The 57,671-nt window shown below is 37.5% G+C and carries 52 protein-coding genes (2 of these 52 only partly in view); 23 read left to right on the forward strand and 29 right to left on the reverse strand.

All coding sequences use genetic code 11. The features are described from left to right. A protein-coding gene (locus tag ND811_RS09780) for a TetR/AcrR family transcriptional regulator (protein WP_265351972.1) crosses the window boundary here: on the forward strand, positions 1-107 show its end. Its footprint begins 499 nt before the window's first position; 107 of the gene's 606 nt are visible here — the last part of the coding sequence; its start codon lies off the left edge, out of view; the stop codon is at positions 105-107. Positions 108-109: 2 nt separating this feature from the next. Here the strand turns inward: ND811_RS09780 and ND811_RS09785 are convergent, their stop codons facing one another. Further along, entirely contained in the window at positions 110-583 is a 474-nt protein-coding gene (locus tag ND811_RS09785) for a PaaI family thioesterase (RefSeq protein WP_265351888.1), read from the reverse strand. A 94-nt stretch (positions 584-677) separates the two neighbouring features. On the opposite strand from ND811_RS09785, the gene ND811_RS09790 reads away from it, so the two are divergent. Beyond that, the gene (locus ND811_RS09790; RefSeq protein WP_265351887.1) at positions 678-1,265 is read left to right on the forward strand and encodes a TetR/AcrR family transcriptional regulator; all 588 of its coding nucleotides are present in this window, start codon (positions 678-680) and stop codon (positions 1,263-1,265) included. A 244-nt stretch (positions 1,266-1,509) separates the two neighbouring features. Here ND811_RS09790 and ND811_RS09795 read toward each other — a convergent pair whose 3' ends face one another. The 3 genes from ND811_RS09795 to ND811_RS09805 all read right to left on the reverse strand — a co-directional run bounded on the left by ND811_RS09795 (position 1,510) and on the right by ND811_RS09805 (position 4,292). Next, positions 1,510-2,115: a helix-turn-helix domain-containing protein gene (locus tag ND811_RS09795; RefSeq protein ID WP_265351886.1), complete on the reverse strand. Its 606-nt coding sequence runs from the start codon at positions 2,113-2,115 to the stop codon at positions 1,510-1,512. Positions 2,116-2,653: 538 nt separating this feature from the next. Next, positions 2,654-3,532, reverse strand: coding sequence for a ParB/RepB/Spo0J family partition protein (locus ND811_RS09800; RefSeq protein ID WP_265351885.1), 879 nt, complete (start codon positions 3,530-3,532; stop codon positions 2,654-2,656). Positions 3,533-3,560: 28 nt separating this feature from the next. Continuing rightward, complete coding sequence (locus tag ND811_RS09805; RefSeq protein ID WP_265351971.1) at positions 3,561-4,292, reverse strand: ParA family protein; 732 nt, start codon at positions 4,290-4,292, stop codon at positions 3,561-3,563. 715 nt (positions 4,293-5,007) lie between these two features. Between ND811_RS09805 and ND811_RS09810 the strand changes: the two genes are divergently transcribed. Further along, positions 5,008-5,589 carry a helix-turn-helix domain-containing protein gene (locus tag ND811_RS09810; protein WP_265351884.1) on the forward strand — a complete coding sequence of 194 codons (582 nt, stop codon included), beginning with the start codon at positions 5,008-5,010 and terminating at the stop codon, positions 5,587-5,589. A 56-nt stretch (positions 5,590-5,645) separates the two neighbouring features. On the opposite strand, the gene ND811_RS09815 is transcribed toward ND811_RS09810, so the two are convergent. After that, entirely contained in the window at positions 5,646-6,092 is a 447-nt protein-coding gene (locus ND811_RS09815) for a hypothetical protein (RefSeq protein WP_265351883.1), read from the reverse strand. Positions 6,093-6,205: 113 nt separating this feature from the next. On the opposite strand from ND811_RS09815, the gene ND811_RS09820 reads away from it, so the two are divergent. Beyond that, positions 6,206-7,171: a YheT family hydrolase gene (locus tag ND811_RS09820; RefSeq protein WP_265351882.1), complete on the forward strand. Its 966-nt coding sequence runs from the start codon at positions 6,206-6,208 to the stop codon at positions 7,169-7,171. On the opposite strand, the gene mdoH is transcribed toward ND811_RS09820, so the two are convergent. From mdoH to ND811_RS09835, 3 genes are read right to left on the reverse strand one after another with little or no spacing between them, the layout of a single operon-like run. Next, positions 7,110-9,191, reverse strand: a complete 2,082-nt coding sequence (gene mdoH / locus ND811_RS09825; RefSeq protein WP_265351881.1) for a glucans biosynthesis glucosyltransferase MdoH — start codon at positions 9,189-9,191, stop codon at positions 7,110-7,112. The two genes, ND811_RS09820 and mdoH, sit on opposite strands and share 62 nt — an antisense overlap. Continuing rightward, positions 9,188-9,577 carry a hypothetical protein gene (locus ND811_RS09830; RefSeq protein WP_265351880.1) on the reverse strand — a complete coding sequence of 130 codons (390 nt, stop codon included), beginning with the start codon at positions 9,575-9,577 and terminating at the stop codon, positions 9,188-9,190. Before ND811_RS09830 ends, mdoH begins: the two co-directional genes overlap by 4 nt. Next, on the reverse strand, positions 9,561-11,135 hold the full coding sequence (locus ND811_RS09835) for an OpgD/OpgG family glucan biosynthesis protein (RefSeq protein ID WP_265351879.1): 1,575 nt from the start codon (positions 11,133-11,135) through the stop codon (positions 9,561-9,563). The genes ND811_RS09830 and ND811_RS09835 overlap by 17 nt, the downstream gene beginning before the upstream one ends. A gap of 142 nt (positions 11,136-11,277) precedes the next feature. Here ND811_RS09835 and ND811_RS09840 point away from each other — a divergent pair, with 142 nt between their 5' ends. Genes ND811_RS09840 through ND811_RS09855 form a run of 4 tightly spaced genes read left to right on the forward strand, consistent with a single transcriptional unit; the run spans position 11,278 to position 16,508 of the window. Beyond that, positions 11,278-12,756, forward strand: a complete 1,479-nt coding sequence (locus ND811_RS09840; RefSeq protein ID WP_265361163.1) for a hypothetical protein — start codon at positions 11,278-11,280, stop codon at positions 12,754-12,756. After that, positions 12,753-14,543, forward strand: a complete 1,791-nt coding sequence (locus ND811_RS09845) for a hypothetical protein (RefSeq protein WP_265351877.1) — start codon at positions 12,753-12,755, stop codon at positions 14,541-14,543. The genes ND811_RS09840 and ND811_RS09845 overlap by 4 nt, the downstream gene beginning before the upstream one ends. Before the next feature lie 12 nt (positions 14,544-14,555). Then, entirely contained in the window at positions 14,556-15,452 is an 897-nt protein-coding gene (dgcR, locus tag ND811_RS09850; protein WP_265351876.1) for a diguanylate cyclase DgcR, read from the forward strand. A gap of 9 nt (positions 15,453-15,461) precedes the next feature. Next, positions 15,462-16,508, forward strand: a complete 1,047-nt coding sequence (locus ND811_RS09855) for a serine/threonine protein kinase (RefSeq protein ID WP_265351875.1) — start codon at positions 15,462-15,464, stop codon at positions 16,506-16,508. Between the two features lie 4 nt (positions 16,509-16,512). On the opposite strand, the gene ND811_RS09860 is transcribed toward ND811_RS09855, so the two are convergent. Both ND811_RS09860 and ND811_RS09865 read right to left on the reverse strand, forming a co-directional pair. Continuing rightward, positions 16,513-17,301 (reverse strand): TrmH family RNA methyltransferase, encoded by a 789-nt coding sequence (locus ND811_RS09860; protein WP_265351874.1) that lies wholly within the window; start codon positions 17,299-17,301, stop codon positions 16,513-16,515. Positions 17,302-17,447: 146 nt separating this feature from the next. Next, on the reverse strand, positions 17,448-17,981 hold the full coding sequence (locus ND811_RS09865; RefSeq protein ID WP_265351873.1) for a dihydrofolate reductase family protein: 534 nt from the start codon (positions 17,979-17,981) through the stop codon (positions 17,448-17,450). A 62-nt stretch (positions 17,982-18,043) separates the two neighbouring features. Here ND811_RS09865 and ND811_RS09870 point away from each other — a divergent pair, with 62 nt between their 5' ends. Then, positions 18,044-18,583 (forward strand): TetR/AcrR family transcriptional regulator, encoded by a 540-nt coding sequence (locus tag ND811_RS09870; protein ID WP_265351872.1) that lies wholly within the window; start codon positions 18,044-18,046, stop codon positions 18,581-18,583. Between the two features lie 256 nt (positions 18,584-18,839). Further along, positions 18,840-20,582: a sensor histidine kinase gene (locus ND811_RS09875; protein WP_322113467.1), complete on the forward strand. Its 1,743-nt coding sequence runs from the start codon at positions 18,840-18,842 to the stop codon at positions 20,580-20,582. Here the strand turns inward: ND811_RS09875 and ND811_RS09880 are convergent. The 4 genes from ND811_RS09880 to ND811_RS09895 all read right to left on the reverse strand — a co-directional run bounded on the left by ND811_RS09880 (position 20,569) and on the right by ND811_RS09895 (position 24,844). Beyond that, entirely contained in the window at positions 20,569-21,444 is an 876-nt protein-coding gene (locus ND811_RS09880; RefSeq protein ID WP_265351870.1) for an efflux RND transporter periplasmic adaptor subunit, read from the reverse strand. The two genes, ND811_RS09875 and ND811_RS09880, sit on opposite strands and share 14 nt — an antisense overlap. Before the next feature lies 1 nt (position 21,445). After that, positions 21,446-23,746: an ABC transporter permease gene (locus tag ND811_RS09885; RefSeq protein ID WP_265351869.1), complete on the reverse strand. Its 2,301-nt coding sequence runs from the start codon at positions 23,744-23,746 to the stop codon at positions 21,446-21,448. Between the two features lie 44 nt (positions 23,747-23,790). Then, complete coding sequence (locus ND811_RS09890) at positions 23,791-24,504, reverse strand: ABC transporter ATP-binding protein (RefSeq protein ID WP_265351868.1); 714 nt, start codon at positions 24,502-24,504, stop codon at positions 23,791-23,793. A 112-nt stretch (positions 24,505-24,616) separates the two neighbouring features. After that, a complete protein-coding gene (locus ND811_RS09895) occupies positions 24,617-24,844 on the reverse strand; it encodes a DUF167 domain-containing protein (RefSeq protein ID WP_265351867.1) in 228 nt (75 codons plus the stop codon). Between the two features lie 81 nt (positions 24,845-24,925). Between ND811_RS09895 and ND811_RS09900 the strand changes: the two genes are divergently transcribed. Both ND811_RS09900 and amt read left to right on the forward strand, forming a co-directional pair. Then, positions 24,926-25,597: a hypothetical protein gene (locus ND811_RS09900; protein WP_265351866.1), complete on the forward strand. Its 672-nt coding sequence runs from the start codon at positions 24,926-24,928 to the stop codon at positions 25,595-25,597. Between the two features lie 312 nt (positions 25,598-25,909). Beyond that, the gene (gene amt, locus ND811_RS09905; RefSeq protein ID WP_265351865.1) at positions 25,910-28,000 is read left to right on the forward strand and encodes an ammonium transporter; all 2,091 of its coding nucleotides are present in this window, start codon (positions 25,910-25,912) and stop codon (positions 27,998-28,000) included. A 935-nt stretch (positions 28,001-28,935) separates the two neighbouring features. Here amt and ND811_RS19620 read toward each other — a convergent pair. The 3 genes from ND811_RS19620 to ND811_RS09915 form a co-directional block, all read right to left on the reverse strand. Beyond that, on the reverse strand, positions 28,936-29,262 hold the full coding sequence (locus ND811_RS19620) for a DUF5615 family PIN-like protein (protein WP_407658881.1): 327 nt from the start codon (positions 29,260-29,262) through the stop codon (positions 28,936-28,938). Continuing rightward, positions 29,262-29,483, reverse strand: coding sequence for a DUF433 domain-containing protein (locus tag ND811_RS09910; RefSeq protein ID WP_265351864.1), 222 nt, complete (start codon positions 29,481-29,483; stop codon positions 29,262-29,264). Before ND811_RS09910 ends, ND811_RS19620 begins: the two co-directional genes overlap by 1 nt. Positions 29,484-29,705: 222 nt before the next feature. Beyond that, positions 29,706-30,338, reverse strand: coding sequence for a TetR/AcrR family transcriptional regulator (locus ND811_RS09915; RefSeq protein ID WP_265351863.1), 633 nt, complete (start codon positions 30,336-30,338; stop codon positions 29,706-29,708). A gap of 256 nt (positions 30,339-30,594) precedes the next feature. On the opposite strand from ND811_RS09915, the gene ND811_RS09920 reads away from it, so the two are divergent. Beyond that, positions 30,595-31,362 (forward strand): SDR family NAD(P)-dependent oxidoreductase, encoded by a 768-nt coding sequence (locus ND811_RS09920; protein WP_265351862.1) that lies wholly within the window; start codon positions 30,595-30,597, stop codon positions 31,360-31,362. Between the two features lie 165 nt (positions 31,363-31,527). Further along, positions 31,528-32,205 (forward strand): hypothetical protein, encoded by a 678-nt coding sequence (locus ND811_RS09925; protein WP_265351861.1) that lies wholly within the window; start codon positions 31,528-31,530, stop codon positions 32,203-32,205. A 383-nt stretch (positions 32,206-32,588) separates the two neighbouring features. Here ND811_RS09925 and ND811_RS09930 read toward each other — a convergent pair whose 3' ends face one another. From ND811_RS09930 to ND811_RS09950, 5 genes are all read right to left on the reverse strand, one after another. Continuing rightward, positions 32,589-33,788, reverse strand: a complete 1,200-nt coding sequence (locus ND811_RS09930; protein ID WP_265351860.1) for a DDE-type integrase/transposase/recombinase — start codon at positions 33,786-33,788, stop codon at positions 32,589-32,591. A 634-nt stretch (positions 33,789-34,422) separates the two neighbouring features. Next, complete coding sequence (locus ND811_RS09935) at positions 34,423-34,695, reverse strand: hypothetical protein (RefSeq protein ID WP_244242054.1); 273 nt, start codon at positions 34,693-34,695, stop codon at positions 34,423-34,425. 79 nt (positions 34,696-34,774) lie between these two features. Then, positions 34,775-36,784 carry a S8 family serine peptidase gene (locus ND811_RS09940; RefSeq protein ID WP_265351859.1) on the reverse strand — a complete coding sequence of 670 codons (2,010 nt, stop codon included), beginning with the start codon at positions 36,782-36,784 and terminating at the stop codon, positions 34,775-34,777. An 8-nt stretch (positions 36,785-36,792) separates the two neighbouring features. Next, complete coding sequence (locus ND811_RS09945; RefSeq protein ID WP_265351858.1) at positions 36,793-38,319, reverse strand: choice-of-anchor D domain-containing protein; 1,527 nt, start codon at positions 38,317-38,319, stop codon at positions 36,793-36,795. A 190-nt stretch (positions 38,320-38,509) separates the two neighbouring features. After that, complete coding sequence (locus ND811_RS09950) at positions 38,510-39,136, reverse strand: hypothetical protein (protein WP_265351857.1); 627 nt, start codon at positions 39,134-39,136, stop codon at positions 38,510-38,512. A 46-nt stretch (positions 39,137-39,182) separates the two neighbouring features. Between ND811_RS09950 and ND811_RS09955 the strand changes: the two genes are divergently transcribed. Beyond that, complete coding sequence (locus ND811_RS09955; RefSeq protein WP_265351856.1) at positions 39,183-39,920, forward strand: lysoplasmalogenase family protein; 738 nt, start codon at positions 39,183-39,185, stop codon at positions 39,918-39,920. A 50-nt stretch (positions 39,921-39,970) separates the two neighbouring features. On the opposite strand, the gene ND811_RS09960 is transcribed toward ND811_RS09955, so the two are convergent. Further along, positions 39,971-40,822, reverse strand: a complete 852-nt coding sequence (locus tag ND811_RS09960; protein WP_265351855.1) for a bifunctional helix-turn-helix domain-containing protein/methylated-DNA--[protein]-cysteine S-methyltransferase — start codon at positions 40,820-40,822, stop codon at positions 39,971-39,973. Positions 40,823-40,941: 119 nt separating this feature from the next. Here ND811_RS09960 and hrpB point away from each other — a divergent pair, with 119 nt between their 5' ends. After that, a complete protein-coding gene (gene hrpB, locus ND811_RS09965; protein WP_265351854.1) occupies positions 40,942-43,407 on the forward strand; it encodes an ATP-dependent helicase HrpB in 2,466 nt (821 codons plus the stop codon). Here the strand turns inward: hrpB and ND811_RS09970 are convergent. Continuing rightward, positions 43,389-43,868 carry a hypothetical protein gene (locus ND811_RS09970; RefSeq protein ID WP_265351853.1) on the reverse strand — a complete coding sequence of 160 codons (480 nt, stop codon included), beginning with the start codon at positions 43,866-43,868 and terminating at the stop codon, positions 43,389-43,391. The genes hrpB and ND811_RS09970 overlap by 19 nt on opposite strands. An 83-nt stretch (positions 43,869-43,951) precedes the next feature. Here ND811_RS09970 and ND811_RS09975 point away from each other — a divergent pair, with 83 nt between their 5' ends. The 5 genes from ND811_RS09975 (at position 43,952) to ND811_RS09995 (ending at position 49,521) form a co-directional block, all read left to right on the forward strand. Beyond that, the gene (locus ND811_RS09975; RefSeq protein WP_265351852.1) at positions 43,952-45,838 is read left to right on the forward strand and encodes a polysaccharide biosynthesis protein; all 1,887 of its coding nucleotides are present in this window, start codon (positions 43,952-43,954) and stop codon (positions 45,836-45,838) included. Further along, on the forward strand, positions 45,835-46,293 hold the full coding sequence (locus tag ND811_RS09980; RefSeq protein WP_265351851.1) for a ClpXP protease specificity-enhancing factor SspB: 459 nt from the start codon (positions 45,835-45,837) through the stop codon (positions 46,291-46,293). The genes ND811_RS09975 and ND811_RS09980 overlap by 4 nt, the downstream gene beginning before the upstream one ends. Beyond that, positions 46,290-47,906 carry an NCS2 family permease gene (locus ND811_RS09985; RefSeq protein ID WP_265351850.1) on the forward strand — a complete coding sequence of 539 codons (1,617 nt, stop codon included), beginning with the start codon at positions 46,290-46,292 and terminating at the stop codon, positions 47,904-47,906. Before ND811_RS09980 ends, ND811_RS09985 begins: the two co-directional genes overlap by 4 nt. A gap of 85 nt (positions 47,907-47,991) precedes the next feature. Next, on the forward strand, positions 47,992-48,882 hold the full coding sequence (gene htpX / locus ND811_RS09990) for a protease HtpX (protein WP_265351849.1): 891 nt from the start codon (positions 47,992-47,994) through the stop codon (positions 48,880-48,882). A gap of 105 nt (positions 48,883-48,987) precedes the next feature. Then, entirely contained in the window at positions 48,988-49,521 is a 534-nt protein-coding gene (locus ND811_RS09995) for an adenine phosphoribosyltransferase (protein ID WP_100744998.1), read from the forward strand. A gap of 44 nt (positions 49,522-49,565) precedes the next feature. Here ND811_RS09995 and ND811_RS10000 read toward each other — a convergent pair whose 3' ends face one another. Further along, positions 49,566-50,603: an ATP-binding protein gene (locus ND811_RS10000; protein WP_265351848.1), complete on the reverse strand. Its 1,038-nt coding sequence runs from the start codon at positions 50,601-50,603 to the stop codon at positions 49,566-49,568. A gap of 31 nt (positions 50,604-50,634) precedes the next feature. Between ND811_RS10000 and ND811_RS10005 the strand changes: the two genes are divergently transcribed. Continuing rightward, entirely contained in the window at positions 50,635-52,182 is a 1,548-nt protein-coding gene (locus ND811_RS10005; protein WP_265351847.1) for a S1C family serine protease, read from the forward strand. A 4-nt stretch (positions 52,183-52,186) separates the two neighbouring features. Continuing rightward, positions 52,187-53,662: a PDZ domain-containing protein gene (locus ND811_RS10010; RefSeq protein ID WP_265351846.1), complete on the forward strand. Its 1,476-nt coding sequence runs from the start codon at positions 52,187-52,189 to the stop codon at positions 53,660-53,662. On the opposite strand, the gene ND811_RS10015 is transcribed toward ND811_RS10010, so the two are convergent. The 4 genes in view from ND811_RS10015 to ND811_RS10030 are tightly spaced (at most 14 nt apart) and all read right to left on the reverse strand, a layout consistent with a single transcriptional unit that may run on beyond the window. Then, complete coding sequence (locus tag ND811_RS10015; RefSeq protein ID WP_265351845.1) at positions 53,659-54,873, reverse strand: AZOBR_p60025 family cell surface glycopolymer formation protein; 1,215 nt, start codon at positions 54,871-54,873, stop codon at positions 53,659-53,661. The genes ND811_RS10010 and ND811_RS10015 overlap by 4 nt on opposite strands. A 14-nt stretch (positions 54,874-54,887) precedes the next feature. Continuing rightward, complete coding sequence (locus ND811_RS10020) at positions 54,888-56,456, reverse strand: hypothetical protein (RefSeq protein ID WP_265351844.1); 1,569 nt, start codon at positions 56,454-56,456, stop codon at positions 54,888-54,890. Beyond that, complete coding sequence (locus ND811_RS10025) at positions 56,429-57,151, reverse strand: glycosyltransferase family 2 protein (protein ID WP_265351843.1); 723 nt, start codon at positions 57,149-57,151, stop codon at positions 56,429-56,431. The genes ND811_RS10020 and ND811_RS10025 overlap by 28 nt, the downstream gene beginning before the upstream one ends. A gap of 1 nt (position 57,152) precedes the next feature. Next, positions 57,153-57,671 carry the 3' portion of an NAD-dependent epimerase/dehydratase family protein gene (locus ND811_RS10030; protein ID WP_265351842.1) on the reverse strand. The gene runs 522 nt beyond the window's last position, so the window shows 519 of its 1,041 coding nt (coding positions 523-1,041); its start codon lies beyond the right edge, outside the window; it ends in the stop codon at positions 57,153-57,155.

Here is a 57,671-nt window from a genome sequence, read left to right on the forward strand (position 1 = left end):
AAACCTTTCTCCACGGTGTGATAATGAGCCAACATTTTAATGACACAACCACTTGCACTCCAACGATCATTGAAATGGTTCTAGAAAGATACGATTATAAAGATTAAACCTACTCCCCTAACCCACCAGGAATTTTTAATATAAGAAGATTTGTAGCGGCAGTTGCCAAAAGTTTGTCTTTTTCTGTTCGCATTTCACCTACCATGTGTATGGTGGAAAATCCTTTTGCTTCTACCGAAGCTTTTACAATTACTTTTTGTCCTACTGCTACACCACGAATGTATTGAATGTTCATATCAATTGTTGTGGTAGGACGTTTTGCGACTAAATAACTAAGCGGACCAAAAGCATTATCAAATGCGGCAGCAATCACTCCACCTTGCATCATTCCCATTGGATTAGTTTGCTCTTCTGAAACAGGGAAGGAAACAGTAATACTTTTTCCTTTTGTATAGGATAAAATTTCAGCTTTCATTGCCACAAAAATTGGAGGAGGAACTGTAATTTTCCTTCCCCCGTGATTAAAATTGATTGTCATATCATCTAAAATTTTCTGTGTTTCTTCGGTTGTGAGTGTCTGCATAAACAAAACTCCCCTATGTTACCAATAGAAACATTTCATAAATATTTTTCAAGAAAAATGTTGCCACCGGTAACTTAATTTATAATTTTATGCTGTGAAACGCTCTTCCTACCATCATGGTGACCTAAAAAACAGCATCATCAAAACTTGTCATAAATTATTACAAAAGAAGGGTTCTACTGATTTTTCTCTCCGCGAGGTAGCAAATCTCTCAGGAGTTTCACACGCAGCCGTTTACCGGCATTTTCAAGATAAAGAGGAGGTTTTAGAAATTTTGTCTTCGATAGGATTTGAAAGGCTTGGGTTACTGCAAAAAAAAATACCTCAAAATAAAGCCAATCCCGATGACTATTTTGTAAAATTGGGGTTAGTTTACGTTCAATTTGCGATTAAAAACCCTAATTACTATAAGCTTATGTTCCTGACCAAAAGGTCCAATGAAACCTCAATATTAAAGCGATCAAAACTAAAGTCTTATGCCATTTTAGTCCGTGGATGTAGGTTTTACTTAAAATCAAAAAGAAGGAAAGAAAATCATCGAAGTTTTGCACTCATGGCTTGGTCTCTTGTTCATGGTTACAGCAATTTATGCCTTGAAACTGAATTTCCTGATAAGGAAAGTAAAGCTCTTAAAAAATCAAAACTAGAAATGGCAGAAGACATCTTGAGGTTTGCTCTATAAATATAGACTTCCAGTTTTAAAGATACATTGCTTCGAATTTTTCTAAAAATTCTGACTTTTCTCTAACAAATTTTAAAGGAGTTTCTTTCCCATATTCACAATAATAAATCATCTGTTGACCGTCGTTGGAATTGGTACAATTTTTAACTTCATCGAGCTTAAGATATAAATTGCCTGTTTTTAAATGTTTATAAACTAACATTGGCTACCTCCCAATTTGGGTATATTTGAAACTAAAAAAACATTACCCCCATCGCATTGAAGGATTTTGTGTCTCCATCCAATTTTTCCAAATTAAATTCAAAGTACCTTGTAAAAAATCAGGAGATGATAGTTTCGAAATTTGATGATACGTCGATTTTGATAGTGTTGTTTCACTCCAAATTTTAAATTCATCCCAAGAATTTTTCTTTTGTAATCTTTTTTGTACCTCTATTGTACTATTAAAAGGAGACTGTATTTTTTCCAATCCAGCATTGGATTTTTTCGGCATGCTGACTGGGATAGTTTCTGCTTTGTTTACCGGAAAGACCATTGGACTTTTTTCCAAGGGTACTGAGTTCATTTGCATTTCTTTAGCAGTCGGTTTTGAGAATAAAGGTTTTAAATATCTTTTCCTTCCATCAAATCCTGTTTGTTCTAAGAGACCGAGTTTTTTTAGTGAAGTGATTAGTCTCGATACAGTGTCCATTTTAAGACCCAACAATTCTCCGAAATAACGGTTCGATGCGAAACACCCTCCTTTCTCATGTAAGGATACGATTTCTGCATACAATTTTGTTTGGCTATGGGAAAGATTTAATTCCTCTATCCAAACGGGAATCCAAATTCCTGTTCGATTTGTTTTCATTTTAGGTTCCTTCTGCCAAACGAACACTTCTCCGGCTACGAGCGTTTGGTTAGTTTTTGCCAATACCCTATAGGTATAATTCCTTTACTCTGATTTGGAAAATTTAGCTTTTGTTTAAAGTAAACCTTCGGTCAAACTTGAGTTAAGAAAAATTGGAAGCTCTTTCGAACGTCCTTTCGGAACTTTTTTAGAAATTCCGGTTTGAACAACAACGGCATTGTGGTAGAGCCGTGTTCGGTTGTGTGACCCGAACGTTCCCTACATGTACAGACTTGCTAAATTAGTCAAGAGAAAAATGAGACATAATTCTTTGCCTGTCACATTAGAGGGGTTTGCACTGGAGTTTTAAAAACTAGGTATTTGAAAAGTGGAGGAAATGGCCCCAGGTCGCTACCACACTTCCTAGGGCTTTTATTGTTCAACCCGGTTAAGGATTGAGATCAGTTTAGAATTTACTCGATTTGAGTACAAGTTTTTTTCTTTAAGAATATGAAAAAAACTCGGTAGGTTTCATTAGTGACCTGCTGATTCAGAATAGTTATTTTTTAAATTTCCGAATGGCTTCTTCAATTACTGTTTTTTGATTTTGGAGTTGGGAGATTTTTTCCTTAACTTTGAGTAATTTGTTTTTTAATTCCTTTAGTTCTAAGTTGTTGAGCTTTGGGTTTGTTTGTTTTTGTTTGTTGGGCTTTAGAGGGCGGACAAATTCTCTTAGGTCATTTCGCGAAGGAAAATCACCTTTTTTTTCTAAACCTTTGAGGAGGTAGTCGATTGCCTTTTTTCTATTGGATACATCTAAGGGTGCAATTTCAGTGAATAAACTTGTTGGGATTTGAAAGATGGGGTGATTTTTATCCGATGTGGTGTTGATATTTGTTTCTTTTAGAATTTCTGCATGTGCTATTTTGGTTTTTACCCATTGCCCCGACTTATTAATTCTTTTTGCTAACTGTTCATTAGTTTCTTTGTGTCTGTTTTTTAGTTCTTGAAGGGAAAGTGCCAAATCGGATTCGGAAAGGTCTTCCCTTTGAAGGTTTTCAACTAATTTAATTTCAGGTAATTTAGAAATATCGATTTGTTCGACATTTTTGATAATTGCGAGAATGGTTTTTTTCTTTAAAAGTTTGTGCGCGCGAAATCTTCTTTCGCCGTTAATAAGTTCATATTTTCCTGCTTTTTTTCTTACGACCACTGGCTGTAAAAGTCCATATTGAGAAATAGAATCTGCAAGTTCTCTGATTGTTGACTCGTTAAAGGTTTTTCGGGGATTGTTTTCTATTAATATTTCTTCTACAGGGATCTCTGTAGCATTGTGATGGGTAGTGGTTTCATCTTTAAGGAATGGGTTAAGGGAAGGGGTTCTTGCAGTTGCTCGTGAGAGGATATCTGCTGGGTTATAATTTGCTTTGTTTTTCATGTTTTTGACGAAAGTACGCCGGCGTACTTTATTTTAACTTCTCCGCTAGTGTTTCGAAAGCTTTCCAAGGAGCGCTTCCTTCTTGTAGAGGTTTGCCAGTCTCCGTGCGGTCCCGAATACTGTCATTTTTGGGGATCGGTTCTAAAATTTTTAAGGTCTTTATTGTGTTTAATTTTTGAAGGAGGTCCATTTGTTTTTGAGACGTCCCCCATTGAGAGGGGAGGATCATTACTGATTTTTTCTTCGATTGTTCATCAAACCTTTCTGCTTCATCTACTTTTTTTAAAACTTGAGCTACAGTTCGAACAGCCCATTTGGAAGGTGTCACTGGAATAAGAATCACGGAAGCCGGGAGATACGAGGCTATGTTTTCTGATGAGCCCGAACCTGGTGTGTCAATGACTACATAATCATATTTAGCCTTGAGTAGGATGTTTTTGAGGCGCGGGATCATGGAAAAATCTTTGGATGCTAAGTAACTTAAATCTGAAAGTTCTATTATTGATGGTAACACGTCTATGTTGTTGGATGTTTTTACTGACTCTGCAAGGGTGGTCTCTGCATTTAGTACGGAGAGTGTGTTGCCAGAATCAAAAAACTCAACAGGTTCTTCTGGGAAAAAAAAGTCGGAAAGGTCTGCTTGGGGATCCATATCGATAGCTAATGTGGAGCCTTTTTTTGAAAGGGCTAGTGCGAGATGGATGGCGGTAGTGGATTTGGATGTCCCACCTTTAATGTTTGCAACAGTAATGATCTTCATTGCAAATTGAGTTTGTAAATCCTGCTTCATGGTGCAATAAAAATTAAGGAATTGGATTATTTTTTAAAAAAGTACGCCGGCGTACTTTACCGTTATGTATTTGTCTTGTGACTTTCTGGGAGTTATTGATCATCGATTTTTTTCGCGCAAAGGATCGAAGCGGAGAGCCTGGTCGTTTTTCTTGAGATAGGAAATTGGAAAAAATTCGATGCGCCCAATTATTACATTTTGTTTTTGTTTATCAAAATAGAAAAAATTCTTGTACTATTTTTGCTAAATCATAGACTGTTCCTAACCCCTTTAACCGGGTGATGTAAACTCTCTGGATTGTGTGGAAGCAGTTCAGAGAGACTTTCCTCCGCATAAATCCTCCTCGCATTTCTTTACCCTACTCTGCCCTGTTTTTTGTTCTTTGAACAAATTATGAGACGGCTTGGTGGTAAGAATTATGTCACATTAAAACTTGACAGGAAATAGATTTTGGGATTAATAGATCCCAGGTAGGGGAGGTGTCCCTATACCTGAAAGCGGTCTTCCACAATTTTAACCGCTAATATACATCACCTGGAATTCAATTGAATTCCGAATAGGACGTTCTTACGAACCTCCAAGAGATACGATACAACACCGAAGGTATATCTTTTTTGTGTTGTAGTTTGCGGCGAGGAAATCCTTTCCGTGAGCCGAAGGCTTGTGTTGGAAACAAGGGATAGTTATGAGTGAATTCAAAAGAACGGGTGTTTGGGTCGCCCAATGGATGGAAGATTTGGATCTGACTCCAAATCAGACAAGGTTGTATGCAGAGATTTTTTCATTAGATGCTAAAGGCGGTTGTTTTGCATCAAATGAGTATTTGGGAAAAGTTTTAAAGTTAAAAAGAGATACCATTTCTCGTTTAATCTCTGTGTTGAAGAAAAAAGGTCTAGTAAAACAAACTGGGTTTGATGGGCGGCGGCGGTTTTTGAAACCTTTGGATCCAAGTGCTAATTCTCGGTCGGATCTAAATTCTGAGAAGCAGGACCAGATTCGTAATGGAGTCAAATGTGGAATAGGCGTTGTATCCAAGGCTGATTCTTATTTTGAGAAGAAACCTTTTACTAAATACAAAGTACATGAAAACATACATAATGATTTTATAAAAAAAGGCACGAGTGCTGATTGGAAAGAGTTTTTGACCTGGAGTGAAAAGCAGCTTTCTCATTCAACGAGTTTGGCGCTATCAAGGCTCACCGGTCCTGAGGTATTGACAGGTTGGCAACTCTCCTATTGGAAACGGTTTAAGGGCCATCCAAAATAATAAACTGTGGAATAGGATGGGTAAGACGATCAATGCCTTAAGTTTATTTTGCCTATTTATTTAACTTGCGTTAAGTCTTGTCGGAATTGTTTTCTTCCGCCTGGATAATCGATAATGTAAATGCATTGGCAAGTTTCCCAGGCTTGGGTTGTGAAAAAATAACCAGTATCTTCGGATTGGCAAGAATCCTGTTTAGGTTTGATTTTGTGAGCGGATATAAGGCGACCTAGATCCTTTATCTCAACCTCGTCTAACTGAATGGATTCATGTTCCAGGAGAATGGAAGTTAATTTGGGAGAGGTGGAGAGTAGGTTGCTCGCGTTGACGCAGGTACTTCTTCTCATTGCTAAACTACCAGATTCGATCGCTTGTGGGCTTGCTTTTGCGGAGACAGCAGCATAAAAAACTTCTGCCCCGTTTTTGTTTCTCCATTCCGACTTCCAGGGCGTATAACTTTGGCAGGAGATGAAAAAGAGTAAAAGGTAAGGGGCTAAATTTCTCATAGATAAACCTTACGTTCTTTTGTTGCATTGTCAATCCATGTTGGAAGTGAGCGGAAATCTTTAGGATAATTTATTGAAAAAATATAACAAGTAGGTAACTGTGGGGATAGTTCATGAGCCTTTTTAAACCGTTACCGATTTTTTCTGGTCCTTTGGTTCAGTCATTTTTGGCCTCATTTAAATCTAAATCCGATAAAAGATACACTCACGCGATTGCTGGTGAATGGAGGTCAGTGAAAGCAAAAGATGGAACTACACTTCTAGCCCGCATTCATGAAGTATCCCAACCTAAGGGTCTTGTTGTGTTGGTACATGGTTGGGAAGGAAGTATCCATTCCAGTTATATTATCCGAACTACAAGTCATTTTTTAAAAAGAGGATTTTCGGTTTATCGCTTGAATTTGCGAGATCACGGAGATACCCATCACCTTAATGAAGGTATCTTTAACGGGAGTTTGCTTCCCGAGACCTATGACGCGGTGCGGGAACTAGTAAAATATTTTGGGTCAAAAGGACCTGTTTACTTGGCTGGTTTTTCTTTAGGTGGAAATTTTGTTTTGCGAATGGCAGCTCGTCATTCTCTATCGAAAGCTGTAGATCAGATTCATGGGTTAAAACATTGTTTTGCTTTTAGTCCAGCTTTGGATCCCAAAAGAGCGACCATAAAAATGGATGAACACCCTTTCCTTAGAAAGTATTTTTTGAACTCATGGAAATCTTCTTTAATCAAAAAAGCTAATTTATTCCCGCACTTATATTCTTTTCATGACTTGGATAATTATCAATCTGTTATGCATTTAACAGAGAAAATGGTGAAGGAGTTTTCGCAATTTTCCTCTGTGGATGAATATTTTAATTCTTATACTCTGAATGATTTGTTTTTTAAGTCAGTACGAATTCCTACAACCATTTTAACTTCTATGGATGATCCTGTTATTCCTTGGAAGGAATTTGCTGAAATTCCGCCTTCTTCCTATCTTGAAGTGGTGATTGAGTCAAAGGGCGGACACTGCGGATTTATCGAAGACTTGAATCGGTCTTCTTATTATTGGAAATTGATGGAAAAAAAGATGGGTTGATTTCTTCCCAAATCGTTTTCCAGTAATTCCCCCAATCTTCTTTTTTTGAAGTCCAAAATTTCCAATAAAAGGAATCCAGTAGTTCTCTGTTGGATAAGATTTTTAGAAGAGTTTTTTTTTCTAAAAATTCGGGTCCTCGTTTTAGTAAAATTGAAAAATTTTCTTCGATAGTTTTTGGAAGTTTAGATGAGTATAGTTTGTTCCCTTGGAGTTGTTTGTGTCTGTTGTGAAAGACTGGGTGGACTAATGCAAAAAACAATTCACGACCTTCGAGGTAACTGTTTTTATGTGTTTTTAGTTCTTCTTCTAAATTGCCAATTAATTGCTTGTCGGGTTTCCAAAAAGAGATACTGAGGATTTTGTTTAGAGATTTAAATTCTTTGCCAGTCAAGATTACTAAAGGAATGGCTGAAATCCAACCGATCCATATAGGCAGTGTTAGAAGAAACAACATGGTCGAATGGCTATAGCTGATATAAGCACAAGCAAAACCGAGAATGGTCACTCCAAAGAAAGAGGAAATTATGTAGGAGATATTATATTCTGAATTGGCATCTCTGTTCTGTGGGCCCCAACTTATTCGTTTATTTAGTAAGATAGAAAAAACAAAGATGCTATGATAAATCATATAAATAGGGGCAATCAGTATTGAAAATAGGGTTTCCAGAAGAAAAGCTGGAAATTTTTTTATGATTTGTAATAGAGGAAGACTTATGTAACTAAGTATTCTCGGTAAAAATAGTAATAATATAGATAAGTATAATAACTTTATGTAAAGTGGGTCGTAAATTTGAGATTTGAAGAATTCATATTCTTCGGGTAACATGGAATAATTCAAATATTTACTGTCTTCCAAATAGTTCCATAAACTTAGAATGATATAACACATCCAAATCGGCGAGTTAAGGTAAGACAAAATCCCATTGAGAATATGGATTCGATTGATCAGTGGAATTTTTTTACCGAATAGGAACCAAAAATGTTGTAAATTTCCCTGACACCAACGTTGGTCCCTTTTTAGCGTATCTATAATGTTAGGTGGGTTTTCTTCGTAACTTCCTTCCAGTTCATAAGCACATAAAACTTCAAAACCCGCTTTTCTCATTAAAGCAGCTTCGACTGTATCGTGGCTTAGAATTTTTCCACCAAGACCTCCGTATTCAGGTAGGTGGGGGAGTGCACAATGTTCCATAAAAGGTTTAACCCTCAGTATGGCGTTGTGTCCCCAATACCCTGATGAATCGATTTGCCAAAAGTTTGCTCCTTTTAAGAAAAAGGGGCTGAATAAATAGGATGAGAATTCCGTTAATTTTTGGAATAAGGTCGTTGTGCGGAAAATTTTAGTGCCGGACTGAATGATTCCTGCGTTTGGATTTTTTTCCATGTTTGCGATGAGTTGAATGATGAGATCTCCTGATACAAGGCTATCTGCATCAAGAATGATCATGTATTTGTACTGTTTCCCCCATCTTCTACAGAAGTCTGCGATGTTTCCGCTTTTTCCATTGAGATTGCTTTTTCGTCTTCGGTAATGGAAATTATGAAAGTTGTTTGTTGATTCGCATAACTCTATATAGGCTGCTTCTTCTTTGATCCATTTTTCCGGTGTTCTTGTATCGCTAAGAATAAAAAAGTCTAGTTTTGGTAGTTTATGAATTTTTTCTACTGATGTAAAGATCACTTTGATTCTGGAAAATATTGAAATTTCATTTTCCTCATACACTGGCATTACGACAGCAACATTGATAGATTCTAATAGTTTGAAGTCCAATTCCTTGGTTGGGATCCGTTTTGCTTTTAGGAGACTGTCTGCATTCTTTTTTTGGGAAAGTATGAATCCAAATAAAGCTGTGCTTGCCCCATAAGACAACATTGGCAAAAGAAAAATTAGTGTTATAAATTGGTAATACTCAGGAATTTCAATTCCGCGAAAGGAAATAATGTCAATGAATAAGCTAAACCCAATGAGAACAGGAGTAACAAACGTTAGAAAAAATAAAGTGCGATGGATATGGATCATAACAACCTAAATATAATCAAATAGTAGAGAAGGCTCCAAAGAAAGATAGAAGCAATAATGAATAATGGTTTTAAAGAGCTGATGATGGATTGTTTGTTTATTTTTGTATCTCGTTTCCATTCGGCGGATTGTGGTATCATTGAACCGAATTGCCAGGATCTGCTAGCAATCGGTAAGAGATATTTTGGTTCTATCTCTTTTGTTTTTAAATAATTTTGCCAACGTTCCCAATCAGTTGGGAATTCTTTTTTCAGGTCAGTGGACTTAAAAAAGTCACTTAAGATTTCGGCGATTCTGTATTCGTTCTGGATCCCAATTAAAATTAGATAGGATCGAACCCTCTCACTAAACTCATTCATATATTCCATATTATTTGGATAGTCCATCTCTATAGATCCAAGTTTCTGTGATCCTTTGATTTTGGTTTTCAAGAAAAATATTCCAATTGGATTCATTAACAAATGCGGGATACCAGATTTGTAAACGCCACTGATCCAACTCAGATATTTTTTCAATTTTGTAGCGAATTTGTTCAGGGGAAATTTTGTCGTTTTGGATAACAGCTTTGATTAATGTTTTTTTATCCAAAGATTTTAGATAGTCACCCGTAAAGTACAAGGTAAACACTTTTTCCTTTGGGAAAAGGGGATCAACGCCCCTGTAAAATGCCGAAGCTTTCCCCAGTGTGTGTTGTTTGGGTGACCTTTCTGTATAATGTAGTGTGTACTGAAATTCGTAACCTTCGTTCAAGTTAGGTGGAATGGACGGTTCCCAAAAAGTGGTGATATTGTCGTCGGAATCCAAATTGGTAGTGAATTCCAGTAAGTATAAATTCCCTTTACCCCAATCTCCCTTTGGTTCTACCCATAGGCTTGGTCTCAAATGATATTTTAGTTTTTCATCCTGGTAACTTTTAAATTTGCGGTCTCTTTGGATTAGGCCATATCCCCTGGGAGAATCTAGTGGAATTCGCGTTAGTTGGGTTTTTTTAGGATTGATCAAGGGTCTCCATTCCCAGTCTCCCATTTTGTTTTGAATAAGAAGGCCATCGGAGTCGTGTACTTCTGGATGAATATTGCCTAAAATGGGGTTATCGGATTCTCCATATAAATACATGGATGTAATCGGTGCAAATCCGAGTCGTTTGATTTTTTTCCGCAGGTAAATTTTTGCCTTAACATCAATGTTTGTCACTTCACCAGGCGTAACCAGAAATTCATAAGAGCCGACTACAGATTCGCTATTCATGATTGCATAAATCGTAATGGTTGTGTCTGTTTTTTGTGGGCGTTTGATATAAAAACTTTCGAATATAGGGAACTCTTCTTTGTCTTGTGGGCCCGTATTGATAGCAAGACCTCTTCCCGATAATCCATAAATTTGGCCTTTCGAGATGGCTCTGAAATATGAGGATCCTTGAAAGACTAAAAATTCTTCTAAAATTTCTTTTTGGTTGATTGGATAATGAACTCGAAAACCTGTATAATGAAGTTTTTTAGAAAGCTCAGTAAAAGAATCAGTGAGTGGTAAATCACCAAAATTAAACCGAGAAGCATCATAAGGTATTTCTATGGGTTTCTCGTTGATTACTTCATAAATTTGGATTCCATTGCTATAGATGTGGCCTGGATGGAAAAAATGAAGTTGGTAGGGTAGGGCAAGATTTTTCCAAATAGCGACATCGGGTTTGTATTCAATTTGGCGATAATCTTCATAACTAATCCCATCGAGTCCGGGAATTTTAAATTCAGGAGTTGGAGTGAACTTTGATTTTAATTTTTGTTTTACGATTGAATCTACTTTGTTGAAATCAAATACTTCATCGTTAGTAGAAATCGCCAATACCGTAGTTAAACTATTGAGAGTCAGATCGTTTTTTCTGATGATGATTACGACACACAATACCAAGGCAATGAGTGCAAGATATATGTTCAGTTTCTTCATAGATGTAATAATTATTCTTTAATCTTTGCGGTCACGTATTTAATCTATTGTGGCATTTTTGTCTCACTAAACATGGATTAAGCAAGCAAGCAATTTTTTTCTATTGCATATTTTAAACGTTTCTATATTGTTCCCTCATCTTATGAAACTTGTTTCAATACTATCTTTCCTCTTGTTAGTCGTCGCTTTATTTCTACAATGTTCCGGTTCGCAAAAAACAGATAAGATTTTTGGAGAATCTGTCTTTAGTTCCAATAAACCGCAATCGTTCAAAAGAATTGCGCCGCTCACTGCCAACTCTCTTGGTTCGAGAAAAAACCTCTATGAAAATGGATGGGCGGTCATACCTTCAGGAACAAAGAGTATGGATTTGGTTTATGAGAACGGTGGAATGAGCGCTCGAGTAGCGAAGGCCACGGTTCTTGTTCATATGAAAAAAAGAAGTGCCGATTATCCAGGAAAATTAGGCGAAACAATGGATTCGGTTTTATCTTGGACAAGTGAAGGATATAAAGATTCTTCAAAAAGAACAGAAGATATTTATGATGCTGGTTGGCAATTAAGTAAAGCACAATGGAAAACTTCAAAAGAAAGTTTTAAACAGGCTGGATCTAGGTTTTTATTGGGATATATTTATTTGGTACCAAGAGTAGAATCGGATACGGTACAAATGTTTTCAACTTTGAAGGAATTTGGCAGGGAACGCGCAAAAACTAGCGATAAGTTAAATGATTTGTTTACTTCTACATTGAATCAAAATTCTAAAAACATAATATCTGCATGGAGTGATTCCTTCTCGAAGGCCTCCGATGAGTTTACAAAAAATTACGAAGAATCGGGGGAAAGTGGGAATTCTCTTTTGGCACTTGTGGATATATTCCGAGGTTATTCTGTCGCAATAAAGGAGGTAATAGTTTCTCCTATTGCTAAGACTGGGAAAAATACTGGAGAGATTTTGGTTGTTAACGGTGTATATGTTCCCCTTTCGCAAACTATGAATTTTTCTTCCAATGCTTTAATATCAACCGGGGTTGTTCTTTATTATTCGACTAAGTCTGGTTATCGGGTGATTTCTCCTACCTTAGAGGCAGGTCTTTTCAGTTCTATTGGATTATTGTCTGCATCAGCTACGATTCCCACGTATACAGGCGGGACTACTCTTGCTGCTTTCAACCAAGTAACTTCTGTCGCTGCAACAACTACAGGGGGAACGATTGGAGCTGTTGGCGGAGCGACCTTGGACACAGGAGCTTACGCTACGGGGATGGTATATGATTTATCTAAGGGAACTGCTGAATCTGGATTTTATGCAATGAGTTCTGGAATGATTTTAGGTTATGCTGCACTTACAGTCCTCCCATCGCAATTGTTGCTAACGGCTGTTGATGGACCAATACTAATTATTTATGATGGTCCAAGAGTTGTGATTGCAGTTGTGAAGGATAATTATGCGGGATTTGACGATGCACCGACAGGGTCCGTTATTAATTTAGAAGAGGCAAAAAAAGCGGGTAAAGTAAAAATCCTAACCGATGATCCAAAAATCATAAAGAAAGTTTTAGATGCGGAAATCGCCGAACAATCAAAACGTGCAAATGCAAAGGCCTCTGAAAAAAAATGAAATCAAACATCTACAAAGTTATTTTAATTTCTGTTTTTCCATCTTTATTCTTTTTTGCCTGCTCTGGCACAAACCAAAAAGAAGATCCATTAAAGAATACGAAAAAATTAGCCATCGAAGGCCATACATCCCTGTACTACCAGGGAGCACTTCCAGTCAAAGGAACAAGTATCAAGTTTATTCCTCCATTTCATGAATCCACTGTATTTGTTATGGGCCAAAGAATTGGTTTTGCAGGAGAAGAATTTTCCAAGTCTGTTTTGAAAGCGAAAGAGTCGGTTGTTATTGTTAAAGACGGAACAAAAATGAGTTGGTCTGCCGCTGGTAAACTAAATGACAAAGGAAACGCCGCAGTTCAATATTTGAGTGAAAATGCCACCAAACCAGGGTTATTTATTATGTATGCTTCTGTTGCAGAATCTTATGGGCTTGTGGGCTCTTCTTGGGAAAGAGGATTAGATACGCATAAAGCAGTTGTGGCAAATTCGGAAGTCATACGTAAAGAGTGGGATGAATGGGCAGATATGCAACTAAACCAAAAAGAAACTCCGGACTATTCTCCTTCTGCAAAAAAGAGATTCAATCAGTACAAACAAGATTTTCAAAAAGTTTTTGAATCGACAGTATATGGATATGTGGACTTAGACGATTCTTTGAAGTCTGCTTATGATGAGACTTATGATGACTTAAAATCTGGAAGTTGGAAACGTCGATTTTCAGATATTGAGGAATTTCGTTCTTCAGTTTCTGAAAAGATTTTTGGAAATTGGAAAGAAACAATTTTTTCCTTTGGACAAGATACTTCAAACGAACTAGGTCGAGCTAAAGCAGATATCGAATCTATAGCGGATGGAGAAGGTGTCCCTTTGGCCTTACTCAAAGCATTTTCTCGAACGACTAAAGCATTGTTTTATGATGGAATCATAAAACCTATCGGAAAAGTGACATTGCTTTCTGTTGGATATGTAACTTGGAACGGAATCATTTATCCTGCGGTCGTAGCAACTAATTCTTTTGGAACAGGTCTTTTCTGTTTGGTGGAAACATTTGCCCTTGCAGGGAAAGGTGTTGTATATATTACTGCGCCAAGTGTTGAGCTTGCTTTCGGAGGACTATTGAATAGTACGGAAGTCGTATTAAATGAATCTGTTCAGTCTATGGAGAAAGGTGCTAAAGTCACTTCTGCGGTTGCTAGGAAAACTTCTGCCTATTCTGTAAAAACGGCTGCTGTAGTGACAGAGACTTCTGGAAAATATATTTTAGCTCCAATGAGTCTTGTGGGTGTTACCTCAGGACAAACAGTATTAGGAGGGGGCCTTGCCATTTCAGGAACAGTCACCGGAGCAACATTTGCAGGTACCTCAGCAACGGCACAGACTGTTACTTATGCTTCTACAAAAGTAGCAGCAGGCACTGTTGGCGTGGTTGGAACAGCAGCTTCCTTTGGAACTGGTACGACCTACGGCATTTATCAATTAACAAAAGCAGTTGGTGTTCCTTCAGGTGTTGTCATTGGTTCAGGGATTGTACTGAGTTATGAATTTGTATCACATATGTCCGCTCATTCCATACTTGCGGTGGCTGACTGTACTTATTTAGTGTTATCCCTTGAAGGAGGTAAGTGGGTGGTCTATGGTGTCAAAGATGGTTCAAAAAAGGCATCTCGTTTATTGACTGGAGCCGTTGTCGATATGGACCAAATCCGCAAAGAAGGGGGAACTGTAGTAAAAGTTCCTTTAGAAGAGGGAGAAGTTGAAAAAATACTAGGTAAAAAAAAGAAAAAATGAAACCGTTGGAGAATGGAGAAAGAAAGAAAAAAAATTCTCATCATTGAGGATTCCGAATTACAAAGAAAACTTCTCAATCGGTGGATTTCAAATCATGGATATGCTCCTTTGGAGGCAATCTCTCTTTCTGATGCAAGGGAGATTATCAGCAGGGACCAAGTGGATGTGGTTCTCCTCGATTGGGAATTGCCAGATGGTTCTGGGATTGAATTGATTTCTGAAATATTTTCTTCTTCTCCCATCGGTTGGCTTCCGATCATAATGGTTACTGGCCATACAGAACCAGAGAACTTAAAACTTGCTATTGAAGCTGGTGCTACTGACTACATCACAAAACCTGCAAAGGAAATTGAACTTTTAGCTAGGATTTTTAGTGCTTTAAGGATGAAATCTTTGCACGACCAACTACGTGAAACTGCTATTCGCGATGTGCTGACAGGTTTGTATAACCGTCGCTATATGGAAGAAAGGATAGAGCAAGAGTTTCAGCGATGTAAGAGGCATAAACATAATTTATCTTTAGCTATGATAGATATTGATTTCTTTAAAAAAGTAAATGATACCTATGGACATGAAACAGGTGATATAGTTTTAAAAAGGATAGCATTTGAGTTGAAAACATCTTTAAGAAAATCCGATATCATATCGCGATTTGGTGGCGAGGAGTTTGTGATCGTGTTTCCAGAAACCGGAGTATCTGACGCAACAAAGGTGCTCGATAAAATTAGAGAATCCGTTTCTAATCTTGAATTACAATCGGAGGCAGGAGAGAAATTCAAAGTATCTTTTAGCGGAGGTGTTGCTGGTGGGGATATTACTATTATAGAAAATCCAGCCGATCTTCTTAGAACAGCAGACAAGCTCTTATATGAGGCTAAATCCTCTGGTCGAAATCGTATTGTAAGTTAAATTATTAAATTGGACATTAACCACTCATTTTACCAGCTAACACCTGACACAATTTTAAATTCCCTTGAATCATTGGGTTATGAACCTACTGGTAGATTTTATCCCTTGAATAGTGTTGAAAATCGTGTTTATGACATCGAAACTTCGAATTCTGGGCGAATCGTTGTAAAGTTCTATCGACCAGGGAAATGGACAAGGGAGGAAATTCTTGAAGAACATGGGTTTTTACAAGAGCTCATTTCAGAAGAAATCCCTGTCCTGACTCCAATTGCAATAGAAGGGAAAACTTTATTTGAATGGTCTGGAATATTTTTCGCAATTTGGCCACTTCGTAATGGCCGGATTGTAGAGGAAATCTCGGGTACCGATTTAGAACGAGTAGGTGCACTGCTCGGTAGGATTCATGCTGTCGGAAAAAGAACCGGCTCCATCCATCGTCCAATTTTGGATATTCCTTCTTATGGATTGAAATCACTGAACTTTATTTTAGATAAACACCTAATACCAAATAGTAATTTGGCGGAAAGATACAAAACTACCGCATTAAGATCTTTTGAAATTTTTGAATCTTTAGTCAAAGAATATCAAATTCCTTTTCAGCGGATTCATGGAGATTGCCATAAAGGGAACTTACTTGTTTCGCAAGAAGGATACAGTATTTTAGATTTCGATGATTTTTTGACAGGTCCTATCGTTCAAGATTTTTGGATGTTACTTCCGTTAGGTGAGTCAGATCGAAGGAATGACTTATTTCAGTTCTTACAAGGTTATACCATGTTTGCAGACTTTGATGAAAGCTGGTTACAATTGGTAGAACCGCTTCGTATTATTAGATACATCCATTATGCCGCATGGATTGCTAAACGATGGGAAGATCCATCTTTCCCATTACTTTTCCCACATTTTGGTACAGAAGAGTTTTGGCTGAAAGAAACAATCGATCTAGAATCCGCAAAAAAAGATTTGGAAGAACAATCTTTGGACATCAAATCCAATCAGGCAGATTCCGAACCGGAAATGACAAATAAGGATTTTTTTTGGGATTGGGAAAATTAGAAAATCAGCTAACCAAATGTGACAACGCAACCGCAAGTGCGTGGGAAACATTTAAAGAATCAATTTGGTTTTTCATCGGTATATAGATTAAGAGGTCAGATAGGTCTAAAACATCCTTTGTTATTCCATCTGATTCGTTGCCAACGACTAACACAAAATGGTTTTGTTTCTTTAATTCGTAAATCGATTTGGTTTTGGATAATAGGTTTTCTCCCTCTCTTGGGAGGCTCAGTGAAAGAATATTATACCCGGAAGCTTTTAAAGATATTAAAGTTTCATTTAGATTTTGAGTGCGAACTAACGGAATTTGAAATAAAGATCCCATCGAAACTCTGACGCTTCGTCTGAGATAGGGTGATGCTGATTTGGAATCAAAAATAACAGTGCGGATACCAAACGCAGCAGCGGTTCGCAAAATGGACCCAATGTTCTCACTATCAACAATATAGTTCACTGCTAAAATTGGCGATTCCACTTCAGATAAGGAACTCCATTTTTGAAGACCGACTGCCATAAATCCTTGGTGGACCGAAAATCCAATGGTTTCTTCAAAAACTGATTTATCGGCAACAAAACATTTATTAGGCTCTATTTCTTTTGACTGGATTAGATTTTTATGTTTTTCCCAATATTTTGGCATACAAAAAATGGATTCAACACTAAGGTTTGAGTTAAGAAGTCTAACCGCTGTTTTTTCATGGTCTGCAATGAATTTGTCGGATGGTTCTTCCTTTGCTTTCAGGAGTTGGTATGCGGAAAGTCTAGGATCCTGTGCCGAATGAATAGTTTGCATTATGTCTCATTGCCCCAGAAGAGCCCCCACCCTGAATAGGGTGGTGGAGGCGGGCTTGTGGGTTTGTTCTAAAATCCCTAACATAAATCCTTTATCTCTTCAAGAAAAGAATGCATTTCCGGAAATATTCTTTAGGAAAGTTCATGTTAGCTGAAATGATACTCTGATTGAACGAACCCATTGGCGTAAGCGATCGTTTTGATATGTTTTAAATTTTGATCTAGATCCAAGTTACCAAAGAGAGTTAACCCAGATCCTAGCAAAACAGAAATCCTTGTGATGGTAATTTCGGATAACTTTCGTTCGTGTATAAATGATTGAATCACTTGACCTCCATCAACATAGGCAGATTTAAATTGTCTATTCTCTAGTTCGGAAGTTAAATTTTCGAGGGTTCCATTGAAAATAAAAATGGGATGATTAGATTGGATCTGGTATTTAGGATTTTGAGTAAGCACAAAGACAGGTATCGTTGGAAAAGGATAGGATTCAAATTGCATGACTGTTTCAAATGTAACTCTACCCATTACAATACAATCGATACTTTGCATAAATAATGTATAACCAAAATCGATATTTTCAAGCTTGTATTTTTCTGAAGTCAGCCAGTCGAGAGATCCGTCGGTTCTTGCAATGAATCCATCTAAACTACTTGCAATAAATGCTTTATATTCTATCATATTACTTGATAACTCTACGGTGTAGAAGTATTTTTCTACACCGTAGAAAAATACTTACTAAAATGAAAGAAAAAATTATACTTACGGCTCTGAAAATTTGCGAAAAAGAAGGATATGATTCCTTTAGTATGCGTAAATTAGCCGCGAAATTAAATTTAGATCCAATGGCAGTCTACCATTACTTTCGCAATAAAGAAGAACTTACGAAATCAATGGTAGAACAAATTTTCAATCGGTTCCAAAAGGAAATATCGGTTTCCGATGGAAATCCTAAAATAAACTTGAAAAAGGTTTTGATTGCTTATTGGAATTTATTTATCGAATACCCAGGAATGTCTTTATATCTAGTCAAAAATTCTTATGATGAATTCCCTTCCGTTATATCATTAAATGAAAAACTACAAAGTTTCGTTCAAAAATCATTTCCTGAAATGGATGTTTATATAATTTTAAACGTAATCATAGACTTTATTCATGGGAATGCCTTGGCCTCTACTTCGCTTTTCTCCAAAGGGAAAAGTAATGAAGCAAAAATTCTCGCGAATCAGAAGGAATTTGAAATTTCTTTATCATATCTTTTGGATCAATTCTCCAAAAAATAGACTGTATTGCTGTGTTCTTGGGGGCTTATGGTGACAGATGGCTCATTTCATTGGGTCGGGAGATCCCTTTTTCGCCACCTAATCCTCGTTTTGAGATATTTCCTTGTTCTTAGTAAATTTCTCTAATAAATTTCCATTTGTAGTTGATTAAATTACATTGGAAAAAAGAATTTATTTAGACTCTCTAGTTTTCCGATCCAATATGAACATAGATCCTCGAACAGTCGTATTTATTAACATCATCGGATGTCTATTAATGTCTGGAGGGCTCTGGTTTGCGGCGCGAGGGTATTTCCAAAAACTCAGGTTTGTGAAGGATTGGTCGATTGCTACTTTGCTTCAAGCATTTGGTTGGATCGTCATGGGAGCCTTAAGAGGTACCATCCCGGATTGGGTCTCGATCAGTGCCGGAAACTCGCTAATTTTACTTTCATTGGTATATTATAATAATATAATTTTATCAATGTTCGACCGGAAACAAATGTGGAGGTCTGGAATTTCTTCGGTAATCCTTGTTTTCATTTTGCTTGCTTTACACCAATTTTCTGAAATTGCACCTAAATATAGAATATCTTTGATTTCTTTTGCCGCTAGTTTACAACTTCTGCTTTCGGGCAAGACCATTCTATATGCCCACCAAAAGTCTCGATTGACTTCTCGTTTTGCCGCTATCTTTTATTTATCATGCGGTATCTTCTTGTTTTTTCGATTTATTTATTATACCTTTGCCAATGTATCTGTTGCTGAGATTGCTTTTGGTAAGGGCCCCATTCAAGATATCACTTATTTATTTTTTTATATAACTTCAGTAATGATGACATTTGGGTTTTTGATGATGTGTATTGATATTTTCATCAAAAGTGAAGAAGAAAGTGAACAGAAATATCGATTACTTGCTGAAAACACGACAGATGTTATATGGGTACTAAATTTAGATGAACAGAAATATCTATATGTTAGTCAGTCGGTATTTAATATAACAGGTTATACTTCTGAAGAAACGATCCATCACTCTTTGAGAGAATCATTTACTCCAACTTCATTAAAATATATATTAGATATTCTGCCAGAACGTATCCAAGAATTTAAAGAAACTGGTGAAAGAAAACCATTCAGTGACGAAGTAGAGCAATATTGTAAGGATGGATCTACAATATGGATAGAAGCAAATACGGTTTTCCAAGGGAATCCTGATGGCACTATTAATATTCTTGGCGTCTCTAGGAATATTGATCAAAGAAAAAAAGCAGAAATTCAAAAGGATAAGATTTACTCTGAATTACAGCTGTTAAATCATACGAAAGATAAGTTTTTTTCCATTATTGCTCATGATTTAAAGGGTCCTATTGGAGGAATGAATACCTTTGCAGGTATGATTTTAGAAGATTTGGATTCACGTCCTTTAAAACGTACGAAAAATGATTTAAGTATTCTTTTTCAATCTTCTGGCGAGGTTTATGCTCTCTTAGAGAATCTTCTCACATGGGCTAGGTCACAAACGGGGGAAATTGCTTTTTTCCCAGAGGAAATATCTTTATTTCATTCCATCGAATCTTCCATTGCCTCAGCAACGTTTTCGATTCAAAATAAATCGATCACTGTAAAAAACTTTGTGGATCCAAAGTCAAAAGTCTATGCTGATGAAAAGATGATTGAAACGGTTCTTAGGAATTTAATATCTAACGCTATAAAATATTCCAATATTGGTGGCGAAATCCAAATCTTATCTCAATCCTTTGGGGATGACTTGGAAATTTGCGTAGAAGATTTCGGTACTGGAATTTCATCTGAAATTCAAAATAAATTATTCCGAATCGATGCAAAACAAACTAGTATGCCTGGAACCCTTGGAGAAAGAGGGACTGCGTTGGGTTTAATTTTATGTAAAGAATTTATAGAAAAACACGGAGGTATGATTCGTGTTGAGAGCGAAGTAGGCAAGGGATCTAAATTTTTCTTTACCTTACCTAAAGAATCAAGTGTCCTTATTCGGGCATAACTTTAGTTCCATTTACAACGGTATCTCCCGGATACAATATAACCGATTCTCCAACGGATAGTCCACTTTTAATCATACTAACACCTTCACTTTGGTGTTCCACTTCAACAAAACGTAATTTTGCTTTCTTCTTTTCTACAGTAAAGACAGACCATTTCCCATCTTCACGAAACAAAGCTGAGGTTGGGATAACGATTGCATTTGGTTTTTCAAACAAGATAATTTTACATTCTAATTCGTATCCATCGCCAATCCCTGGCGGTGGATTGAATTCAATAAATATAGGAACACGTTGTTCCTCTACACCTAATGATGAAATTTTGGTAATCGCAGATGGTTCAATGATAGAAACTTGCCCTTCTAAAGTATGTTCTCCAAATCCAGTGAGTAGAACTTTATCTTTTAAGTTTAAATCAGGCATATCCTCTGATAACACAAACGCGGATACGTCAATTTTGGATACATCACCATAGTCCAAAATTCGTTCACCCATAACTACTGGCCCTGCGCTTTCACGGTATACTTTTAATATTTGGCCATTGGCACTTGCTTTTACAGCTTTTACAATGTCCCAATCAATTGTCAGAAGAGTCATTCCCTTTGAAACTTTGTCACCAGCATGCAGCTCTACTCTACGCATAACACCGTTTACGGGAGAATATGCAGTATATAGTTCTTTGACTTTTGTTTTCCCTTGAACGGACAAAATCTGCCTATAAATATCTTCTTTTACAATGGCAATTTCAACCGGCTTTGGATCCTTTTTTAAAATTAAAAAAGAAAAGCCAAAAAACAAAATGATACCTAGAGCAATTTTCGCATTCTTTGTATTTAAAAATTCAATTACAGTTTCTTTTGTCATATTATTCTCTCACCTTGAGTACACTTAATAAATCCATTGTTTTTAGTTTTCGATATACGATGGCAAAACTAATCCCAGCCGTGAATAGTGCCAAAAGAATTGAATAATAATAAGTGGAAGGATAAATTACAACTGGGATTTTGAACCCTTCCGTTTCATTGACATTTAAAATAAGATTGGCAACTTTGTTTCCAAAAAAACATCCTATAGGAATGGCAATAAGTATCTGCCATGTTAATTCCCAAGCTATAATTTCGAATACTTCTTTTAAGCTAAACCCTAGAATTCTTAAACTACCAAGTTCATAGATACGTTCAGATAAAGTAATCATTGCAGTATTATAGATGACGCCAATGGAAATGATAATTGTAAATATTAAAATGACAATGGATGTAGACTGAAGAGATCTTTGCATAACTTCTTTAAATCCATTAAGAATGGCGGTTTTGGAAAATAGACCAATGACCAGTGGATTGTCCTTAAATTCTTCGATCAAGTTTTTATCTTCTAAGGGATCAGTCTTTAATAGTGCAAGATTAATCAAACTTCCTTCATCTAACATCCGATTGAGATTGTTACGATTGATAAAAACTCCCTGGCCTAAAATTTCATTTGCGAACGCTGAAACAGTAACTTTAATTTTTCTTTTTTCTCCATCAAGAGTTTCAATGAAAATGGATTCTCCTTTTTGAATTCCCATTCTGTTGGCAAGATCCGTATTCATCATGATTCCGTACACTGGAATATCGATTGGATGTAAATCATGGTTTAAGATTCGCCTTAAATCTGATCCTTCCGATATTCCTGTTAAGATAGTATCTTTTGATTTTCTATCTTTTATAATTTTGATAGGAATAGATCGCTGTCCTTCTGCTAAAAATACACCTTTTTTCTCTTTTAATTCAAACAATATAGAATCTTCTACTGGGATTCTAAAAACTAGTGTGATTGTTTCTCTTTGGATTGTATTAAATTGTAAATCTAACAAAGTACCAACGGTATCTTGTATAAAATTGCCAATAATCATAATCATAATCGATGTAGACAATCCTAAAATTGTGAGCATAGTTCTTGCGGGGCGTTTGAATAGATTCCGAAGAACCATCCTTTGTATCGTTCTAAGATTGGTAATCCACGTTTCCCAAAAGAAAATAGAGTATGTTCCAGGTGGAGCAGGGCGCATGGCTTGCGCAGGATCTAATTTGATGATACTACGTAAAGAGACAATAGTTCCAAGTCCACCAATGAGAATGCCAAAACTGAAACTAAATATAGCTAGGGCAGAAGGAAAGATTGGAATCAATTGCGGAAATTTGTAAAATCTTCCATACAAATCTGTCATTGCGTTACCTAAAAAATATCCGACAATGACTCCAAGAATACTACTCATGGCAGTGATAAAACTAATTAGTTTTAGATAATGGAAAGCTACGTCTTTCGAAGTATAACCAAGCGCTCGTAAGGTTGCAATTTGTTCCCTTTCTTTTGAAATCATTCGATTAGAAATAATGTGTAACAAAAAAGCTGCTATGGCTAAAAAGATTCCAGGTAAAAAAACGGCAGTAGTTCTTAGTTGTCTAAACTCATCACTTAAAAAAGAGTCGGAAGGTAATAGTTTTCTTTCTTTTGCTCCTAAGCCACCAAACTCATCGAGTAAAGCATCTAAGTCACGCATTGTGCGTAACCTGTCTTCTCCTTCTGATGCAAAATGGAAAATAACCTGATTGAATGCCCCTTCGAAGTTAAAGTTTGTTTCCATTGCTTCTCGTTTCATCCAAATGATGCCGTAATGTTTATCGTCAGGCATTGGATTCCCTGGTCTAAAAACATAAACAAATTCTGGTGACAATCCAACACCTGTTACTTGTAAAAAAACTCTTTTCCCACCAATGATAGATGACAATACTGATCCTGGTTCTAATTGATTAGCATTAGCAAAGTTTTCACTGATCACTACATCTTGGTTTTGTTTTGGCAAAAAACCTTTTTTTAAGTATAGAGTGTTGGTATGTTCTGGCAGTGATATTAACTGAGCAGCTGATGGATACACTTCTCCTGGGAAATCTAAAACAATTTCTTTTGAGATTCTAGTTTCAAAATCTGAGATACCAGGTAGTGATCTTATTTTGGATTCAAGATAAGAAGGTGCACGATTCAAATATACAAAACCTTCACATAGATTTTGTTTACTGTAAAAATTTAATTTTGCATCCATCAATGAAAAATAAGCAGCCCAAGATGCTGAAAAATAACTGATTCCTGCAGCAATCACTAGCCCAACAGTCAACCCTTGCATTGACATGGACTTTAAGTCTCTGAGTAGTTTTAGATTTAAGGTCCTCCCTATCACCAACTAACCTCTGTCACTGGCTTTTTGTGGTGATTTACTGAATCAGAAACAATCGTCCCATCTTTAACTAAGATAATACGGTCAGCAATTTGTGCAATGGACTCATTATGAGTAATGAGAACAGTAGTTGTACCTAAATCTTGATTAATCCCTGTGATGGCTTCCAAAACAATCCTGCCAGTTTTAAAATCCAGTGCACCCGTGGGTTCGTCACAAAGAAGTAACTCCGGTCTTTTCGCTATGGCTCTTGCAATGGCAACTCGCTGTTGTTCTCCCCCCGACAACTGAGCAGGGAAGTGATTTTTTCTGTCAGCTAATTTGACGAGTGTAAGTGCTTCGAGAGGTGTCATGGATTTATCCGATAAATCTGTCACCAAACGTACGTTTTCTTCTGCTGTAAGGCTTGGGATCAAATTATAAAATTGAAATACGAATCCAACATGGTTTCGCCGATATCTAGTTAATCCTTCGTCGTTTTCTAAAGCCAATGTTTTTCCGTGGAATAATACTTCGCCAGTGGTTGCCGTATCTAATCCTCCTAAAATATTGAGGAGAGTTGATTTACCTGAACCAGAAGCACCTAACATCACTGTTAGTTCCCCTTCATTAAATTTGAGATTGACGGAATGAAGGGCCACTAATGGCACTTCTCCCACTTGGTACGTTTTCCCGAGATTTTTCGTTTCCAGAAGGGTATTGGGTTTTTTCATTTTAAAAGTACCATGTGTGCGTAAAGAACTCTTAATTTTACAAATTTAGGATTTTGAATAGAATCTGTGAACTTAAAATTCAATCAATCTGGAATGAATCTATTGATCTTTCTCAGTCCCTGGGATGAACCGTAACCAATTTTGATTTTGACGAAAGACCGGAGATGATACTGATATTCGTTTTGGGAACGCGAAAGTGTTTTGAGAGTAATAAAATTAGTTCTTCATTTGCTTTGCCATCCACAGGTGGAGATTTTATCCGAGCGATACAATCAGTTTCAGATATAAATTCTAATCCTGGTTGTTTATTATTTGGTTTTACTTTAACAGTAAGTTTCATAAAGATTAAGAATAAGTTTATTTGTTTTGAACCAATTCACGCAGGTAAATAATAAATAAATTAAAAACGGAAAAAACATCAATGAAATCTTCTAAATATTCCTTCTCTTATGCTACGTATTTTTTTATTTTTCTAATGGTTGTGTTTATGGCAACATTATCCACTCTTCTTGTTCTCAATTTTTCTGAAGATTGGGAATTCAGACGTTTTTTTTGTGATGAGGTTTCATCGCCTAATAGTTCTTCTCGTCGTATCACAGGTCACGTTTCTCGAGACAGTCAACCTGATCCTGAATCTGGCTTTGTAGTCTATAATGTTGAATACGAAACTAAACGTAACCACTGGAATTTATATCAACTTTCTGTAGGAAGTTTTTCCTTAGTTTTGGATGATCATAGACGAGTTTTAATTTACAATGAATCAGGAATTTCTAACCATAATTTTGAAAACAAAGAAAGAACATACCTAAAACCTCGTCAATCATCCGAGCCCAGGCTGCGTATTATTGGAGCCAAACCAGGCGATACAGTAACAGTCATATACGATAATTCGCAGACCTCATCTAATACAAATGAAATCCAGGCGACTTCAGTATATTCCGGATCCGCGCTCAATCTTTGTCATGAAGAAACATCAAACGCATTGACTGCATTAGGTGGTGCTTTTGCATTTGCTTTAATTTCATTAGGACTTGGTTACATTTTCTGGAAAGAATCCATTCGTTTATTGAAAAGATATAAAATGAAGATGTGACTTTCTTTTTCTGGGCGCCTCGAATTTGTTTGGTGATCTATATTTTATCGAAGCAAGACCCCGCTCTTCGCTTCAATCTTTCCCTTCGGGAAAGGATTTACGCTACGATCGGTGGCGCGGGAACAAATAACAAGCAAGTTGCTTATATTATAAACAAAAAATTTGTTTTTTGCACGAGTCGTCTCTTTTTTAAAATGATTGTTAGGCGAGATTGCTTAGAATTCGACTTGCCGATCTGAAATTATTAGTAATTATCTCTTTGAATCAGATCCATTTAAGTTTATAAAATGGAATTAGAATTTGAGGGTAGGGATGTCAGTTCAAAAAAGTCTGTTGGACATTTTATGGGTACTAGTCTGTTCCGGTCTTGTATTGATGATGCAAGGTGGTTTTTTAGTTTTAGAGTCTGGTTTGACTCGTGCTAAAAATTCAATCAACGTAGCAATTAAAAACATCGCCGACTTTGGAGTGGCGACACTTTTATTTTATTTGTTTGGATTTGGAATTATGTTTGGTTCTTCCTTTTATGGAATTTTTGGAACCAGTTTATTTTTACCAACCTTTCCTAAAGACAATGCCTGGCCCCCCACATTCTTTTTATTTCAACTGATGTTCTGCGGAACTGCATCCACAATTGTTTCTGGTGCTGTTGCCGAGCGATTAAAATTTCCTTCCTATTTACTCGCCACTGCCCTTATCTCTGGAATCATTTATCCAATTGTTGGCCATTGGGTTTGGGGAGGTACATTTATGGAAACCTCTCTTGGTTGGTTGGAACAACTTGGATTTCATGACTTTGCAGGATCCACGCAGGTTCATAGCGTAGGAGGTTGGGTATCTTTGGCTCTTCTAATGGTTGTCGGGCCAAGACTTGGCAGATTTACCGAAGGGGAACCTTCCAAATCAGTGACTGGTAGTAACTTACCTTTGGCGATGTTAGGTGGGATTATTTTGTGGTTTGGTTGGATGGGATTTAACGGTGGAAGTACGCTCGCTTTTAACGGATCTGTCCCTATTGTGATTTTGAATACAATCATAGCTTCGGGTTTTTCCATGATGGTAGCATTATTTTTGACATGGTTTGTCAAGGGGTATCCTGAAGCAATTTCACCACTAAACGGATCTTTGGCGGGACTTGTGGCTATTACTGCAAGTGCTGACTGTGTGGAACCAGCACAAGCTGCCATCATTGGAATGATTGCCGGTGGTCTAACCATTCCTGCTGAAAAAAAATTAGAAAGATGGAAAATAGACGATGCAGTAGGAGCTGTTCCAGTGCATTTAGTAGGTGGCCTTTGGGGTACTTTTGCAGTGGGGATTTTTGGAGACATTGAAAAACTTGGGGCAACGAATGGAAGAGTGGACTTTATTCTGATACAAATTTTGGGGTCTTTTGTTGTCGGTTTGTTTGCCTTCGGTGTTTCCTACATCCTTTTTAAAGGAATTAACCGCTTCTACCGTCTTCGTGTTGATGAGACGGAAGAACGAATGGGACTGAATATCTCAGAACATAAGGCTACAACAGAACTAATCGATTTATTTTTATCTATGGACTACCAACATAAAACAGGTGACTTAGCTCTTGATGTCCCTGTAGAACCGTTTACAGAAGTGGGACAGATTGCAGAAAGATATAATTTAGTATTGGGTAAGGTGCGTTCTACTCTTAAGGAAAATGAAGACTCCCGCATTGAGATAGCTAATGCCTATGAAAAAGTTCGCAACGAACAAGAACGAGCAGAAAAACTCTTATTGAATGTTCTCCCAAAGGCGATCGCCGAAGAATTAAAAGAGAAACAAGGGTTAATCGCAAATAGTTATCCAGAAGTTTCTGTCCTATTTGCAGACATTGTCGGATTTACTCAAATTTCTTCCGGTATGAAACCAGAAGCCGTGGTTCGAATCTTAAATGAAATTTTTTCTTATTTCGATGTATTGGCTGAAAAATACCGTTTAGAAAAAATCAAAACGATTGGTGATGCCTATATGGCAGTGGCGGGATTACCAGCACCTGACCAGTATCATTCTTTACTTGCCACTCATATGGCTTGGGATATGAAATCTTTATTATCACGATTAAAACTTGGCAAAAGTGGATCTAGACTCAGTATGCGTATTGGAATTAACACTGGTCCAGTAGTTGCTGGTGTGATTGGAACCAAAAAATTCATTTATGATATTTGGGGTGATGCTGTAAACCTTGCTTCAAGAATGGAATCACATGGACTTCCCAATGAAATTCAAATCACGGAATCTACTGCAGACTTAATCCGATCTGACTTTGAATTAGAAGCAAGAGGAGAAATTGAAGTGAAAGGCAAAGGCAAAATAAAAACCTTCCTCGTCAAACAAAGGATACGTGAACCAGAGGCAAGTTTACCCTATTTCCAGTTCGCAACTTAGAAGGGAAATTAAAATCTTTCATTGGACCAGCTTTCTATCAAGGGTATTGAAATGTTTTTCAAATTCTGAATAAGATTAATTTCTCTGAAAAACGTCATTTTCCCAGAAACCTGAGATCTTTATTTCACCTGAGCCTCGCCAAAACTATAATAGCGAACAAAATGTTCGTTAAGTTAAATGTTGGTTGAAGATAAGAGTGATTTTGAAGACAAAAAACAAACGGAACTCATTGAATTCTGATTCAGAACAAAGACTTTACTCTAAAAATCATTGATTTATCAATCACGAGGGTATAAGGAATCCTCCTCTTCTATAAAAGAGAATCTTAGGCAAAGCTTGCAAACAATCATTAAAAACTGAAGCGTAAGAGATACTTCTCTTAAGCAGTCTTCTTCCAGGCGTAGGTGTGGTAGAGTCCACCTAACACCGGAGTGGGTACCAAGTGGCAGTTTCCATCTCTTGGTTTGTGGAGAATGGGTATGGTGTTTGGGTGGTGGTTCATTGCAACTCGGGTAGCTCGAGAACAGGCGAGTGATAAACGCAATACGCATAGCCGACAATTTCTTTGCGTTTATCTGTAGTTCAGATAAACCTAATTTGCGAAAAGTAACTGTTTACGGATCTATCTTTTATCAATTTATTTCATCATTAATCTATATAATTTTTCCATCTAGAATATAAGCTAAATCTTATCAATAGGTTTCTCCAAGTGAAGTGTCCCTCACGGTGACGTGGCCACGGATGGGACGCTGGCAGGAGTGAGGGATACTTCACGTCCATCGAAGAGGAAGGTAATAGAAAGAAGAAGAGTGACCATCCTTTTGGGAATCGGATGGGTGGGGGTGGATGTGTTAGGAAATTTCTTTTAATATTTCGTTTATTTCTTTGTTTGAGATGGAATTGATTTTTTAAGTATGTGGAAAGATTCGGTTTTGTTAAACTAGAAAGAGAATTCCCGCTTCAGCGTTTTTTGAAAATGCAATGATTGTCTTGCTATTTTCTTTCAGCAATGTGACAATCGAAGACGTGTTGCAATTCCCCCGTTTGATTTGAATTATCTTGGGTGGAAAACCCTTTTTTTCTAGAATCTTATTAAAATCATTATCCTTGGTGACGATGATTAGATTTTTTTCCGATGCTTTTCTCCAGATGAACTCATCTGACGACTCAATACCAAGTGAAAAAACATGTTCCGAATTTGGGAAAATATCGATTAAATGCTCAACTAAATTTGGCGACAGGTTTGCATCATACAAAAGCATTATGCAACAAGAATTGATTTGTTTTGATCAGCTGCAAAAGCCAAACTCGCCAAAATATCTTCTTTAGTGAGGTATGGAAAATCTCTCAAAATTTCATCATACTCCATACCAGAAGCGAGATAGTCAAGAATGTCATAGACGGTAATTCTCATTCCACGGATACAAGGCTTACCATCTCGAACGTCCTTATCAAATGAAATATATTTTCTATAATCGAGCACTCCTAAATTCTTTTATAAATTCTGGATTCGTCAAGCCATTTCAACCTTTGGAATTCCTTTAAAATCAAAAACTGACGAGGTATACCTAGTGATTTTCACTGCCAAATCCCTGCGCCAGCGATAGTAGCGGAAATCCTTCCCCAGGAAAGATTGGAGCGGATAGCGCGGTCGTTTCTAGATAAAAACATTTATCAACTAACGGATTCGAGGCGCCCAGACCATTTAGCCTGGGTTTTTTAATGCGGGCATTACGACATTGTCAATCAATGCTATAAATAGACCTTTATCTGGTGGTTTTCTTTCTATGAGTGCGCGATACGTTGCCATAGAGTTTAAGACCTTACAAACAAGTTCTACATTTGCTTTTTTAGATATTTCTCCGCGCTCCATTGCTCGTTGAATTAATGTTCGGTTTACTTCTGTCCAAGGACCAAAAATTTCGGTAATTCCTTTTTTTTCAATTTCTTCATCTAACCAAAATGTGCCTAGTCCTCCTAATACTCGAAGTTTTGCATTGGCTTCTTCCATCGAATGTGGTTTCAGAACAGCCAAAAAATCATTTCGGAGTGAACCAGTATTTGGAATCTTTTCAAGCTCTAACTGGTTGCGATTCATCCAAATCAATGCATCTTTGACAAGTTTGACCTTCGAAGCCCAACGTCGATAACAAGCAGCTTTTCCCGTTCCTACTTTAATGGCAATTTTATCCATTGTCATGCCGTCAAACCCTTCTTCGGCAAGAATCTCAAGAGTGGCATTTAAAATGGAGGTGTCTAGGGAAGCGTCGCGTTTCCTTCCTAAGGTAGGAACTTGCTTGGTTGGCTTCAGATTCGCCTCTTTTTTTCTCTTTTCCATCGGTTTAATATTATAACATACAATACACTCTTAATAACTGAATAAAACTATCTTTTTCCAAATTTGTAGAAACGATACTTACCGCTCGCTGATCGGCAAGGTATTCTGAAATTTATTTTTTTCTTGACCACAGAAAAACAAATTTCCAATGTCCAATTACGGAACTACATAGTTCCGATACTATTCGGTTTCGCAAATGCAGTCGGAGGATAATCTGTAAGTGCAGAAGGAAAACCGCTAGTAGAGGTATAAAATTATGGAAACAAAGGATAAACGAATTGCCCTCGTAACAGGAGCAAACCAAGGGATAGGATATCAAGTCGCTAAGGAATTGGCTAAGAATGGGATGATAGTCCTTGTCGGATCACGAGATTTAAAACGTGGGCAGGTTGCAGCACAAGAAATCGGCTTAGGAAGCATTGCCATCCAATTGGACGTAGTTGATCGAAAGTCGATCATTGATGCTTCGGAGACAATAAAAAAACAATTTGGTCGTCTTGATGTACTAGTTAATAATGCTGGAATATCAAATACAAGAATGCAGAGACTCGGTTTATCTATGGTTGAGTATTTGGATTCAGCTAAGGCTAGTATTGCCTCTATTGATGAAATGCGTGTTGTTTGGGATACAAATGTGTTTGGAGTTCTTGCTGTTTACCAAGCTATGTTACCACTCCTTAGGGAATCAAAGGATGCACGTATAGTTAATGTTTCAAGTACTCTTGGTTCCTTGAATCTAAATGCAGATCCTAACTCAGGTTATAGTTCATTCTATAATCCAGTTTATGCTGTATCAAAAACAGCCTTAAATGGTATCAGCTTGTCCATGATGTTAGAACTGAAGGATACAACCATTAAGGTGAATTTGGTATCTCCAGGTTTTACGAAAACAGCAATGACTAATTTCGAAGGATATGAGAGCCTCGAAGATGGTGCTCGCGAAGTTGTGAGGGTCGCTTTACTTGGGCCTGATGGACCAACAGGTACGTTCACAACTTGGGAAAATGTACATGTTCCCTGGTGATTCAAAAGAAAAAGCTAACGTTTGCTATGGCGGACGTTAGCTTTTTTAACTATTCATCTAATGAATAGAAAGAGCCCTGAGATGGTCATTGGATATTTTTCTTCTTAACGCCAGAAAAGCAAGAGCTAGTTGACTACCAAATTAAAATCTTAAAATTAATATTTAATGTTTGCTTCAGACAATTCTATTTTATCACGTTTCAATTATATTCGCGTATTTTTAGTTGCTGTCATTTTAATATTTAGCCCTCATTGTACAAAATATTACGTTTACCCAAATCACTTCTCAGATCCTGAACCAGTTAGCAAATCGACACTTACGGAAGTTAGGGTCTCAAACTTTCGAATTCTCAGCATTGATGAGAATGAATTTGAAGAAAAACTACAAGATTATGGATTTTCATTAGGAATGATTGGCATTGGAAAAGTTGACGGAAAATCAAAATTCTACATAACTCCAGGTAAACACCGATTCCGATTAGCTTACTTTGACGTCAGAATTCACAACTATGCCAAAAATAGAGTCATTGACACCTACAGTTCAAATGAAACAGCAACTCTAGAAGTTGATTTAAAAGCAGGTCAACAAGTTTGTATCTGCTTTCAGAATCTCACACCTGAAAATTTTGACGAATTCACCATTGTCGCTGGTGCAAGAGAATATAAGGACCAAAGAGAGTTTCAACCTCCAGTTTATATTCCCTACATATCTAAACTTAACTTTCTGCCGGGAGATTGCGGTGGTGGGGATGGGAAAAACGCTTTTTCATTAAACAAATCAAATCAAATTATCGTGAAGAAATCAATTGATTCTAGAAATAAAGCTAACATAGTTACTTACTAAGAATAATTCACATCGACAAATTCGCAGTCAGCTACTTAGTAATCGTATTGGATCTTTTTTATCTACTCGATATGTTATCCTGAGAACCAGAAACAAAACTACTCCAATAACAACATTAGCCAAAAAGATTCCTAGCGATTTTCTCTTTACCCAAACTTGTTCTGCCTCCCTTTCGCGTGTTTGTTTGCTTTTACTTAAAGAAGAGGTAGAATGTTACTTCGAATACTTTTACTTTTGGGTCATTATGCTTCCACATACTATTTATTAATGAGAAGTTGACAACTTCCGAGAATGTATATTATGTCGCATAACAGACGGTAGGCGGCTGAGTGTACTCGTACATCCTTTACAGTTTTGTTTCTATACATACTTTACAAAAAGGATCACAGAAATCCTGATCCAGACGGTAATGAGGATGGCATTGGATTTTTAAAATGCAACAATTTTCCCGTATACAAGTCGATGACACCAAGACTTACCCCATAAAAATGAATCTTTACATGCCTGTCTGAGATTTCCTCTAAACCAACTTCTTCATCTGCTAATGCGGAAGATAGAAAGATCCGATGACCTTCAAAATGAAGATTCCCTATGTCATTGACTTCTCCGATCATTATGTTTGTTGGATAAGAAGCTTTTACAATCCGTTTTGGGAACTTCTTTGTAGACTTTCGGTAATGGTCAGCAGGAAAAGAATTTTGTATTCCTTCATGTGGTCTTAGATAATTAAATTCTTTTTGGAAGTCTCGAAATGCTTTTTGTTGTGTCTCTAAACTAGACCTTGGAGGCAAAGCCGTTTCTTCCTTTAAGGTTTTATGCATTCTTTCATGCCTACCATTTTGTTGTGGTTTCCCTGGCTCAATTCTCTCTAACTTAATGCCTAGTTTGATCCACCAAACAGAAAGTTTACTAAGGCCAGCAAGTGCATTCGAAGCAAATGGTGGACCGTTGTCCGTTCGAATCGCAAGTGGCATCCCATAAAGTTTAAATAACTTCGTAAATTCATTGATTACGTTGGTCGTATCTGCTTTGGAAACAATCTCACAACAGAGTAAAAAGCGGCTATAGGCATCTGTGACGGTTAATGGTGTGCATCTTTCTCCATCCCCAACAGTGAAATGGCCCTTAAAATCAGCGCACCAAATATCATTGGGTCCGAGCGCATGCGAGAATGGTTGATCGATGGATTGTTTACGGATCCTTCTTTTGGGAGGTTTAATAAAGTTGTTTTGTTTCAGAATACGACCCACAGTACTTGGATGAGGCCATTTTTTAATCATATGAAACCGAGCTGAAAGTGATGCTAAGAGTTTTCTTGCTCCCCACCGTGGATGGTCTTTTCTCTCTTGTAAGATTAGTTCAATGATTTTCTTTCGAGTTTGGTGAGGATGGTGTTTCGGTCTTCGACTTTTATCTTTTAACCCATCGATCCCATACAGCTTATACTGTTCTAAGTATTTATACCCAGTCACTCGACTGATACTGAATTCATGGCAAAGGTCAGTGAGAGACCAACCACCACGTTTCCAAGCGACAACAAATTTCATTCTTTCTTCAAACACGTTTGTCTCCTTCCAAGCCATGACACACTCCTGGTGTGTACATCGTGTTCTGAATCGAAGAATTAGATTCTTGTTTGTAAAGGATGTTGTGAGATCAATTTGTAAGGGATGAAACTAGTACAGACCCTTTTGTTTAGAAAGTCACATCGGTAACACTTTAGATCTCATCCTCAAGATATCTTACCTAAGTAATTGTTTCATAATCATGATCTACAAAAAAATAGATGAGTTGCGATCCAGATAAACCAGGATTCTCACTACAATGGATGGTTTATGGAACTACGAAATTTAAAGTTGCTACCTGTGCCATATGTAACTTCATTTCGTTCCGCAGGTTTTTTTCTTAATGTCTTCACATAAATAAGAACCTACCAGTCGTTCGGCGTCACATTGGAATTTGGCTGCTGCTTTTGTCTCGGAAGAACCCGAGACACCGGATGCGGACTCTGCGCAATAAGTATACGACTGGTACACCACTAGAGAACATGCTAAATAATCCAAATCTGCCCGTTCACAAGCTTCATAGGAAGAGCTGGTCTTGGAACAATGGGATTGGAAAAGGACGGGAATGATTATAGAGACTAAGAAGGAACGCACTGTCCGTTAGACAGATAGGAGGCGGTTTTAGTTTTAGCTTTTTCTCAAGTCTTCGCGATTAAAGTTTGGTATTGTATTTTTGCATGATTTGGTTTCTTTCAATGTATCGAATCTTCCCAAACCCGGAGGCCTTCTTTTCCATTGTTGGAAGCCCGGGATCATTTTTTAAAACCAAAAGGTAACTTCGATCGCGAATGATTAGAGGTTCTAGTTTGGTGATCCCAAACTCACCAAAAAGAGTTCTCAATTCTTCGATTGTGACTCCCTCTTCCGTTGCAAATAAGTATTCACCTTCTTTGAACATAGAGCCCTTTTCTTGTATCGGTTTCATTGGTTGGTTTTGTTTTGGTTCACCAAACAAGGTGCAGCCTGTGGTTAAGGCTGCAACCAGAATGCTGTAACCGATTGTTTTATTGTAAAACAGCGGTAACTCCAGTGACTTGTTTGAGGTGTTTTATGGACGCATTGGCATTGATAGTTTTTCCATATTTTGTGATTGTACTAATGTCTGTTGCGGTAACTCCACCTTCAATAAGCTTTGTGATCACATCTTGGTAAGTAAAAGTTGTACCATTATAAGATCTGATCAGTGCGGCAACTCCAGATACATTCGGAGCAGCCATTGACGTTCCGTTTAAATTTGCATATGCGTAATCAGAGGGGGCCCATGCAGAAAGAATAACGTCTGTAACAAATCCACCTGGGTAATTCCCTGAACCATCAGTTGACATTCGATATCCTACAGTGCAGTTTGTACCACCACCAATACAATTCGTTAAAACTAATGTATCATCAGGATGACTCGCGAATATATATTGTCCATCATTGCATAATTCTGTCTTTTGTGTGCCGTAGTTTTTATCATATAATTGCAATGGAGTTGTCGGAATGCCCGTACTTGAAGAATAGAAAACCTGCATAAAGTCATAACAAATGCTGCTATTTAGTCGGTGTCCGTAATTCACAACAAAATGAGAAAGAGTAACTCGTGTTGATCCATTTGGGATAGTGAAATTTTTATAAGCTATACTATTTGTGTTAGCACTAAGACTCGTCACAGAAGCTGGTGAATCATTAATCAACCAGTTCGGAAAGGTACAGTTGGGATTTGTTAGCATTACATGACTAGGAGTTAGACAACTTGCAACAGTCCAGACACTCCCCGATGTTGATGATCTCACCCAGTCAAAATAAAATGATGAATTCTCGTTGTATGTAAATTCCGTACCGTAGCTACTGTAAATATTGGTTCCTGGTGCACCAAAATCGACTGTTCGACTAGATGCGGTACTGTGGGAATTATAGTTTGAGAAAGTGGCTCTATTAAAGTTTTGATCTACAGCCGCAATACAAAGTATATTATCCTTATCATACTCACAAGGGTAAGAATCATTTCCAGATGTATCTAAATTTAGATTGGAATTTCCGGCAGCTGCCACTATCAATACATCATTGATACGAGCGTATTCAATAGCATCTAACATTGTTTGTGAAAATGCAGATCCTCCCAAACTCATATTGATGACTTTAGCTCCATTATTAACAGCAAATCGAATGCCTTGCGCAATCGCATCGTTAGTTCCACCCTGGAGACCCAAAACGCGAACCGCCATAATCTTTGCACTTTGGCAGACCCCTGTAATACCTTTACTGTTATTTCCAACGGCGCCAATCGTTGCTGCAACGTGAGTTCCATGCCCATCTTCATCTTTTGGATCATTATCAGAATTTGCATAATCCCAACCATGTTTAAGACAACCACCACCAATGGCATTGTTATCGTGATCAACACAGTTTGCACCATTCCACATATTTCCAACCAAATCATCGTGCGTATAAGTCACGCCCGTATCAAGCACCGCAACAATAATATTCGAACAATTAGTAGTTACATCCCAAGCACCTAACACATTCATATCTTTCCCACTGGTTCCCTGGCTAGGAGAGTAACTGGGAGAGGGAATCGCTTGGCCAGAGTTGTTTAAGGCCCATAATCTCACAAAGCCTGGATCGTTCGTTGGATCTGCATATTTATAATAAAGATATTTTGGCTCAGCATATTCAACATTTGGATCTTTTTTTGCACGATCTACTGCCGTTTCAACGGACTCGCCATCCATAATTTTGCCTGTGACAAAGCGCCCCCTTTCATTTTTAATTCCTGGCCGAAAACCCAAACGAGAAGTTTGTATGGATAGTTCCGAATTTGGAATTTGTTTTTTAAATTTAATTATGATCTCATTAGGAATATATAATGGTCTTTTTTTGCTAGCAGGGTTTGAAGACTCTAGTTTTGTCTCTAAACTTTTTCGGTATGATTCCCAAATAGGTTCAGAAACAAGAATATTTGTGATCGCAAAAACTGCGACCATGAGAGATACAAATTTTGGAATCAAATGTTTGTTATTTTTCATCATCATATACCTTTTTAAGATTGTGGAACCACTACGGACACTTGAGTTGAAGGTAACCCACCGGTTGTGTTGTATTTACCATATGAATACACTTTGAAATACCATGTTCCATAGGAAGGAACCGAAATCGTTTTAGAGGTTGGAGTATTTCCTCCCACATTTGGCACAGCGACACAAAAAATAGAATTTGCAATGGGTACGGCAGTAAAGTTTGAGGTTTTGCTGTAACATACATTATAGCCACCATCAGTATCATTGACTGCTTTTTCATTCGTTGCAGACCAGGTGACTAAAACATCTACACCGGTTCTCCCTGTTCCTACAACGGCCAAATCGGAAGAAGAAGCACTTCCATTACTTCCATTTGCAGTTTGTACTCTAACAATTGCGTTTTTCTCACCATGTAAAGTTGGTACAAATTGAATGGTAAAAGTTCCTGAGGCACCAGGTGCCAGACTAGTTCCTGCCGAAAAAGCACTGACTGTAAATTGATCAGGATCTGTTCCTAATTTTGAGATGGAAATGCCTGTCATTGTAGCAGTTCCACTATTAGTTATTGTAACCGTTTTTGCTCCGGCAACTTCAGGAGGCCAGACTACACCAAAATTGGGAATAGAACCACCAGTTGTAAAACTGCTTGAGTTATGAGATATGGAAATCGTAGGAACAGGTTTCACTGTAGCAGTCGCAGTGACCTTATATAAGAAACTTGCTGCACCATCATAAAGAATCGCAATATTTGATTCTTCTGCTCCCGAAACCAAGGGAGAGAATCCAATCGTAAATGTTTTACTCTGACCGATTGCAAGTGATCCAGTAAAACTAGTTTGGTTTACAATAAATCGCGCATTGGAAGATGTAACAGCTGGCGAATCAAGGTTCACTACAAAACTTCCAGTATTTCGGACTGTAAAGGTCACAGGGGTTCCAACAGATTGTTCTTCAACCGAACCCATAGCAAAACTTCCATTAGATGAAATTTGAGTGGCGGAAACGGAGACACCTAGACGAAAAACTCCTACACCTGCCTCTCCAGTTAAATTCAATTGGAAGGAACCTACTGCTGGGTCACTTGAATTCATTTTAATAGTAGCAGACCTCGTGCCTGCAACACCAGTTGGTTTAAAGTTAATGGTAAAAATTGCTGATGCACCTGCCGCCAAACTCGAAGTAGCTGGTTGAGTTACAGAAAACTGGCTTGCATCCGTACCTGAAAGTGTCACAATATTAGGTGATCCTGACAGTGTAATTGCAGCAGTCCCACTATTTTTAATAGTAATTGTTCCTGTTTTACCATCGGCAGTGTTTACTGGCTCTGAACCAATATCAAGTGTTGATCCACTTTCACGGCTAACACCTTCATAAAGAACTTCTAACTTGGGTGCCGGAACATCACCCCCGCCTCCACCACCTAATCCCATTAGGGCAAAAGCAGCTCCTCCACCCCCGCCGCCACCACCAGGGCAACCGATTGTCAATAATGGAATTAATGTCAGGAATATTAGTAGATTCAAGTTTTGATTTATAGGCAAATTACGCATACTGGTTTATCTATACTTTTTTTATATGGAATTCTATCAATCGTACCTTCAGTTAGCTGGTGACTGCAGACCGCTAAAAATGTTTTTATAAGGGATTTAGAACGTTCATTCTGGTTTGTAACAAAAATTTTTTTTTTAGGCCCAGAGAAGTCAATTCCGTCGCTCAAAATGGTTACTTTTGAATGGGAGTTCAGTCTTCTTCTGGAGGACTGACAATTCCTTTTTTAGGGATTTCCTTACGATGACGAATGTCATTTTCGCACTCCAAATGCCTGTAAGACGAGAGGGAGGGAATGGTTTTGTCAGTCATTTCGCTATGATCGAGATCGTATTCCCAGTATTTGGTGCGATTCCCTTGCCAATCATAAGGAACTGTTTTTTGAAATAAAAACTCACGATTAATTAACGTCTTTGTATGATGAATTTCTAATATTAGATTACCTCTAAAAAAGTTTGGGATCGGAAAAAAATACAAACACCCAACCAGTAACATTTCTTCGCGATATTCCGATTTCGAAGAAAGAGGCAAAAAAAAAGGTTCCTTTGGTTTTGCGAGTGGAAGTGGATAGATACGTAACCGTTGTTTTGTGGATTCTTGGTTACTTTCGAATGTTAAGTTCACAGGAATTTCTTCAACATTTCCTATCGATTGGTCTTTTCCTCGAACCAATCTTAAAACTAAATAACTCTCTTTATCTTCTAAGTTTGTGGGAGAAATTAGGATACTTTTCTCTTTCTCTAATATAGAATACGTTATACAGTTTGAGTCAAAAAGAAATAGAAAAAGTAAAAAACCAAAGGAGAAAGATCGATTCATCCAACTTACTGATTGCATTCTCTTTTGTTTCATGTTAAAATCAAGTATGGTATACTACTTAATTCTCACAACCATTCCTGTAGCCATCATTTCGGCATTTTTAATCCATTGGTATACGTTACAAGGGGAAACAAATCCACTCAAACGTTTAGAACATTCCCGTGGAATTTATTTGGGATTTTCCTTTCAAATCCTACTTTTTGCCTGGTTATTATTCCAACTGGGCCATGCTAGGTTTTCTTATCCTTTATACGCCATTGGTTTTTCCTTTTTGGGAGATTGGTTCAACCTTCAATTTCCAATTGCCAAAAAACAAATGGAAGACCCAGTCCTTGGTGGAATTTTTAGTTTTGCCATTGCCCAAGTTTTCTTTTTGTTATCCTTTTGGAAATTAACCACTTGGAATGAAATTTATAATGGTATTTTGCCTTATGCCGTAACCATTGTCTTATTGATTTTACCTGCACTCATTTTTTATTTTAGAGTCTACAATCCCAATCGTTCCAAATGGGTCATGGCCTCTGCCTTTGTTTATGGATTGGTTTTGTGTTTTTTTGTATCTTTATGTTTTAACGCCTATTTAGTGTTTGGTGGAGTTTGGATTTATTTAGCCATTGGAGCAGGTTTTTTCCTCCTCTCTGATGCTGTAATGGGAGAAACTACGATCAATGGAACTAGGCACCCAAGGTGGGAATTTCAAGTTCCTTGGGTCACCTACTTGATTGCCCAAAGTTTTTTACTCGTGGGATTCTTTTTAGTTTCTCACACAAGGCATTTAGCTTAAAGAAAACGAAACAAGGATCTATTCGTTTTTTTAGAATTTAATTTCAGAAATTACGACAACTCATTGTTTGGTGAAGAAAGTTTCGATTGTTCCCAAGCAATGATCATTCGTTTTCGGTTCGGATTCCACCTATATCCGCCAAACAAACCTGAAGTTTGGATCACTCTATGACATGGAATTAGGTAGGCAATGGGATTTTTACCGATTGCGGTTCCCACAGCCCTTTGTGCAGATGGTTGTCTTATGGATTCAGCTATATCTCCATAAGTACAAAGATTCCCCATTGGAATTTTTAATAAAGATTTCCAAACTTTAAATTGGAATTCTGTTCCATAAAGATAAAGGGGAATGGGTGTTTCTGGAATTAGAAATTTCTGAAAATAGTCTTTTATCTTTTTGTGTTCCTCTGAACTTCCTTCTTTCCAAATCGCATTCGGAAATTCTTTTTTTGTATCTGAGATTCCTTGTTCTAATGTATCAATAAATTGAAGAGACTGAATTCCTCGTTCCGATGATACTAAAAGAATTTCTCCAAAAGAAGACGGAAATACTTCGTATTGCAAAATCAATCCTTCGCCTCCTCGTTTGAATTCACCAGGAGTCATTGCTTCCAATTTAACAAATAAATCATGTAACCTTCCTGTGCTTGACAATCCGAGAGAATACGTTGTTTCCAAAAGATTTGATTCTTTTAACAGATGTTTGGCGTGAGTTACAGTCACAAATTGCAAAAATTCTTTGGGTGATACACCGGCCCAAGTCCGAAATACTTTTTGAAAATGAAAGGGACTTAACGAAACTCGTTCGGCCAAAACATCTAAATTCGGTTGTTCTTCAAAATGTTCCAAAACATATTCGATGGAGTTTTTTATGATTTCGTAGTGTTTGTGATTAGAATCCACAAGGAAATCTTAACGAATTCTATGGATCTTGGAAACCCGATTCTTGTGATTTCAGAAAATAAAATACAAATTGTTTGATTTTTTCTTTAGGAATCCCATCCTCTTCCATAAGTATAAAAGTGTCACCTCCTTTGGATCCATTCCCCGTACTCACCGCCTTACAATCCATTGTCGATTCTATCCAAACAAATCCTGTCACCATCTTAGATGCTCCGCCAGGGACAGGTAAAACAACGGCTCTCCCGATAGAACTTTTGCGAGCGGGTGTTTCCTCTGGGAAAAAAATCTGTATTTTAGAACCTAGACGAATTGCGGCAAAAAGTGCCGCAAAAAGGATCAGCCAAACTTTAAACGAAAACCTGGGTGATACTGTCGGTTACAGGGTTCGGTTTGATACAAAGATTGGAAACAATACGAAAATTGAGTTTCTCACAGATGGAATTTTAACTAAAATTCTCCTCTCTGACCCGGAACTTAAAGATTACGGGCTCGTTGTCTTTGACGAATTTCATGAAAGACGAATGGATTCTGATCTTTGTTTCGCTTTGACACGAAGAACCCAAGAAGTTTTTCGTAATGATTTAAAGATACTAGTCATGTCAGCTACTTTAGACGGGCAGAATTTTGAATCACTCGGTATCCGATCCAAACCAATAGAAGTTCGAGCGGTAACCCATCCTTTGGAAATTTTCCACATGGGGGATTCTATTAAAAATACCAATCAACGATTATTGGATTTAATTCCTAAAGCCGTAGAACAAACAGCAGGTGATATTCTTGTGTTTTTGTCTGGGAAAAAAGAAATTCGCGATTTAAGAAGCAGTTTAGAATCCATTTCTGTGGTAAAATCTAATGCGATGGTACTGGGATTATATGGAGATATGGATTTAGCTGATCAAGAAAAAATCTTTTTACCTTCTGTGCAGGGAAAAAAGAAAATCATTCTTTCGACTAATATTGCGGAGTCCTCCATCACCATTCCAGGGGTTCGTGTCGTTTTTGATTCCGGTTATGAAAAACACCTCCACTTTGATACAGAATCAGGTGTTTCTCATTTAATCAAAGAACGCATCAGTTTGAGTAGCGCCAAACAACGAGCAGGACGAGCGGCAAGAGAAGGTAAAGGGTTGGTATACCGATTATGGTCGAAGGAAGAAGAGAAATCACTTTTAGACCGCACAAAACCCGAAATTCTGGAAGGAGATATTGATCGTCTTGTTTTAGAAATTAAGTCCTGGGGAGAGGAAATCGAGGAGCTACCTTTTTTAGATCCGCCAAACAGAGGATCGGTGATTCAAAGTACAATTAGACTAAAACTCCTAGGTTGTTTGGATTCCCAAGGGAACCTAACTAAAATAGGAAAAGAATGTTTAAGATATCCCCTTCCAATAAGGCTTGGAAAAATTTTGGCCATACTACCAAAAGAGGAAGAAAAACTAATTACCGATATTGTCTCGTTAGTGGGCAAAGAAAGTACCGGTACAGAGGCAAAAAACGTTTCAGAAGCAGTTTCCCCCTCTCCATTTTCTTATGAGTTAAAATCTATTTATGAGCAAATTTTGCGTATTTACAGGGAAAAAACGGATTTTTCGATCGTTTCAGAGGGACAAAACCGCCTTTATTATTTATCTGCCGGGTTCCCTGATCGGATCGCAAAAGCAAAGGTGCCAGGAGGTAAAAGTTTTAAACTTTCGAATGGGAAATTAGCAACCTTAAATACAACTTCCATCCAAATTCCAGAATATATTTTAGTTTTAGATACAATTTCTTTCGGCCAAGAGATTTACATCACTCAGTATCTTGCAATAGAGGAAACACAAATTGAGAAATATTTTTCCGATATCATATCGCGGAAGGTGACTTCAGAAAAAAGGACAAACCAACGAGGTGAATCATTTCTTGTTGTCAAAGAGGAAAGAAGTATAGGAGATCTAGTTCTAGATTCTAAAGAAACAAACCATCCAAACCCGACTATACTTGGTTTGGCGCTAGAAGAATATTTAGCTAAATCTTCCCTAGAGGATGAATGGAAAAAAAATCCGGAATTAATCCAATTCTACAATCGGGTAAAATTTTTAGAACAATATGGAGTTCTAAATACAAATTCCGATTTTAATCATCTGAAACAAATTTGGAAAGAATGGTTATTTCCTTTTATCAATTTAGATTCAGGGAAATTGTCTTTAGACAAACTCCCGTTTTTGGAAGCATTCAAAGCTTATGTGGGTTATGAAAATTTAAATCTGATAGATTCTCAGGCACCAATATCCATCCAAGTTCCTTCCGGCTCTAAAATCCAATTGAATTACGAAGGAATGGAACCCGAACTTCACGTCAAATTACAAGAGTTATTTGGTTTGAGGTCCTTGCCGAAACTTGCCAATGGAAAAGTAAACATTCTGATACACCTACTCTCTCCCGCAAGACGGCCTGTACAAATTACTAAAGATTTAGAAAGTTTCTGGAACCAAGGATACCATGAAGTAAAAAAAGAGTTAAAAGGAAGGTATCCAAAACACCCTTGGCCTGATAAACCTTGGGAAGCAGTTCCAACCAAACATTTAAATCACACCAAACGTTCGTAAGTAGAAACCCATCCTTTTTTATTCACAAAAAATTTGATTTTACAACTGGGACAAAGGTAATCTCCGGCTAGTTTCCAACGCAGGAGAGTTTGGCATTCTGGGCAATGGATGGTTTTTTCTTCCGACTTGGGGGTGAGTTCATTGGCGGGAGTTTCGTTTAAGATTAAGGACTCAAGATAATGGATACAATCAGCTTCCGTTGGATGTAAAACAAGCAGGGAAGATACTTCCTCAGAAATGGGACCTGTCAGCCCAAATCCTGCCACTTGGGAGCCTGTTTCCTTACAGCGTAGCGCAATCTTTCTAATGAATTCCAGACCAACTTCCGTTACTTCTTCGACTTCCGAAAAATCAAGGCAAAAAAGAGAGGGGGAAAGAGTTTCCTCCTTCAATTTTAAATAGAGTTCGGAGCCAATTTCCGCCGAAAATGTTCCCGCTAAGCGGAAAAGAAGTGATTTCAAACAGGTTTTTCCTCTTTTCTATTCTTCGGAAGAGATTCTGTATTTACAAGGAATTTTGTTCCAAATACCTTTATTTATCAGATATGAAATCGATTCCGAGACGATACTGGGTTTTTCCTGTAGACATACTCTTTATGTTCTTGTCGTATTTTCTCGCACACCTTGTGCGTTTTGAAAATATACGATTTTTAGAAAGTTATCCAGACTTTTGGGTTTGCGCCACGATCGTTGTGGTTTCTCGGAGTTTAGTTTTTTTATTTTCTGGGATTTACAGATCTCTTTGGTCTTATGCTTCTTTACATGATCTATTAGCTATCATCAAAGCGACAGTTCTCTCCTCTCTAGTTTCCACTCTTGCACTTCTTTTTTATAACCGCTTCTACCAACTCTCTCGGATGGTACCCATCCTCGACACTCTCATCTTACTCGGATTCTTATGTTTACGAAGTTTGAGTTGGAGAATGCTAAGAGAACAAATTTTTAGTTCTGAAAAATCCAAAAGAGGAACTCCTATCATTCTTGTGGGTGCGGGTAAACTCGGAAGTTCCTTCTTAACGGAGATTAGGCGAAATGTTGACTTAGACTACCAACCCATTGGATTTTTGGATGACAACCTTTCCAAAAAAGGAGGTTACATCCAAGGGGTTCCCATTCTCGGATCCACAGATGAAATCGGAAAAATTTTAGTGCAGTATGGTGTCAAAAAGGTCATTATGACCGTTCCCCAACCTGACGGACGTGTGGTGAGTAAACTTAAAAAAGAATGTGAAGGTGCCGGCGTTGATTTTAAAATTTTACCGACGTTTGGTGAATATTTATCAGCAAAACCAAATATCACACAACTTCGCGAAGTACAAGTAGAAGACCTTTTAGGTAGACCAACGGTTGACCTAGAAATTGAATCCATTCGGTCTTACTTAGAGAAACGAGTGATTCTCGTTACTGGAGCTGGTGGTTCTATTGGATCGGAAATTTGCAGGCAAGTGGCACTTTTCAAACCAAGTGTACTGGTTATCTTAGATGCCGCCGAAACTCCGTTATACGAAATCGATTATGAGCTTAGAAAAAGTTTTGCCGATTTAAATATTGATATTCGGCCAGTAGTGGCAGATGTAAAAAACCTATCTCGTATTTCTGCTGTTTTTGAAGAACATCGCCCTTCTGTTGTATTCCATTCCGCGGCATATAAACACGTACCAATGATGGAAATCAACCCATCGGAAGCAGTTTTAAATAACGTAATGGGTACAAAAAATGTAGCAGACGTTTGTCGTCTCATCGGTGTAGATCGTTTTGTTCTCATTTCTACAGACAAAGCAGTGAATCCCGTAAACGTCATGGGAGCCTCAAAACGTGCCGCAGAAATTTATCTCCAACATATTTCTCAAAATTCTAGAACTAAATTCATTACGGTTCGGTTTGGGAACGTACTTGGTTCTAATGGAAGTGTAATCCCTCGTTTTAGAGAACAAATTAAACGTGGTGGACCCGTCACTGTGACCCATCCAGATGTCATTCGGTATTTTATGACCATTCCAGAGGCCACACAACTAGTGTTACAGGCTGGAAGCATGGGTGAACATGGAGAAATTTTCCTTTTGGATATGGGTGAGCCTGTAAAAATTCTGTCTTTAGCAGAAGAGATGATTCGTTTGTCGGGTTATACTCCCCACAAAGACATAGCCATTGAGTTTTCTGGTCTCAGACCGGGAGAAAAACTATATGAAGAACTTCTTTTAAACCAAGAAGGGATTAAAAAAACACACCATCCAAAAATTAGGATTGCTGCTCCGTTAGAAAACTACAATCTACTTCTCTTCCAGAACAAACTAAACAGATTGTTTTCTCTTGCAAAAGCCAATAAAAATAGAGAAATCTTCGGTGCTTTTAAAGACATTATCCCCGAATACAAAATCCACGACGAATACATCGAGTGGGAAAAAACTTCACATGGTAAAAGGAACTTATGAGTCAAAACCTCACGCAGGAAGAAATCACAACATTACGTGAGTTTAAAAGAGATTTATTCAATCTTTATTGGGAACGGTTTGGAGTATTTTATATCCATGTTATGCCACATCCAAAACTAGAAATTGGGAAACGTGGTTTACTCAATGCAGAGAAAGAATCTGGCATTGTACTCGTGTTTGGTGACAAAGCGGTAAAAGTATTAGATAGCAAACCTGATTACTTATTTGCAGAACTTCAGTTTGGGTCAGCTTGGGAACCTACTGTGATTCCTTGGGATGCGGTATTTCGTATTTATGACAAGTTTCAAAATTCAGCTACCCAACTAAGATTTTTGCAAGTGGAAGTGGCTCCTGGAGTAGAAGAATCCAATACAAAACCGAAAGTGACTAAACCGGAAGTTACAGGGGATGGTAATGTCATACGAGTTGATTTTGGAGGGAAACGAAACGAATGAATTTTTTTACCATCACTAGAGGAGACCTCGACGGCTTTTTTGGTCTCATGGTAGACAACCTCATCCAACTTTTGGTTCTTTCTGCCCTTTGTATAGGGGTTTGTGGTTTTCCATTGATCTTTGTTACCTCCGTTGTATTACCGGGTGCCGCCGTCTCTTTACTCGTAGGGAATGTATTTTATGCATGGCAGGCCTGGAAATTAGGACAAAAAACGAAACGAACTGATGTTACAGCAATTCCTTACGGAATTAATACCGTTTCCCTTTTTGCTTTTGTATTTTTTGTAATGTTTCCCACCTATCAAGCTACAGGTGATTATATAGCAGCGTGGAAAGCAGGTTTACTCGTATCCTTTATATCTGGCTGTATTGAAGTCATTGGCTCTTTTGTTGCTGCAAAAATTCGTAAATATACACCGAGAGCCGCTTTACTCTCTGCTTTAGCAGGAATCGCCATCACCTTTATATCGATGGACTTTTTACTTCGTACATTCGAAAGGCCAATTATCGCCTTTATTCCATTAGGTGTTATTTTATTACAGTATTTTGGGAAGGTTCGTTTCCCTTTTGGAATTCCCGGCGGATTACTTTCCGTTATGTTTGGAATATTGTTATCTTACCTATCCACATTTTGGGGAGATCCCATTTACAAATCGGGAGCCATCGAAAGTGGATTAGAAACATTGGGGATTTATTTCCCCAAACTTTCTATAAGCCCGCTACTCGATACTTTAACCTACGCCAATATAAAAGCCTACTTTTCAGTAATCCTTCCTATGGGAATTTTTAATGTGATTGGTTCTCTCCAGAACATTGAATCAGCCGAAGCTTCAGGAGATAGTTTCGATACCAAGACCTCTTTACTTGTCAATGGCCTTGGAACCCTAGCTGGTACAATGTTTGGTTCCCCATTCCCCACTACCATTTATATTGGGCACCCAGGTTGGAAGGCACTCGGAGCTAAACATAGTTATTCGATGCTCTCAGGTGTATTTATGACTATCGTAAGTTTATTTGGACTTATGGGACTCATCCAAGCTCTCATTCCCATAGAAGCAGGAATGGCCATTGTCCTTTGGATAGGGATCGTGATCACAAGCCAAGCTTTCCAAGCGATTCCAAAACACCATTCTCCCGCTGTAGTCGTTGGACTTCTACCAGCCTTTGCTGGTTGGGCAGTCCTCATCATCCAAAATGTTTTTATCTTTTTAGATGGGAAACTACAATCCACCTTACAAGAGTTAGGCGTAAAGCAAACAATTCATTTTTCGTTATCGGATATTCCTCCTCATTTGACTTTTCTACCTTATGCGTTGAGTGGTGTGCTTGCATTGTCGCAAGGATTTCTCATCACTTCGATGATTTGGTCTGCGATGGTGGTATTTGTTTTAGAAAGAGAATGGAATAAAGCAGCCATTTGGGCATTCATAGCCGCAGTGCTTTCTATGATCGGCTGGATCCATGCTTATGAATTGCAAGGGAATGCCATTCTCAATCGGTTTACAGAATTAGCCAACTTTGACTTTCCCATTGCCTATTTATCCCTAACGACCTTATTTTTATTGGTTTGGTTCCTGGATGCAAAAGGAAAAGCCGGGAAATTAGAACATTAATTTGCTTGTAATCTTTTGCTCAAACAAGTACAGTTTCAGTCTAAAGAGTAGGTCTCGCAAAAGACCGTAAGGAGAACAATTTCCTATGACTTGGATCAAACGAATCGGTTTTTTCCTGTTAACCAATATATTGATTATGACTACCATCTCCATCGTGACCACACTTCTTGGTTCGATGGGATTTAGTATCCGGGCCTATGGTTTGGATTTAACACAGCTCATTGTATTCTGTTTAATGTGGGGTATGGCGGGATCTTTTATATCCCTCTTACTTTCTAAAATGATGGCAAAGTGGACGATGGGTGTAAAAGTCATCGATCCTAAAAAAGCTTCCGCTCCTGAAATGGATGTTTACCGCCGCGTGCAATCACTGGCACAAAGAGCTCACCTTCCTATGCCAGAAGTTGGGATTTATGAATCTCCAGAAGTGAATGCATTTGCTACCGGCCCAAGTAAATCCAGTGCCCTAGTTGCGGTGTCTTCTGGACTTCTGAATCGTATGAATGCGCAGGAGTTAGAGGGAGTTCTTGCTCATGAATTGTCACACGTTGCCAACGGAGACATGGTGACACTGACTCTTATCCAAGGTGTTGTGAACTCGTTTGCTATGTTCTTCTCTCGTATCATTGCTTACATTGCGTCAAACGCGGTGAAAGAAGAAATGGCACATATCGTAAGAATTGTTGTTACCATTGCACTTGATATTGTATTCTCCATTCTTGGTTCGATGGCAGTGGCTTACTTCTCACGTCAAAGAGAATTCCGAGCTGATGCCGGTGGTGCCAAACTTGCGGGAAGAGAGTCTATGATCTCTGCATTGGAATCACTCCGCCAAATGGTAGAGATGCCGGAAGATCCGAGAGGAGAAGCATTGGCTTCCCTTAAAATTTCTTCTAACAAAGGGGGATTCCTTTCCCTTTTTGCAACTCACCCGGCTTTAGAAGAAAGAATCTTAGCTCTCAAACAGATGAGATAAAAGGTTCAAAAGATACGGTATTTATGGTATCGCTTAAGGAAAGGTCGGCAATTTGCCGACCTTTTTTTATTGCAAAGCCCTAGTCTTCTTTGGTTTCATCCTATTATGTCCATTGTTAAATCAAAGATTCGTACCATTCCAGATTATCCAAAACCAGGAATTCTTTTTCGCGATATTACTTCCCTTCTCATCGATCCAGAAGGTTTCCAACTCACGATTGGAATGTTTGTAGAACGATACCAAAATGCTAAATTGAATAAAATCGCGGCCATTGATGCGAGGGGATTTATTCCCGGTGCCGCTCTAGCCTTCCAGCTTGGTGTAGGATTTGTTCCTATCCGTAAAAAAGGGAAATTGCCTGGGACAACGATTTCTGAATCATATGCTTTGGAATACGGAGTAGACCACGTAGAAATTCATACAGATGCAATTAGTCCTGGCGATAGAGTTTTAATTATGGACGATTTGATCGCAACAGGCGGGACTTTAGAAGCATCCATCAAACTCATTCAAAACCTAAAAGGTGTGATACATGAATGTTCCACAATCATCAACTTGCCAGACTTAGGTGGAGCTAAACGAATTAAAGATACTTACGGGATTGACGTTTTTTCAATTTGTGAATTTGAAGGACACTGATCCATAAAAGTAAACTAATAGATTTTTAATAAAAAGAGTTTTGGTTAGGTTACAGACTTCCAGTCAGAACTCTTTGTTTTATCCACTCGGATACTTACCTCATTGCCGAGAAAATTCCATCGTACCACAAACAGTTTTTTTAAAATATGAATTCCCCTTCCCCCAGTGACTAACTTCCGATCCGATTCTGTAGGACTGGGAACAAGACGTGGATTAAATCCCTTACCACTATCAATCACATAAACGTCTATGTACTGACGCGATTCAAATACATGTACGGTAATAATATCGTCTTCCCGTTTGCCTCCGTGTTCTAAGGCATTGTCTAAGGTTTCATCAACAAGAATCTGAAACCAAAAACTATCCATAATTTGGCGCCAATTCCTTTTGTCATACAAACCCCAAAGTTTCTCTTTGATGAGCCTTGAATGCGATCTTGTTGCAAGGATTTGATCTTCAAAAATTTTAGTGGATCTTTCGAAAAGAAAGGAAAACGGATGAGTCAAATAATTTTCTGTAAAAGAATAATGAAACAAAAAGACAACAAAACAAGAAAGGAACAATAAATTTAGGAAAAGAAAAAAATGTAAAAAATATTTAGTCGTTAATGGTATCCAGATTGGGAAAAAACAAAGAACTATAAAGAAAATACAGGTGAGAAAAGTAACAAAATAAATATACTCCATAAATTTTTGTATAGCAGGAAAGTTATACTGAAGTTTGGCAATGATTAGATATGCAAATGCTAAAAAAGCCAACACATAATAAGTGTTATAATAGTACTTCAATAAAATTAAACTAGCTTTTGGGTATACTTCGTTTAGAAGCCCCAAATCTATAAATAATAGCATAATCCCCATTCCTAAAACGAAGGAACAAATTACGACCAAACGAGAAAAATTGCGAAAGAATGTTGGGAATTGTAAGCCAAAATACAGTAGAATAAAAGATTCCAATACAAGATAGGTAGAAATCGAGTGGGGTTCGTTTAAGATTCGGTTTTCTAAGAACAAAGTGTCGCCAAGTATTGTCAAATCACCAAAACAGAAAAAAGCGGTAAGTATTGAAAAACTTGTTTTCATTCTTGTCCGAGGATTCTTTCTAAAAGAAACAATGCCGGCAATTAGTGAAAAAAAGGCAGTAACTCCGAATATAATGGATTCAAACAAACTCATGCAAAAACAGAAAAAAATTCTCCACTACCCGTCTCTCTTTGCGAGTACTATTTTATTTTTTATCAGTTTATTCCTAAGCCCATTGCAAAGCGAAGAATCCAGACAATCTATTGACGAAATCAGGAAATCTGTAGTCCAAATCCGAGTGTTTTCACAAGCCAAAGACCCCTACTCCCCTTGGATGTCATCTGGGATTTCCGCATCGACCGGATCTGGTTTTTTAATTTCCAAAAACCGCATTCTTACCAATGCCCATGTTGTTTCCAATGCAAAATTTATGGAAGCTCAAAGAAACAACCAAACGGAATGGTTCGAATTAAAAGTCTTATTTATAGCGCATGATTGTGATTTGGCGCTACTGGAAGTTCCCGATCCAGAATTTTATAATGATAGTAATTTCTTAGAGCTTGGAACTTTACCAGAACTTGCAAGTCCAGTAGACATCGTTGGTTACCCCATTGGTGGAAACAAAATATCTGTTAGCCGGGGAATTGTATCACGTATTGAACAATCAACCTATGCACATTCCCAAATTGATAGTCATTTGGTAGTACAGGTGGATGCTGCCATCAATCCAGGGAATTCGGGTGGTCCAGCCCTCCAAAACGGAAAGGTTGTCGGAGTTGCTTTCCAAGCATCCACCAAAGGAGAAAATATCGGCTACATTATTCCGACGGCAGTGATACACCATTTTCTAAAGGATATTGAAGATGGAATCTATCATGGTTATGTTGAGTTAGGGATCCAAACACAACCTTCATTTTCAGACTCTCATAGACAATTCTACGGAATCCCTAACGACGAGGAAGGAGTATTTGTCACAAAGGTATTAAACCAAGGATCTGCCGATGGGTATTTAAAACCTGGAGATTATTTAATAGCCATTGACGGACGTAAAATCGGCAGGAATGGAAATCTACTAGAATCAAATTCTATAGATTTTTTGGAAGTCGTGGATAATAAATTTGCGGGAGAAGAGATCCAATTTGATCTGATTCGCGATAAAAAAAAGATAAAGGTTAAATTTCCTGCCAAAAAAATGCCACAAATGGAAAACCAAAGAGCAAGATATGGAGTTAATTACGATTATCTTGTGTTTGGCGGTCTAGTATTTCAGACTGTGAATAGAGATTTACTAGAAACATGGAGTAAAAATGGACAAACCCAAGGAGGAAGTCTCCTTGTATATCGATTTTATGATGTTACCGCTCTTTCTAATGGACAAACAGAAGATGTTGTATTGTATCGAAAGTTACCACATCCAATCAATTCCAACTCCGATTTTTATTTGAATATGGTAGTAGAGTCTTTAAACGGGATTCAGGTTAAAAATCTAATTCACTTAAAAGAACTTGTGGAATCTTCTAAAGAAAAAACCTTACGAATCCAATTTTACGGGATCCAATTACCAATGATATTGGATCGCGAGGAAGCAATACGTGCTGATCTTGAAATTAAAAAAATATACCACCTAACAGGAAACTGATCCTATGTTGTTTTTAAATCGAAAATCTACCTTTGCTTTTATACTTTTGCTTATTTTTACAGGATATTTACAAGGGAAAACAATTCCTGTTGCCCCAACCGATAACTCCATTCTCCAAGTAAAAATAACGGTTCAATATCCCCATTTCATTCAACCTTGGAGATTAAAAAATCCCGAGGTTCGCCAATCCACTGGGATTTATATCGGTGAGAATAGAGTTTTAATCCCCGCACAGGCGATTTATTTTTATACGAGTATTGAAATTAAAAAACCTGATTCTCTTAAAGTTTCTACTGCAGAACTAGAGCGACTTGATCCTGATCTTGGGCTTGCCATTTTAAAACTGAGTGAACCCAATGCTTCGAAAGATCTCAAAGCAGTTACATTCCCTAGTGAGATTTTTTTACCGGGGACTGGTCTTGTGATGGAAAGTAAAGACCAAAGAAGTTTGGAAGAGAAAAAGATAAGAATGATTCGTTTAGATATGGATTCTTATTCTAGCGGTTATATCGAACTTCCTTACATCGAAGTACAATCGGAAGACAAACTAGATGGCGTGGGCGAACTGATCGTAGACGCAACCGCAAGAATTCCTCAAGGTATTTTGTACCAATTCAAAGAAACTGGTACTGGCAAAGTGATTCCTTCTTTTTCAATAAAACATTTTATCGAAGGTAAATCATTTCCATTCAAAGGTTTTCGTTTTAAACCGCTCATCGATAGTGCTACAAGAAATTATTATGGATTAAGAAAAGATGATCTTGGTGTTCTCATTGCTGAGGTTTACCCAGGATCTTCTGCTGAGGGGATTCTGCAATTAGAGGATATTTTACTCGAAGTCGCCAATTTTAAAATAGATCCTAAAGGATATTTTGATCACCCCAAGTTTGGTAAACTCAATCTATCTTATTTGTTCCATAATACAAATGATAACGAGTCTTTTTTTGGAAAAAAAATTAAACTAAAAGTATTTAGAAACAAAAAGCCAATTTCATTCGAATTGGAATTAAAACCATTACAAGAATCTTCGATCCGCATTCCTTATGGAAATTCCAGATTTCAAACTCCCAAATATCTAATGTTAGCCGGGATTATTTTCCAAGAACTGTCAGAACAATACCTAACGGAACACGGAAATCAATGGAGAAATCGCGTCAGCAAAGAACTTCTTTATCTGAATGATTTTTACCGTATCAAAAGAAATAATAACGAGGGGAAAATTGTGTTTTTATCCCAAGTTTTGCCACTTTCAGGAAACAAAGCATACCATAGTGCGCATCAAATCATCTTAAAGACGATGAATGGGACACCAATCCAATCTTTGGATCAATTGCAAAACTTAGTAAAAGAGTCAAACTCACCTTATATTCATTTTGTGATGAACGATGGCTTTGAAATGATTTTTAAAAAAGAAGAAATTCAAAAACTAAATGCAGAAGCAAAACAAAGTTTCCAAATCCAGAAGGATTCTAATTTTTAGAATCCAACTTGGTAATGTAACTGCCTCGAAATTAGTAAAACTTTCACAAGAAACAGAACTAGAATCAAAAGAGTAAATAAGATATATTCTTGTTTTCTGATGGTCTTATCTTCATTGAGTAATAACAATAAAATGGGTATTGATAAGGTAAACATTCTCGATACATTTTCATACACAGACCAAAAATGATAGTACCCTGCCGTTCCCACCATAAACATAATTAACGAAAATGAAATACGGAACTCCCAACCTTTTCGGATTTTCCCTGTAAATGGCAAAAACAAACCTAAAAAGAATAATATGACTAACGGAAATCTTGATAATAAACGAGCGAGATCTTTCCAATGGGATCCACTTCCTACCAACCTCCAAATAGACTCCATATAAGATATCAAACCTTCAAATGGCAAAATGAAATCAGTGAGTCTACCTGGTCTCCAATTGGGGAAACGATACGCTAAATATAAATGCCAACAAACGGGGATAATAAGAACAGATCCCACTACTAACATTCGTCTCCAATCTTTACGAAATAAAGCTGCTAGTCCCAAAGGAAATAATAAAAACAATGCAGGTTCCTTCGTTAAAATAGCCAAACTAGAAAGCACCACAAATGGGATATAATTCTCTTTTACATAATAGTAATATGCAATGATTAAGATAGAAACCATTACAGAATCACTCACAAGTACATAATAACTTCCCAAAGCAAACGGACTTAAAAGATATAAAATGGCAAATGGTTTAGTTTCTTCATCCAAAAGTTTACGTAAGTAAAAATAGGAAAGTAATATAAGAGAAATATTCCAGAAATACATACCAAAAATGGCAGATGTTTTTCCCAAAAGGCCAAAAAAAGCAACTAACAAAGGATAACCGATTCTTGGCGCTCGGTAAGATTCATCAAAACCTTTTGGCCAATTCAAATTAAACTCAGAAAGAGGACGCGAAAAATAATAAAAAATCTGACCGTCATAACCGGCCCCCAAATCCCCTGGTTCTCCTTTGAATAAAATGGCTTTTTCAGGAGTTTCTTTCTGATTTTGTAAGGCAAACTCATATCCAAAATTCACCATAGAACTCGGGTTCCATTCATATTTTTTCCAATAACCTAAAGTGGAAATTCCCCAAATCAGAAAAAAAGAAAATACCGTTAACCATTGTTTGGAATTTAAAAATAAAAAAATTGGGGATAAACGTTTCAAAATCATAAATTAACTCCAAATTAAGGATGAGATTGTGCCAACATAGGTTCTAAGGACTGTAAAAAAATCGAATTATAAAAATGAGCACCTTCGTATGTTAAATGGTGTGGGTCAAAAAAGTATCTGACATCACGCACGGCCTCCGTATGGTCAATGAGTGTTTGACCCCTACTTTCTAAATGTTTTTTCAAATTTGTTTTCCAATCCTTTCTCCATTGCGAATCTTTATAAAACTGGAACTCAATTGGATTTTCTGGACTGAGGATCAATACAAATGGAATCCTGCTTTGATAAAAATAATCGGAGATTTGCAGAATGCGATTGAATTCCAACCAAGGTTCAAAAGTCACTGAATTAACGTTTTTTTTGGCTTCGCGGACAAAATGTAAGCGCCAAAGTTCATTTCTCGAACCCGAATCTCTTATCATACGTTCATAATAATCTTCCGTAAAGTCTTCGGTTGTCATTGTCACCAAACGAGTGTCATCCCAATAACTTCCACGAGAATAAGAACGGTTGTTTACATCCGAAGTTTTACAAAAAAAATGAGACAGGCGAATGCCCACCGATTCATCTTTTCCATATCGAATGAGATTTACTTCCTTTGCAGTAGATAATTCTGATAACACTTGGATTTTAACTACAGACCAATCCAGAGAATGATCGATCAAATCAGTCCAAACTAAATCATTCCATCCTGATCGATCAAAAGTTTTTTCCAATTCTAAAATATGTTGTTTGCGAGTTAGAGAATCGTTATCTAAGTAAAAGCTAAATTTTAATTTAGTTTTTGGCTTTTGAGTGAAAATAGATTCTTTGGTTTTTTTTTCTGAACAAACTAGTGTTGCTGACTGTTTAGTCCATCCCTTTGACCAAATTCCTTCCCTAGGTTTTTCCCCTTGGTAGAGATGATACTTCCTTCCACTTCGGAAATGATTATCAATATAAACTTCAATAGGATCCCAGAAAAAAACTCTAAATCTACTGACATAAAATAGTGATTTCGTTGCGAGTTTGGAAATTGTTTTTCTAGGTAATTCTTTCCAATGATCTTTTAAATAGGCAGTAGGATAAATTGTTTTTGCCGGATAACGATCACCAAATTCTCGAACCCATTTTGACTCATCAAATAAAAATTTACCGTCTTTCGGTTCTAAATATTCCCACTGCAAGTCGGCAAAATTATGCAAATAAACAACTAAGTCCGGATGAGAATTTAATAAATTTTCTTTATAATAATAAAGATCCGTTGGTGCCATTGCTACATGAGAAAAAAAAGAAAACTTTGTTTTAGAATTTTCTTTTTGATTTAGCTCATCAGGCAAAACAGAATACAAAGCAACCGAGCTTCCCGTAATGATAGTTCTGTGTTTTTCCTTCGTAGATTGTAATTCTTTTGTTTTATGTATGAAATTATACCAAGGAGAGGAATCCCATTCCGTCTCATTGGGGAACAAAAAAAATATTTCAAAAAAGAAAACACTATCTAAAAGAAATGTTCCACCTAACAAACTACAGGCAACAAGTAAAACTTTCCATTTCAAACCGAAATGGGATTTGTTTACGGGTATTGTGGGATCAGTTTCCATTTTCGTAACAAAAGTTTTTTTGCAAATTGGATGGCAAGTTTCAATACCTTACGGTTAAAACTACTATTAGAAAAAATATATCGTATTGGCAGTTCTTTTATTGATCCGTCATTATTCGCTACAATAGAGAGTGCTTCCATATGAAAATCAAACGCCACAGACTCTAATGGATAAGCTGCGATTTTTTGAAACATAGGTTTGGAATACCTTCTGTAGCCGCTTGTACAATCTCGCAAATTCGCTCCGAAAAGATTGAAGATTCCTTTGGATAAACAATAATTCATTACCTTGGCAGCAAACCAGGAAATAAACTTTCGATACAAAGGGACATTTACAGTCGAAGTCCTGGAACCAATGACTAAGTCACATTCAGGAAAGGATTGAAATTCTTTCAAATAACCAGCATCATGCGAAAGACCGGCATCCATTGTAATTACCCAATCGTAGCCTTTTTCCACAGCATATTTCATGCCGTCTTGAATTCCTCTTGGAATATGAGTATTTTTTTCATGACGGATCACATGAAGCCTTTGGCCAAACTCTTTCTGGAGATTGGCCAAAATGACAGGAGTAGCATCTTTACTAGCATCATCAGTGACAGAAACATCTGCATAAACAATCGCACCCCGTACCACCTCTTCTATCGTTGCGGCTTCATTGTATGCAGGGATGACAACCAGTGTGTTATTGGACATTCTATTTCCCAGAGATGTTGAATACTTCTTTGTTTGCTTCAATCCATTTGAGAAGGCGAGTGACCCCTTCTTTTGGAAGAATCTTAGGATTGAATCCGAATTTTTTTGCTTCTGTGATATCGCAAATAAAATAACGCATGTCACCTGGTCTTTCTACTTCAAAAAGGATCTCTTGTTTTTTACCGAGAATTTCACCAATGAGGCTAATACAGTCCAATAGTGATATTTTGTGAGGGCTTGCACCACCAATATTATAAACACCAGGGATTGGATTTTTAAAAAATTCTAAATAGGATTTAGCACCATCTTCAGCGTGTAAAATATCTCGCGTTTGTTTCCCCGTTCCAAAAATACGAAGTGGTAGCCCAAATACAGAACGAATCGCAAAATTTGCTACCCAACCGTGATCTTCTCCACCGAACTGACGTTCGCCGTAAATACCTGTAAACCGGAAACTCGCAGCTTTTACACCGTACATATCAGTATAAGAACGTACATAGTGTTCAGCACTCATTTTCGA

It is taken from the genome of Leptospira soteropolitanensis, assembly GCF_026151655.1.
Classification (GTDB): Bacteria; Spirochaetota; Leptospiria; order Leptospirales; family Leptospiraceae; genus Leptospira_A; species Leptospira_A soteropolitanensis.

Excerpts from the sequence above, each read along its gene's own strand:
- mdoH (WP_265351881.1), bottom strand. The coding sequence starts at position 9,191 with ATGATCCATATCCATCGCACTTTATTTTTTCTAACGTTTGTTACTCCT.
- ND811_RS09995 (WP_100744998.1), top strand. The coding sequence starts at position 48,988 with ATGTCCATTGTTAAATCAAAGATTCGTACCATTCCAGATTATCCAAAA.
- ND811_RS09985 (WP_265351850.1), top strand. The coding sequence starts at position 46,290 with ATGAATTTTTTTACCATCACTAGAGGAGACCTCGACGGCTTTTTTGGT.
- ND811_RS19620 (WP_407658881.1), bottom strand. The coding sequence starts at position 29,262 with ATGCTTTTGTATGATGCAAACCTGTCGCCAAATTTAGTTGAGCATTTA.
- ND811_RS10020 (WP_265351844.1), bottom strand. The coding sequence starts at position 56,456 with ATGGAAACTGATCCCACAATACCCGTAAACAAATCCCATTTCGGTTTG.
- ND811_RS10000 (WP_265351848.1), bottom strand. The coding sequence starts at position 50,603 with ATGAAAACAAGTTTTTCAATACTTACCGCTTTTTTCTGTTTTGGTGAT.
- ND811_RS09890 (WP_265351868.1), bottom strand. The coding sequence starts at position 24,504 with ATGAAAAAACCCAATACCCTTCTGGAAACGAAAAATCTCGGGAAAACG.
- ND811_RS09895 (WP_265351867.1), bottom strand. The coding sequence starts at position 24,844 with ATGAAACTTACTGTTAAAGTAAAACCAAATAATAAACAACCAGGATTA.
- ND811_RS09935 (WP_244242054.1), bottom strand. The coding sequence starts at position 34,695 with ATGAAACCGATACAAGAAAAGGGCTCTATGTTCAAAGAAGGTGAATAC.
- dgcR (WP_265351876.1), top strand. The coding sequence starts at position 14,556 with ATGGAGAAAGAAAGAAAAAAAATTCTCATCATTGAGGATTCCGAATTA.
- ND811_RS10015 (WP_265351845.1), bottom strand. The coding sequence starts at position 54,873 with ATGATTTTGAAACGTTTATCCCCAATTTTTTTATTTTTAAATTCCAAA.
- ND811_RS09810 (WP_265351884.1), top strand. The coding sequence starts at position 5,008 with ATGAGTGAATTCAAAAGAACGGGTGTTTGGGTCGCCCAATGGATGGAA.
- ND811_RS09785 (WP_265351888.1), bottom strand. The coding sequence starts at position 583 with ATGCAGACACTCACAACCGAAGAAACACAGAAAATTTTAGATGATATG.
- ND811_RS09930 (WP_265351860.1), bottom strand. The coding sequence starts at position 33,788 with ATGGCTTGGAAGGAGACAAACGTGTTTGAAGAAAGAATGAAATTTGTT.
- ND811_RS09805 (WP_265351971.1), bottom strand. The coding sequence starts at position 4,292 with ATGAAGATCATTACTGTTGCAAACATTAAAGGTGGGACATCCAAATCC.
- amt (WP_265351865.1), top strand. The coding sequence starts at position 25,910 with ATGTCAGTTCAAAAAAGTCTGTTGGACATTTTATGGGTACTAGTCTGT.
- ND811_RS09955 (WP_265351856.1), top strand. The coding sequence starts at position 39,183 with ATGGTATACTACTTAATTCTCACAACCATTCCTGTAGCCATCATTTCG.
- ND811_RS09865 (WP_265351873.1), bottom strand. The coding sequence starts at position 17,981 with ATGATAGAATATAAAGCATTTATTGCAAGTAGTTTAGATGGATTCATT.
- ND811_RS10005 (WP_265351847.1), top strand. The coding sequence starts at position 50,635 with ATGCCGGCAATTAGTGAAAAAAAGGCAGTAACTCCGAATATAATGGAT.
- ND811_RS10025 (WP_265351843.1), bottom strand. The coding sequence starts at position 57,151 with ATGTCCAATAACACACTGGTTGTCATCCCTGCATACAATGAAGCCGCA.
- ND811_RS09860 (WP_265351874.1), bottom strand. The coding sequence starts at position 17,301 with ATGCAAACTATTCATTCGGCACAGGATCCTAGACTTTCCGCATACCAA.
- ND811_RS09830 (WP_265351880.1), bottom strand. The coding sequence starts at position 9,577 with ATGGACTATCCAAATAATATGGAATATATGAATGAGTTTAGTGAGAGG.
- ND811_RS09925 (WP_265351861.1), top strand. The coding sequence starts at position 31,528 with ATGTTTGCTTCAGACAATTCTATTTTATCACGTTTCAATTATATTCGC.
- ND811_RS09815 (WP_265351883.1), bottom strand. The coding sequence starts at position 6,092 with ATGAGAAATTTAGCCCCTTACCTTTTACTCTTTTTCATCTCCTGCCAA.
- ND811_RS09835 (WP_265351879.1), bottom strand. The coding sequence starts at position 11,135 with ATGAAGAAACTGAACATATATCTTGCACTCATTGCCTTGGTATTGTGT.
- ND811_RS09880 (WP_265351870.1), bottom strand. The coding sequence starts at position 21,444 with ATGACAAAAGAAACTGTAATTGAATTTTTAAATACAAAGAATGCGAAA.
- ND811_RS09915 (WP_265351863.1), bottom strand. The coding sequence starts at position 30,338 with ATGGAAAAGAGAAAAAAAGAGGCGAATCTGAAGCCAACCAAGCAAGTT.
- ND811_RS09795 (WP_265351886.1), bottom strand. The coding sequence starts at position 2,115 with ATGAAAACAAATCGAACAGGAATTTGGATTCCCGTTTGGATAGAGGAA.
- ND811_RS09845 (WP_265351877.1), top strand. The coding sequence starts at position 12,753 with ATGAAATCAAACATCTACAAAGTTATTTTAATTTCTGTTTTTCCATCT.
- ND811_RS09975 (WP_265351852.1), top strand. The coding sequence starts at position 43,952 with ATGAAATCGATTCCGAGACGATACTGGGTTTTTCCTGTAGACATACTC.
- ND811_RS09875 (WP_322113467.1), top strand. The coding sequence starts at position 18,840 with ATGTCTGGAGGGCTCTGGTTTGCGGCGCGAGGGTATTTCCAAAAACTC.
- htpX (WP_265351849.1), top strand. The coding sequence starts at position 47,992 with ATGACTTGGATCAAACGAATCGGTTTTTTCCTGTTAACCAATATATTG.
- ND811_RS09840 (WP_265361163.1), top strand. The coding sequence starts at position 11,278 with ATGAAACTTGTTTCAATACTATCTTTCCTCTTGTTAGTCGTCGCTTTA.
- ND811_RS09820 (WP_265351882.1), top strand. The coding sequence starts at position 6,206 with ATGAGCCTTTTTAAACCGTTACCGATTTTTTCTGGTCCTTTGGTTCAG.
- ND811_RS09800 (WP_265351885.1), bottom strand. The coding sequence starts at position 3,532 with ATGAAAAACAAAGCAAATTATAACCCAGCAGATATCCTCTCACGAGCA.
- ND811_RS09950 (WP_265351857.1), bottom strand. The coding sequence starts at position 39,136 with ATGAATCGATCTTTCTCCTTTGGTTTTTTACTTTTTCTATTTCTTTTT.
- ND811_RS09885 (WP_265351869.1), bottom strand. The coding sequence starts at position 23,746 with ATGTCAATGCAAGGGTTGACTGTTGGGCTAGTGATTGCTGCAGGAATC.
- ND811_RS10010 (WP_265351846.1), top strand. The coding sequence starts at position 52,187 with ATGTTGTTTTTAAATCGAAAATCTACCTTTGCTTTTATACTTTTGCTT.
- ND811_RS09940 (WP_265351859.1), bottom strand. The coding sequence starts at position 36,784 with ATGATGATGAAAAATAACAAACATTTGATTCCAAAATTTGTATCTCTC.
- ND811_RS09945 (WP_265351858.1), bottom strand. The coding sequence starts at position 38,319 with ATGCGTAATTTGCCTATAAATCAAAACTTGAATCTACTAATATTCCTG.
- ND811_RS09870 (WP_265351872.1), top strand. The coding sequence starts at position 18,044 with ATGAAAGAAAAAATTATACTTACGGCTCTGAAAATTTGCGAAAAAGAA.
- ND811_RS09980 (WP_265351851.1), top strand. The coding sequence starts at position 45,835 with ATGAGTCAAAACCTCACGCAGGAAGAAATCACAACATTACGTGAGTTT.
- ND811_RS09900 (WP_265351866.1), top strand. The coding sequence starts at position 24,926 with ATGAAATCTTCTAAATATTCCTTCTCTTATGCTACGTATTTTTTTATT.
- ND811_RS09920 (WP_265351862.1), top strand. The coding sequence starts at position 30,595 with ATGGAAACAAAGGATAAACGAATTGCCCTCGTAACAGGAGCAAACCAA.